The sequence below is a fragment of the Ferrimonas sp. YIN67 genome, assembly GCF_057219095.1.
On record NZ_JBXVVJ010000001.1, the window covers coordinates 173015 to 230685 of the forward strand.

General features: G+C 58.3%; 47 protein-coding genes (2 of these 47 running past the window's edge). 9 read left to right on the forward strand and 38 right to left on the reverse strand.

Annotation, left to right across the window (positions count from 1 at the left end; translation table 11 throughout):
- From AC2D8U_RS00615 to apt, 15 genes are all read right to left on the reverse strand, one after another.
- A protein-coding gene (locus tag AC2D8U_RS00615; protein WP_484617096.1) for a valine--pyruvate transaminase crosses the window boundary here: on the reverse strand, positions 1-1184 show its 5' portion. The gene continues 91 nt to the left of window position 1, outside the view; only the first 1184 of its 1275 coding nucleotides appear in the window; it begins with the start codon at positions 1182-1184; its stop codon lies beyond the left edge, outside the window.
- Between the two features lie 220 nt (positions 1185-1404).
- Positions 1405-1887, reverse strand: a complete 483-nt coding sequence (locus AC2D8U_RS00620) for a C-GCAxxG-C-C family protein (protein WP_484617097.1) — start codon at positions 1885-1887, stop codon at positions 1405-1407.
- Between the two features lie 22 nt (positions 1888-1909).
- Positions 1910-2398: a GNAT family N-acetyltransferase gene (locus tag AC2D8U_RS00625; RefSeq protein WP_484617098.1), complete on the reverse strand. Its 489-nt coding sequence runs from the start codon at positions 2396-2398 to the stop codon at positions 1910-1912.
- Positions 2399-2478: 80 nt separating this feature from the next.
- On the reverse strand, positions 2479-3774 hold the full coding sequence (locus AC2D8U_RS00630; protein ID WP_484617099.1) for a TRAP transporter large permease: 1296 nt from the start codon (positions 3772-3774) through the stop codon (positions 2479-2481).
- Positions 3764-4261 (reverse strand): TRAP transporter small permease, encoded by a 498-nt coding sequence (locus AC2D8U_RS00635; RefSeq protein WP_484617100.1) that lies wholly within the window; start codon positions 4259-4261, stop codon positions 3764-3766. Before AC2D8U_RS00635 ends, AC2D8U_RS00630 begins: the two co-directional genes overlap by 11 nt.
- 66 nt (positions 4262-4327) lie before the next feature.
- Positions 4328-5335: a DctP family TRAP transporter solute-binding subunit gene (locus AC2D8U_RS00640; RefSeq protein WP_484617101.1), complete on the reverse strand. Its 1008-nt coding sequence runs from the start codon at positions 5333-5335 to the stop codon at positions 4328-4330.
- Between the two features lie 211 nt (positions 5336-5546).
- Positions 5547-6191, reverse strand: coding sequence for an adenylate kinase (gene adk, locus AC2D8U_RS00645; protein WP_484617102.1), 645 nt, complete (start codon positions 6189-6191; stop codon positions 5547-5549).
- A gap of 186 nt (positions 6192-6377) precedes the next feature.
- Entirely contained in the window at positions 6378-7262 is an 885-nt protein-coding gene (locus AC2D8U_RS00650; protein WP_484617103.1) for a co-chaperone YbbN, read from the reverse strand.
- 55 nt (positions 7263-7317) lie between these two features.
- Positions 7318-9234 (reverse strand): molecular chaperone HtpG, encoded by a 1917-nt coding sequence (gene htpG, locus AC2D8U_RS00655; RefSeq protein WP_484617104.1) that lies wholly within the window; start codon positions 9232-9234, stop codon positions 7318-7320.
- 219 nt (positions 9235-9453) lie between these two features.
- Positions 9454-10284, reverse strand: coding sequence for a hypothetical protein (locus tag AC2D8U_RS00660; protein ID WP_484617105.1), 831 nt, complete (start codon positions 10282-10284; stop codon positions 9454-9456).
- Between the two features lie 540 nt (positions 10285-10824).
- Complete coding sequence (locus AC2D8U_RS00665; RefSeq protein ID WP_484617106.1) at positions 10825-12618, reverse strand: hypothetical protein; 1794 nt, start codon at positions 12616-12618, stop codon at positions 10825-10827.
- 196 nt (positions 12619-12814) lie between these two features.
- Positions 12815-13414 carry a recombination mediator RecR gene (gene recR / locus AC2D8U_RS00670; protein WP_484617107.1) on the reverse strand — a complete coding sequence of 200 codons (600 nt, stop codon included), beginning with the start codon at positions 13412-13414 and terminating at the stop codon, positions 12815-12817.
- Positions 13414-13743, reverse strand: a complete 330-nt coding sequence (locus AC2D8U_RS00675) for a YbaB/EbfC family nucleoid-associated protein (RefSeq protein WP_345335892.1) — start codon at positions 13741-13743, stop codon at positions 13414-13416. Before AC2D8U_RS00675 ends, recR begins: the two co-directional genes overlap by 1 nt.
- An 89-nt stretch (positions 13744-13832) precedes the next feature.
- Positions 13833-16355 (reverse strand): DNA polymerase III subunit gamma/tau, encoded by a 2523-nt coding sequence (dnaX, locus tag AC2D8U_RS00680; protein WP_484617108.1) that lies wholly within the window; start codon positions 16353-16355, stop codon positions 13833-13835.
- Between the two features lie 152 nt (positions 16356-16507).
- Positions 16508-17059, reverse strand: coding sequence for an adenine phosphoribosyltransferase (apt, locus tag AC2D8U_RS00685; RefSeq protein WP_484617694.1), 552 nt, complete (start codon positions 17057-17059; stop codon positions 16508-16510).
- A 756-nt stretch (positions 17060-17815) separates the two neighbouring features.
- Here apt and AC2D8U_RS00690 point away from each other — a divergent pair.
- Positions 17816-19240, forward strand: coding sequence for a sulfatase-like hydrolase/transferase (locus AC2D8U_RS00690; RefSeq protein ID WP_484617109.1), 1425 nt, complete (start codon positions 17816-17818; stop codon positions 19238-19240).
- A 68-nt stretch (positions 19241-19308) separates the two neighbouring features.
- On the opposite strand, the gene AC2D8U_RS00695 is transcribed toward AC2D8U_RS00690, so the two are convergent.
- The 3 genes from AC2D8U_RS00695 to AC2D8U_RS00705 form a co-directional block, all read right to left on the reverse strand.
- Positions 19309-20061, reverse strand: a complete 753-nt coding sequence (locus AC2D8U_RS00695) for an HvfC family RiPP maturation protein (protein ID WP_484617110.1) — start codon at positions 20059-20061, stop codon at positions 19309-19311.
- Positions 20058-20897, reverse strand: coding sequence for an HvfB family MNIO-type RiPP peptide maturase (locus tag AC2D8U_RS00700; protein ID WP_484617111.1), 840 nt, complete (start codon positions 20895-20897; stop codon positions 20058-20060). The genes AC2D8U_RS00695 and AC2D8U_RS00700 overlap by 4 nt, the downstream gene beginning before the upstream one ends.
- A 79-nt stretch (positions 20898-20976) precedes the next feature.
- Positions 20977-21381, reverse strand: a complete 405-nt coding sequence (locus AC2D8U_RS00705) for an HvfA family oxazolone/thioamide-modified RiPP metallophore (RefSeq protein WP_484617112.1) — start codon at positions 21379-21381, stop codon at positions 20977-20979.
- 215 nt (positions 21382-21596) lie between these two features.
- On the opposite strand from AC2D8U_RS00705, the gene dusC reads away from it, so the two are divergent.
- Positions 21597-22535 carry a tRNA dihydrouridine(16) synthase DusC gene (dusC, locus tag AC2D8U_RS00710; protein WP_484617113.1) on the forward strand — a complete coding sequence of 313 codons (939 nt, stop codon included), beginning with the start codon at positions 21597-21599 and terminating at the stop codon, positions 22533-22535.
- Positions 22536-22585: 50 nt separating this feature from the next.
- Here dusC and AC2D8U_RS00715 read toward each other — a convergent pair whose 3' ends face one another.
- From AC2D8U_RS00715 to AC2D8U_RS00750, 8 genes are all read right to left on the reverse strand, one after another.
- Complete coding sequence (locus AC2D8U_RS00715) at positions 22586-23320, reverse strand: outer membrane protein OmpK (protein WP_484617114.1); 735 nt, start codon at positions 23318-23320, stop codon at positions 22586-22588.
- Between the two features lie 334 nt (positions 23321-23654).
- On the reverse strand, positions 23655-25643 hold the full coding sequence (locus AC2D8U_RS00720) for a bifunctional metallophosphatase/5'-nucleotidase (protein ID WP_484617115.1): 1989 nt from the start codon (positions 25641-25643) through the stop codon (positions 23655-23657).
- Positions 25644-26081: 438 nt separating this feature from the next.
- The gene (locus tag AC2D8U_RS00725) at positions 26082-27347 is read right to left on the reverse strand and encodes a tetratricopeptide repeat protein (RefSeq protein WP_484617116.1); all 1266 of its coding nucleotides are present in this window, start codon (positions 27345-27347) and stop codon (positions 26082-26084) included.
- A gap of 14 nt (positions 27348-27361) precedes the next feature.
- Positions 27362-27976 (reverse strand): energy transducer TonB, encoded by a 615-nt coding sequence (locus AC2D8U_RS00730; RefSeq protein ID WP_484617117.1) that lies wholly within the window; start codon positions 27974-27976, stop codon positions 27362-27364.
- Positions 27976-28380 carry an ExbD/TolR family protein gene (locus AC2D8U_RS00735; protein WP_484617118.1) on the reverse strand — a complete coding sequence of 135 codons (405 nt, stop codon included), beginning with the start codon at positions 28378-28380 and terminating at the stop codon, positions 27976-27978. Before AC2D8U_RS00735 ends, AC2D8U_RS00730 begins: the two co-directional genes overlap by 1 nt.
- A gap of 10 nt (positions 28381-28390) precedes the next feature.
- Positions 28391-28915 carry a MotA/TolQ/ExbB proton channel family protein gene (locus AC2D8U_RS00740; RefSeq protein ID WP_484617119.1) on the reverse strand — a complete coding sequence of 175 codons (525 nt, stop codon included), beginning with the start codon at positions 28913-28915 and terminating at the stop codon, positions 28391-28393.
- Positions 28916-28917: 2 nt separating this feature from the next.
- Positions 28918-30273, reverse strand: coding sequence for a MotA/TolQ/ExbB proton channel family protein (locus tag AC2D8U_RS00745; protein ID WP_484617120.1), 1356 nt, complete (start codon positions 30271-30273; stop codon positions 28918-28920).
- 8 nt (positions 30274-30281) lie between these two features.
- Positions 30282-31043: a DUF3450 domain-containing protein gene (locus AC2D8U_RS00750; RefSeq protein WP_484617121.1), complete on the reverse strand. Its 762-nt coding sequence runs from the start codon at positions 31041-31043 to the stop codon at positions 30282-30284.
- A 789-nt stretch (positions 31044-31832) separates the two neighbouring features.
- On the opposite strand from AC2D8U_RS00750, the gene AC2D8U_RS00755 reads away from it, so the two are divergent.
- Together AC2D8U_RS00755 and AC2D8U_RS00760 are read left to right on the forward strand one after the other, a co-directional pair.
- Complete coding sequence (locus AC2D8U_RS00755; protein ID WP_484617122.1) at positions 31833-34970, forward strand: TonB-dependent receptor; 3138 nt, start codon at positions 31833-31835, stop codon at positions 34968-34970.
- 101 nt (positions 34971-35071) lie between these two features.
- Entirely contained in the window at positions 35072-36316 is a 1245-nt protein-coding gene (locus tag AC2D8U_RS00760; protein ID WP_484617123.1) for an alkaline phosphatase family protein, read from the forward strand.
- A gap of 63 nt (positions 36317-36379) precedes the next feature.
- On the opposite strand, the gene AC2D8U_RS00765 is transcribed toward AC2D8U_RS00760, so the two are convergent.
- From AC2D8U_RS00765 to AC2D8U_RS00785, 5 genes are read right to left on the reverse strand one after another with little or no spacing between them, the layout of a single operon-like run.
- Positions 36380-37912 (reverse strand): acyl-CoA synthetase, encoded by a 1533-nt coding sequence (locus AC2D8U_RS00765; protein ID WP_484617124.1) that lies wholly within the window; start codon positions 37910-37912, stop codon positions 36380-36382.
- Positions 37913-37968: 56 nt separating this feature from the next.
- The gene (locus tag AC2D8U_RS00770; protein WP_484617125.1) at positions 37969-39195 is read right to left on the reverse strand and encodes an acyl-CoA dehydrogenase family protein; all 1227 of its coding nucleotides are present in this window, start codon (positions 39193-39195) and stop codon (positions 37969-37971) included.
- A 12-nt stretch (positions 39196-39207) separates the two neighbouring features.
- Entirely contained in the window at positions 39208-40305 is a 1098-nt protein-coding gene (locus AC2D8U_RS00775) for an acyl-CoA dehydrogenase family protein (protein ID WP_484617126.1), read from the reverse strand.
- 11 nt (positions 40306-40316) lie between these two features.
- Positions 40317-42482, reverse strand: coding sequence for a 3-hydroxyacyl-CoA dehydrogenase NAD-binding domain-containing protein (locus tag AC2D8U_RS00780; RefSeq protein ID WP_484617127.1), 2166 nt, complete (start codon positions 42480-42482; stop codon positions 40317-40319).
- Between the two features lie 13 nt (positions 42483-42495).
- Positions 42496-43719 (reverse strand): acetyl-CoA C-acetyltransferase, encoded by a 1224-nt coding sequence (locus AC2D8U_RS00785; protein ID WP_484617128.1) that lies wholly within the window; start codon positions 43717-43719, stop codon positions 42496-42498.
- 147 nt (positions 43720-43866) lie between these two features.
- Here AC2D8U_RS00785 and AC2D8U_RS00790 point away from each other — a divergent pair, with 147 nt between their 5' ends.
- The 4 genes from AC2D8U_RS00790 to AC2D8U_RS00805 all read left to right on the forward strand — a co-directional run bounded on the left by AC2D8U_RS00790 (position 43867) and on the right by AC2D8U_RS00805 (position 49510).
- On the forward strand, positions 43867-44880 hold the full coding sequence (locus AC2D8U_RS00790) for an AraC family transcriptional regulator (RefSeq protein WP_484617129.1): 1014 nt from the start codon (positions 43867-43869) through the stop codon (positions 44878-44880).
- Positions 44881-45340: 460 nt separating this feature from the next.
- On the forward strand, positions 45341-48025 hold the full coding sequence (locus AC2D8U_RS00795) for a TonB-dependent receptor (RefSeq protein ID WP_484617130.1): 2685 nt from the start codon (positions 45341-45343) through the stop codon (positions 48023-48025).
- Positions 48026-48185: 160 nt separating this feature from the next.
- Complete coding sequence (locus tag AC2D8U_RS00800; protein WP_484617131.1) at positions 48186-48638, forward strand: hypothetical protein; 453 nt, start codon at positions 48186-48188, stop codon at positions 48636-48638.
- Between the two features lie 17 nt (positions 48639-48655).
- A complete protein-coding gene (locus AC2D8U_RS00805) occupies positions 48656-49510 on the forward strand; it encodes an alpha/beta hydrolase family protein (RefSeq protein WP_484617132.1) in 855 nt (284 codons plus the stop codon).
- A gap of 47 nt (positions 49511-49557) precedes the next feature.
- On the opposite strand, the gene AC2D8U_RS00810 is transcribed toward AC2D8U_RS00805, so the two are convergent.
- Positions 49558-49929 carry a hypothetical protein gene (locus tag AC2D8U_RS00810; RefSeq protein ID WP_484617133.1) on the reverse strand — a complete coding sequence of 124 codons (372 nt, stop codon included), beginning with the start codon at positions 49927-49929 and terminating at the stop codon, positions 49558-49560.
- 231 nt (positions 49930-50160) lie between these two features.
- Between AC2D8U_RS00810 and AC2D8U_RS00815 the strand changes: the two genes are divergently transcribed.
- Positions 50161-50949 (forward strand): hypothetical protein, encoded by a 789-nt coding sequence (locus tag AC2D8U_RS00815; protein WP_484617134.1) that lies wholly within the window; start codon positions 50161-50163, stop codon positions 50947-50949.
- 59 nt (positions 50950-51008) lie between these two features.
- Here AC2D8U_RS00815 and der read toward each other — a convergent pair whose 3' ends face one another.
- The 6 genes from der to AC2D8U_RS00845 all read right to left on the reverse strand — a co-directional run.
- A complete protein-coding gene (gene der / locus AC2D8U_RS00820) occupies positions 51009-52493 on the reverse strand; it encodes a ribosome biogenesis GTPase Der (protein WP_484617135.1) in 1485 nt (494 codons plus the stop codon).
- Positions 52494-52563: 70 nt separating this feature from the next.
- Entirely contained in the window at positions 52564-53751 is a 1188-nt protein-coding gene (gene bamB, locus AC2D8U_RS00825) for an outer membrane protein assembly factor BamB (protein ID WP_484617136.1), read from the reverse strand.
- 12 nt (positions 53752-53763) lie between these two features.
- On the reverse strand, positions 53764-54381 hold the full coding sequence (locus AC2D8U_RS00830; RefSeq protein WP_484617137.1) for a YfgM family protein: 618 nt from the start codon (positions 54379-54381) through the stop codon (positions 53764-53766).
- A gap of 10 nt (positions 54382-54391) precedes the next feature.
- Positions 54392-55669: a histidine--tRNA ligase gene (gene hisS, locus AC2D8U_RS00835; RefSeq protein ID WP_484617138.1), complete on the reverse strand. Its 1278-nt coding sequence runs from the start codon at positions 55667-55669 to the stop codon at positions 54392-54394.
- 74 nt (positions 55670-55743) lie between these two features.
- Positions 55744-56859 (reverse strand): flavodoxin-dependent (E)-4-hydroxy-3-methylbut-2-enyl-diphosphate synthase, encoded by a 1116-nt coding sequence (gene ispG / locus AC2D8U_RS00840; RefSeq protein WP_484617139.1) that lies wholly within the window; start codon positions 56857-56859, stop codon positions 55744-55746.
- 6 nt (positions 56860-56865) lie between these two features.
- Positions 56866-57671 carry the 3' portion of a RodZ domain-containing protein gene (locus AC2D8U_RS00845; protein ID WP_484617140.1) on the reverse strand. 130 nt of this gene lie beyond the right edge of the window, so only the last 806 of its 936 coding nucleotides appear in the window; its start codon lies off the right edge, out of view; the stop codon is at positions 56866-56868.

Genomic DNA, 57671 nt, shown 5'->3' on the forward strand with positions numbered 1-57671 from the left:
GAGGCGTAGGAGATCCTCAGGCACTCATGCTTGTGGCGCCAATCCTCCTCCAACCCGGGGAAGAAGTAGTGACCGGGGACCACGATCACCCCCCGCTCTTTGAGCCTCTGATAGAGCGCCTGAGCGGTCACAGGCAGATCTTTCATCCAGAGCCAGAGGAACATGGCCCCTTCGGGCTTATGCAGGCGGTAATCCAAACCGGTCAGTTGTGCCGACAGCAGATCGAACGCCAGCTTGCAGCGCCGCTCATAGAAGGGCTTCACCACATCCCGGCTCAGATCGAGGATCTCGCCACTCTTGACGAGCTCCTGAGCGACCGAAACCCCCAGGCTGCCCGGTGCCAGGTTGAAGATGGCGTTCATCTTGGTGATCGCCTCGACAATGGCTTTGTTGGCGATGACGATGCCGGTCCGAGTCCCGGGCAGGCCAAACTTGGAGAGGCTCATGGACAACACCACGTTCTCCCGCCAGAAGGGTTTTGCGTCGGCATACACCATGCCGGGAAATGGCACCCCGTAGGCGTTATCCAGGATCAGCGGAATGTCGTGCCGCTCGGCCAGCGCCGCGAGCTTTTCCACCTCGTCATTGGTCAGCACGTTACCCGTTGGGTTGGTGGGCCGGGAGACGCAGATGGCGCCGATGCTGTCATCCACCTCGAGCTCGTCAAAGTTCACTCGGTACTTGAACTGGTGATGGTCCAGCAGGTCGATGTTCGGCTTATAGGCCTTGAAGATCTCGCCATCCACGCCCAAGTCGGCATAACCAATATACTCGGGGGCCAGGGGCAGGAGGATCTTACGAAACGAGCCGTCCTTGAACCGGCCGGCGAACATGTTGAACAGGCAAAAGAAGGCCGACTGACTGCCGTTGGTGAGCACGATATTCTCTTCGGTGATATCCCAGCCATACTCGCGTCGAAACAGCTCGGCCAGGGCCACATTGAAGGCGCGCCCGCCCTGAGGCGGATCGTACTCGCCGATCAGCGACTCGAACTCTCCGGGGCTGTTCAAGATCTGTTGCATCCGCTCTCGCAACAGCTCCTGAACTCGAGGAATGTGAGCCGGGTTGCCCCCCCCGAGCATGATCATCTCCCGCTCACTGGTCGCGGCACTGCCGAGATCCTCCATCAGGGTTAAAATACCGGCGTCGACCGTAAAACTTTGGCCAAACGAAGAGAGTTTCATTGCACTGTCCTTAATAGAGATGGCGGGTATTTGTGATGCTGCGGTTACGCCGCGGAAAGGATTGTTTCAAACCTGTGCCCGTTTAGGCAAGCACAAGGGGTGCCTTCCTCACTTTGAATTGGCCTACCAAGACGCAAAGTCCAAAGCGTGCTCCTTACTGGTTTCATCCGACCGGCAGCGCAACAGCCCCTGGCGAAACCATCAGGCTCAGCCGTCAAACTCAGTCATCCAACGAGGCCGATGACGGAGCCGCCGCTTGCGCCAAAAGCGCCGCCGCCATCTCGGCCGCGCCGCGGGTGTACCGGGCACACTGGGTGCGAAGCCCACGGGCCTTGAAGCTCGCCTGGCCCGCCTCGGTGCCGATATCACAGCCAAGCAGCCGATGACACTCCTTGGCCCCAAAGGCCGTCTCAAACCCTTTGACCAGGCGCTGGGTCGCCAGGTAGAGCGGCTCCACCGAGTCCTCCTTGGTCGAACGTCCCAGCCCCAGGCTCAACCCCATCATGGCACCGGTTAATGCGCCACAGGTACCACAGGTGCGGGACATGCCGCTGCAAAAGGCGGTGGCGATCCGGGGAAGCTGATCACTCTCGATCCCCTGGACGTCGGCCAGGGCCATTACCACACTTTCCGCACACAAAAGCCCCTTTTCAAAGGAGGTTTCCGCCAGATCCCCTGCCCGCTTTTCGATTTGGCTTTTCATCTTTGCTCCTTCAATTTTTCCGTCACTCATTGGTCCCCGGTTTGAGCGAGCGGATCCGCTTACTCATCACCAGAACCTCGTTACCCTGGTTGTTTACCCGCTCAATGGCTTGCCAACCGAGCCGGGCATAGAGGCCGCCATCCAGGCGCAGGGTCTGCAGGTGCAGCTCGGTGACGCCCAGGGAAAGCGCCAGCGTCTCCACTTTGCCAATCAAGGCGGTGGCGAGCCGTTGGCCACGGGCCCCCGGCGCCACATAGACTCCCCCCAGCCAATGTTCCTTGTCCGGATAGCGGGCCATCTCTCGATAGCGCAGCTGCCCCGCTCCCAGCAAGCTGTCGTTCTCCAGCGCCATCAGGATCAGGGGAATACGATCCCTATTGAGGTACTCCTCCAGCTTATGGTTAAACAGATCGACGCTGGCCCCCTCGGTCAGGCCGCCCCACTCGTCAAAATACCAGTTCGCGATCACCGGCTTGAACTCTGGCCGATCCGCCAGAAAGAGAAACTCCACGCTGCCCCCTCCTTTTTACGTTTCTCGTTGCCCAATGAAACGCCTACCCCGCCACGGCGGTGAGGCAGGCGTTGAGGGATTTAGATCACATAGCCCAGCTTCTGGGGCAGCCAGAGCGCCAGCTCGGGCCAGAGGATCACCAGCAGCAGGCTGGTGGCCATGGCGGCGATAAAGAGCAGCGACCAGCCGATGCTCTGCTCCAGGCGGATCCCGGCCACTCGAGTGGTCACCATCAGGTTGACCGCCACCGGCGGGGTGAACTGACCGATGGCGATGTTCATCGCCAGCAGGATCCCGAACCAGACCGGGTTCCAGTCAAAGTGGTTCATCAGCGGCAGCAGGATGGGGATCAGGATCAGGTAGATGGAGACCGCATCCAGCAGCATGCCGGCGATCAGCACCAGTACCATCACCATGGCCAGCAGCACCCAGCCATTTTCCGAAACCGACAGCAGGGTGTGGGCCAGGCGATCAAAGGTGCCCAGGGTGGCCCCGGCCCAGGCGAAGATCCCCGCCAGGGAGATGATCACCATCACGACTCCGGAGGTCACCGCCGCATCGGACATAAGGCGCCAGAGATCCTTGAGCGAAATGTTGCGGTAGATCAGGGTACCCACCAGCAGGCCATAGGTGACGGCCACCACAGCCGCTTCCGTGGGGGTAAACAGGCCCGAGCGCAGGCCTCCGAGGATCAGCACAGGGGCAAACAGAGCCGGCAGCGCCTGGCGGAAGCTCTGGCCCAGGGGTGGTCGCTCTGTAGTTGCCGGATCTTCCCAGCCATGGTGACGGGCCACCAGCCAGGCGGGCAACAGCAGGGAGAGGCCGGCCAGGATCCCGGGAAACACGCCGGCGGCAAACAGGGCGCGCAGATCCACCCCGGGCACCACGATGGAGTACAAGATCAGGGCGATGGAGGGGGGGATCAACACCGCCGTGGAAGAAGCCGCCGCCACCAGGCTGGCGGAAAAGGGCGCCGGGTAACCGGCCTTGCGCATGCTGGGCAGCATGACCATGGAGACGGCCGCCGCATCCGCCGGACCCGAGCCGCTCATGCCCCCCATGATCAGGCAGACCATCACCGCCACCACGGCCAGGCCGCCATGACGGGGCCCGATCAACGCCTGGGCAAAACGCACCAGGCTGGCCGCCACCCCGGCCCGTTCGAAGATCAATCCGGTCAGGATAAACAAAGGGATGGCGATCAAGGGGTACTTGGCCACGCTGTTATAGGTGTTGGTGCCCAGGGTGGCCAGCAGATCCGGCGACAACCCTGCCACGATCCCCACCACGCCGCCTATCCCCAAGGCAAAGGCCACGGGCACCCCCACCAGCAATGCCAGCAGGAAGGCGCCGATCATCAGCAGATCAGGACTCATGGGGGCCTCCTGGATGCGCGCGGTGGGCAGCGAGCCGATCCCAAAGGTTCTGGCTCACCCGGATCATCATCAGGGTCGTCAGCAGGGGTAACCAGACCACATAGATCCAGTTGGGCCAGCCCAGTCCCGGCGACAGTGACTCCCACTGGTACTCCTCCAGCGCAAACAGGGCGCCATACCAGGTGGTGATCCCCAGAACCACCAGGGTGACGGCCCACTGCAGCAGGAAAAGCAGAGGCAACCAGGGCCGGGGCAGGTGGTGCTCCAGCAGTTCGATGCGGATCTGCTGGTTGTGCCTCGCAGCGACGGAGGCCCCGGCAAAGGTGACGATGATCAGCAGAAACACCGACCACTCTTCGGTAAAGGCAAAGGAGACGTCGGTGGCATAGCGCACCACCACGTTGGCCAGGCTGATCACACAGATGGCGCACAGGGCCAAAGCCGCCAGGACAGTTTCAATCTGGCCCAGCGCGTTTCGAACGGACATAGGGACTCCGGAGCTAACGGGCAGCTAGCCCGCCGAGGACCCAGGCCATCGGCGGGCTTAAAGGGTTCACAAGGTGCGGTTGGCCACCGCTTGCTGGGCCAGTTCGATCAGATCGGCCCCGATCCGGCTCTGCCACTTGTGATAAACCGGCTGCACCGCATCGATAAAGGCCTGCTGCTGGGCCGGGGTCAGCTCGGTGATCGTCACGCCCCGCTCACGGATCAACGCCAGGGTCGCCGCGACCTCGCCCCGGGCATACTCAATCTGCCAGCGGCCGGCATCGACGGCGGCCTGGCGGATCAGGGCCTGATCTGTCGGCGAGAAGCTGCGCCAAACGCGGGTACTGATGGCAAAGATCAGCGGATCCGCCATATAACCCCACTGGGTCAGGTATTGCTGTCCCACCTGATCGATCCGCGCCACGTCAAACACCGACAGGGGATTTTCCTGACCATCCACCGCCCCTGTGGTGAGGGCCGGTTTGGCATCGGACCAGCTCATCTGGGTAGGATTGGCCCCCAGCGCACGGAAGGTATCCTGGAACAGGGGGGAGCCCACAACCCGGATCTTCAGGCCCTTGAGATCCGCCGGGCTGTGCACCGACAGCTTGGAGTTGGAGAGCTCACGAAAGCCATTTTCCCCCCAGGCCAGGGGCGTCACGCCCCGCTTCTCAATGGCGGCAAACAGTTCATCACCCGCCCGGCCCTGAGTAATGGCATCGATGGCCTGATAATCAGGCATCAGAAAGGGCAAGGAGAACAGATTAAGCTCAGGCACCTGGGGGGACCAGTTGATGGTAGAGCCAACCGCCATATCAATGAGGCCCGAGCGCATCGCCGAGAACTCCTTGGTCTGATCGCCAGACACCAGTTGGGCGTTGCTGTAGATCTTCATATTGATGCGCCCATCGGAACGCTCATTGACCAGCTCTACCCATTTGTCGGCGGCCTTGCCCCAGGGAAAGGCGGAGGGCAGTACGGTGGAGACCCGGTATTCGGGCTTGACGGTGGCGGCGTGCAAAGGACTTAACAGCACCCCGATGGCGGCCAGGATCCCAACGGCGACTCGACGCATAACAGACTCCTTTTGTTATGTTTGGTGGCGAAGCTCAGGATGCGGAACGCAATCACTGATGCGCTTAATGTGAAGGTGTATTCTCTTTTAAATCAATGCTTTCTTTCTTAACAAAGAGGATATTTCCACAGCAGTAGGTCAAAGGCAAATAACAAACGGCGCTGTAAAAAAAAGCCCCGCAATCGCGGGGCTTTTCTTAAACCGAATTCGCTTAGCCCAGCAGGCTGGCGATCTCGGTGGATACGGCGTCTACCGCCTTGGTGCCATCCAGCTTATGGTACTGGTTGGCGCCACGCTCGGCAGCGGCAGTGTAGAAGTCAACCAGCGGCTTGGTCTGATCGTGGTAGACGTTCAGGCGCTTACGTACGGTGGCTTCTTCATCGTCGGCACGGATCACCAGCTCATCACCGGTGACGTCGTCCTTGCCTTCCACCTTTGGCGGGTTGAAGGTCACGTGGTAGACACGACCGGAGCCAGGGTGAACACGACGGCCGCTCATGCGCTTGACGATCTCTTCGTCCGGCACATCAAACTCGATAACGTGATCCACGTCGATGCCGTTTTCCACCATGGCTTCCGCCTGTGGGATGGTGCGTGGGAAGCCGTCCAGCAGGAAGCCCCCTTTGCAGTCATCCTGGGCAATGCGCTCTTTGACCAGGCCAATGATCAGATCATCAGACACCAGTTGACCGGCATCCATGACTTTCTTTGCTTCCAGGCCCAGCGCGGTGCCAGCCTTGATAGCGGCGCGCAGCATATCACCGGTGGAGATCTGCGGAATACCGTATTTCTCCATGATGAATTGGGCCTGAGTGCCCTTACCGGCACCAGGGGCACCCAGCAAAATAATGCGCATGCGTCTCTCTCCCGAATTGATTGAATTTAAAACCCGCGGATCTTGTCACAGGCTAACGACCATGTGAAGGCCAACACCATTGGTCTTTGGTGGAATTAGCACCAATTGGACGAAAAAAGATACCTGAGGATGGCATCGAAGACGCCATCCATATGCATTAGCCCGGTTTCGAGCCCGCCCTGAGCGTTAATAGAGCAGGCTGTAGAACTTGCGACGATAGGTGCTGGCGATGGGATCCGCTGGCCCCAGGGCCTTAACAATGTCCAGGAAGGTCTTACGCGCTTCCCCGTCGACGGCATCGAGTTGCTTAACCAACAGGGCCATCAGAGACTCCAGCGCTTCCTCGTTGCGACCGGCCTGATGCAGTTGAACCGCCAGCTCAACCACCAGTTTCAGGGCTTCCGGCTGCTGGGCGATCTGCGCCTGCAGAGTCCGGATCTCAGGGGTATCGGCAGACTCCTTGAGCAGCTCCAGCTGAGCGACCAGTCCCTGGTAGCGACCGTCCTGATCGGCCAGGCCGACCTGATCGAGCAGCGACTGGGCTTCATCGGCCCGCTTGAGGCCTATCAGACACTGGGCCAGGGCCAACAGGGTCTCCCCATTGTGCTCCTCGCCGTGGGCTTCACGCAGCAGCGGCAGGGCCGCTTCGAAGTCGTTCTGCTCCAGCAGCGGCGCCGCTTGCTGCAGCTTAAGCTGCCAGCCCTTGGGCAGGTGCTTCTCCAGTACCTGCCGGATCATCGCTGGCTCCTGCGGCCCGGCGAAACCATCCACCGGCTGCCCCTGGGACAGTACCATCACGGTGGGCAGCGCCTGGATACGGAAATACTGTGCCAGCTCCGCCTCGGTATCGCAATTGACGTTGGCCAGGAGAAACTGGCCGCTGCGAGCCTGGGCTTCCGCCACCAGGGTTTGAGTCACGCCCTGGCACTCAGGGACCTGGGCGGAGTAGAAGTTGAGCACCACGGGCATGCGCATGGAGGCTTCCACCACCTGCTGCACATTCTGGGCGTTCACCTCTAGGATCAATTCTTGTGCTTGTTGCATCGGTTGCGTTGGTTGCATCGGTTGCATTGGCTGCTCTTCATAAGGGCAGCCCCGTCGGAAACACGGGGCTGCAGGCGTCAATTTAGCGGCTCAGTTCCAGCCACAGGCTGTTGAGCTGGGCAACAAACTCGGACGGGTCTTCCAGGCTGCCTCGCTCGGCCAGGGTCGCCTGGGACAGCAGCAAAGCGGCCCATTGACCAAAACGCTGCTCATCCTGTTCACCCTCAAGTTTAGCGACCAGCGGGTGATCCAGGTTGAGTTCGAAGATCGGCTTCACCTGGGGCACTTCCTGACCCGCCGCCTGCATCAGCTTCATCATCTGGCTGGACATGTCATTTTCGTCGGTAACGATACAGGCCGGGGAGTCGGTCAGACGCTGGGAGACTTTGACCTCTTTGATCTTATCGCCCAGGGCTTCCTTGACGCGATCCAGCAGTGGCTTATGCTCTTCGGCCTGCTTCTCCTGCTCCGCCTTCTCCTCGTCGGACAGATCATCCAGACCCAGATCGCCGCGAGTCACGGACACCAGCGGCTTGCCATCGAACTCGGTGAAGTGGCTCACCAGCCACTCGTCGATACGCTCAGACAACAGCAGAACCTCGATCCCCTTCTTCTTGAGCAGCTCCAGGTGCGGGCTGTTCTTGGCGGCCGCGTAGCTGTCGGCGACGATGTAGTAGATCTTGTCCTGCCCCTCTTTCATCCGCTCGATGTACTGCGCCAGGGAGACGGTCTCGGCGCTGGAATCCTGGTGGGTAGAGGCAAAGCGCAGCAGTTTGCCGATCGCCTCCTTATTGGCAAAATCTTCCGCCGGGCCTTCCTTGATCACGTTACCGAACTGGCTCCAGAACTGCTGGTACTTCTCCTCGTCGTTGCGACCCAGCTTATCCAGCATACCCAGCACCCGCTTGGTCAGGGCACCGCGCAGGGATTGGGTTACCTTGTTGTCCTGCAGGATCTCGCGAGAGACGTTCAGCGGCAGATCGTTGGAGTCGATCAGGCCCTTCACAAAACGCAGGTACTGGGGCAGGAACTGCTCGGCTTCGTCCATGATGAAGACGCGCTGCACGTACAGCTTGAGGCCATGCTTGTTATCACGGTTCCACATGTCGAACGGGGCTTTGCCCGGGATATACAGCAGGCTGGTGTACTCCTGCTTGCCTTCCACCTTGTTGTGACTCCACAGCAGCGGATCTTCCCAGTCGTGGGCCACGTGTTTGTAGAACTCCTTGTACTCCTCGTCGGAGATCTCGGACTTGGACAGGGTCCACAGCGCAGTGGCCTTGTTGGCCGCCTGCCATTGCCCCTCGGTGGCCGGGATGGTCTCGCCCTCCTGCTCACGCTCACGCTCAGGCTCCCCCTCCTGCCACATCTCTACGGGGATGGAGATGTGATCCGAGTACTTGGAGACGATCTGCTTGAGGCGCCACTCATCGAGGAACTCTTTCTCCTCGTCACGCAGGTGCAGGATGATCTCGGTCCCGCGACCGGCCTTGTCGATGTTCTCAACGGTGTAATCCCCTTCACCGGCAGATTCCCACTGAACACCGGCATCGGCGGCCACACCCGCGGCGCGAGAGCGCACGGTCACCTTGTCGGCGACAATAAAGGCGGAGTAGAAGCCCACGCCAAACTGACCGATCAGCTGGCTGTCCTTGGCGGCATCGCCGGACAGGTTGGAGAAGAACTCGGCGGTGCCGGATTTGGCAATGGTGCCCAGGTGCTCGATCACCTCGTCCCGGGTCATGCCGATGCCGTTGTCGGCGATGGTCAGGGTTCCGGCGTCCTTATCCACGGACAGACGCACCCGCAGCTCACCGTCCCCTTCGTACAGGCCGGCGTCGGACAGCGCCTTGTAACGCAGCTTATCGGCGGCATCGGCGGCATTGGAGACCAGCTCACGCAGGAAGATCTCTTTGTTGGAATAGAGAGAGTGGGTTACCAGCTTCAACAACTGGGCTACTTCAGTCTGAAAACCATGGGTCTCTTGCTGCACGGACATGCTTGTCTCCTGAAAAACAGTCAAAAAAAATGTGTCCCCAGTTAGATGGGGACGCAGTCTGGAAATTCAAGAGGGATGGGAGCTAACCGTTGCGACTGACCACACTTTGCGCAAACTCAGCCCAAACGCAGCCTGAGCGATCCAAGCACGGGCACGATCCTTTGGCTTCTTCACCCGCCAGGTTCCATGAAGAAGCCACCGGCCCCATGTGGGCTCTGTCTAACGGATCTGCCACAGTGCTGCACCATCCAGAACCTCTTTAGGCAATGGCTGCACCGACAGTGAGCACTGGCCTAGGGGTAACTTGGAGGCGCTGACGGGGAGCTCCTGAAGACAGGCCCGCTGCTGTGCCTGGGACAACAAGCGGTCCAGCAAGGGCTGATGAGCACGCAGCCTACCCTGGCGATAGCGGAAGGGTTGATCCCGCTCCCTCAGGTAGCGGGCCATGGCGTCATTGACGTACGCCGGAGACCCATTGGCCCGAACAACCGCCTGGGGACAGTCGTCATCGAGCTGCCACTGCTGCAGTCTGGCCTCCACCCGCTCATAGAGGAAGGGGGTCAGTGCCAATGCCTGACGCAGATGTTTGCTGATCTGCGCCAAGGCTCGCAGTTGCTCGTGGGAGAAGTCGCTTTGACCCGGCTCCCGATGCAGGGTGAGCAGGAAGTGGCCCTGCTCACTGGAGAGTACGGCTCCGGTATGGAAGTGGCACCGCCACCCCTCGAACACCCCAGCCATCTCACTGCGAGCCCGGGCCCGGCGCAACGGTGCATCGAGTAACACCACATTGTTGCGGTGACGGCGGGCCTGGCGATACCAGGGATCCTGACTGCGCCGCTCCAGGTAAGGGCCGACCATCTCGCCGCACAGATCCGAGCCCGAAGCCAGAGGCAGGCTCCTCACCGGCAAGCCTGAGCCCCCCAGATGGGCCAGGATCCCGCCGGCAGCTCCCAGAGAGCGGCGCAACCAGTCCAGCCACTCGTACCACTTCCCCTCGACGGCGGCGTCATAGGCCCCTTCGATCAACTCACCCATCCACTGCTCATTCATCCCACACTCCTTGTGTGATCCGTCTTCGCTTCGTCAATTGGCGTTCAAATTATCGTCACCCTTCTGTGCCAGCAACGGATAAACCTGGGGGTGAGCTGTGGATAACATGGGGGCAAGCGCAATGGCGAATAAATTTACTGTTTTTCAGAGTTTTATCCCTGCATTTATTTTCAAAAAAATGGCTGCTTTGCCCCCATTATTTCCACCCTTGCAGCGCTAGTCGAACTCACGATTTTTACCAGTCGAAAATTAATTATCTTTCTATCTCACCAGAACCGGGAGTCGACCAAGTCCGCCCTCGGCGGTGATCACGACAGTCTCCTGAACACAATAAGACCACGCCCACAAGGCCATCAGTAACCGTCCCCCAAAGAGCAACAACATAATAAAAAAGGCACGCTTATCGCGATGAATAAGCGTGCCTTTCATTGTAAGAAAATCAGTGCCTAAAGCTTGGTCCGCCCACTGAAGGAGAGCGCCAACGTGGTGCCGTCACAGGGCCTCAGGCAAGCGCCAGGCCCAATGCCCGTCGCCTATGCCTCAAAGGCTGGTCTCGATCAGGGTATCGACCGGCTCAAGTAAACTGGCAACCCCAGTGCTGTCGACAAACGAACTGCCCCAGGTAACCACCTCGCCGCTTTGCAAAATGGTGCTGAATGCGTGCACACCAGCAGACAAGCGGCCACTGACTTTGCCGCTATAACCATGGTTGTGAAGATTCCCCCCGGAGCCGGGATCCCCCCAGGCTACGACGCTGCCATCCTCTTTCACTGCCGCAAAAGCCGATGAGCTAACCCCGATGTCGAACCCCTTAAGCCCGGTCGCAAGCAGGGACACGACACCTGAGCTTAACTCCCCTCCCGTCGGCGCACTGCTGTCACCGCCATGGACCTCTGACCCCCAGGACAGGACACGGCCATCGGTCTTAAGTGCGGAAAAGGCTACACTTCCAGCAAGGATCTCAGTGATCCCGGAACTCAGGTCCCCGCCACTGCCAATCCCAGTGTCTCCTCCCCGCTCGGCATTGCCCCAAGCCACCACGCTACCGTCGGCCTTCAGCGCGGCAAAAGCCCAACCGCTTGGGTCTCCATGGAGCGAGATCACGTCACTTTGAAGGTCACCGCCGCTGCCCCATGAGGGATTACCGCCGGCCGTTTCCGAGCCCCAGGCCACCACGCTGCCATCTTGTTTCAGGGCAGCAAAGGCGTATTTGTTGGCAACCAGTTGCACCACGTCTGTCAACTCACCGCCATGGCTCCACGAGGTGTCTCCGCCTTCGGTGCGAGAGCCCCAGGCCACGACGCTGCCGTCCGCTTTACGGGCGGCAAAGGCATAGCCGTTTGAGACGATCTGGACCACGCCGGTGGACAGATCCCCCCCCTGGCCATAGTCAACGTCGCCGCCACGCTTGGGGTCCCCCCAGGCCACCACGCTGCCATCCTGCTTCAGTGCCACAAAGGCCCGGCCATTGGCGAAGATCTTAACCACGCCCGAGCCCAGATCGCCCGAACTGCCCAGGTTCGTATCGCCCCCCAACTCGCGGTTACCCCAGGTCACCACCTGGCCGCCTTGCTTGATCGCAGCAAAGGCATGCTGGTTGGCAATCACCTCGATCACGCCTGCATCGACACTGCCGCCACCGCCAACCTGTACGTCACCGCCACTTTGCGGCTCCCCCCAGGCTACAACGCTGCCATCTTTTTTCAGCGCAGCAAAGGCTGCCGAATTGGGGTACCCCACCACCGACTGGACCCCAAAGCTCAGTGCATCGGCCTTGTTAGGCGGGATCTCGCCACCATGCCCGGCGCCCCCCCAGGCATGAACGGCCCCGTGCTCATTGATGGCGACAAACGCATGCAAGCCGGGGATCACTCGAACGATCCCCTCGCTCACCACCTCGTCGTCTGGCATCAAGAACCCCCAAGACACCACGCTACCGTCACTTTTAACTGCGGCCATGGCATGGCTGGCATGGACAAGAGTGTCGACCTGAACACGACGGAACGCGGCGTACTGCTGCTCACCGGCACGGTCCTCAAGAAAAGGGGTGGCCAACAGGGTGATGGTCCTGCCCAGATCCTGCTCGGTAAATTCGTAGCTGGGTCCAGGGATCAGAACCTGGCTTCCCTCGTCAGACTCGACCCGCCAGGCATACTGGGTGCTGTCCTGATCACAATGTTGACAGGTGGAGCGAGCCATCAGGACCGATCCAGGCACCATATCGCCCTCTTTCTCCAGCGATAGCAAAGTCGGCACGGAAGTGCCGCTGTTCTGGCCACCACAGCCCGCCAACAGACACAAAGAAAGGCCCGATCCTTTGATCATGTTTTTCATCACAACATTCATCATTTCAATGACCTTCAACATTCATTATCGAACGCAGAAGCAAAAGCACTGGGCGAGTGACCCACAACTTGCTCTCACGCCCGCATCATTTCGCAACCACCAGAAAACCCGAAATTAACAATCACCAGAAAACAAAAAGGCACCCTTATCGGTGCCTTGTGTTGCTGCATGGTGCGCTCAGGCGCTACAACTTCGTCCGCCCACTGAAGGAGAGCGCCAACGTGGTGCCGTCGACGTACTCCAACTCACCGCCTACGGGAACGCCGTGGGCAATGCGGCTGATCTCCACCCCGTGGGATCTGGCCATATCGGCAATGTATTGCGCCGTGGCCTCACCCTCGACGGTGGGGTTGGTGGCCAGGATCACCTCCTGCCACTGACCGTCCGCCAGCATGGCATCGAGCCGCTCAAGGCCAATGTCATCGGGACCGATGCCATCGAGTGGCGACAGGTGCCCCATCAGGACAAAGTAGCGCCCGCTGTACTGACCGGCGGTCTCGATCGCCAGCATGTCCGCCGGGGATTCCACGACACACAGCTGACCGGTTTCGGCCCGCTTGGGGTTGTCACAGATCCGACACAGTGGCTGTTCGGTGTAGGTGCGACAGCTTTGACAGTGCCCCACCTCACTCATCGCCTCGGTCAGGGCTGCCCCCAACCGGGCACCGCCACTGCGATCCCGCTCCAGCATCTGAAAGGCCATGCGCTGGGCCGAACGTGGCCCAACCCCAGGCAAACACTGCAGGGACTTGATCAGCGCATCGACCAGGGGACTGAATTTCATCAGAACGGCAGTTTCATGCCTGCAGGCAGGTTCATACCGCCGGTGATCTCGGCCATCTTGGTCTTCTGGTTCTCTTCGACGCGGCGCGCGGCATCGTTGATGGCAGCGGCGATCAGATCTTCCAGCATCTCTTTGTCGTCTTCCATCAGGCTCTCGTCGATCTCGACGCGACGCACATTGTGGGCACCGTTCATGGTGATCTTCACCATACCGGCACCGGACTCGCCCACAGACTCCATCTGTGCGATCTCTTCCTGGGCTTTCTGCATGCGCTCTTGCATCTGCTGCGCCTGCTTCATCAGGTTACCCATTCCGCCTTTACCAAACATAATTCGCTCTCTCTATAAACTGTACTAAACGCTGATGGGGGCACATGTTACTAAAACCGCGCCCCCGAACAAGAGGTATCACACTGAGATCAGTCAGGGGTCTGATAACCCACCGACTCTTGGATCAACTGGGCCTCCAGCTCGCCCTGCATCCATTGGATCACCGGGTCCGCCAGCAGATCCTCCCGTGCCTGTACCAATTTTTCCTTATGACGCCGACGACGGATCTCCAGCGGAGTCTCACGCCCCGGTTTATCGGCAACCTCGATGGTCAGTTCGACCGGACATTGCCATAACTGTTCCAGACTCTGTTTCAATGGTGCCACCACAGAGTCACTGTTGAGGTGACGCTGTTCGCTACGCAGGGAGAGGATCACTTGATCCCCCTCCCGGCTGAGCACCGAGTTCACCGCCAACTGGCGAGGGCGGGCACCGATCCCCAGCTTACCCATGGCCCCATACCACTGCATATCCAATTGCGACGCTTCATCGGCTTGAGGCATGGCTGGCGCGGGCTCAGCCGCGGGCTCAGCCGCAGGCACAGGCACAGCCGTAGGCTCAGGCTCCGGCGCTGCCGGAGCCGTCACAGCTTCACTCGTCACATCGGGCTTGGTCTGCTCTGCTGGCTTGACCAACGCGGGCACGGGTTCGCTCTCTGGAGCTTCATCGTCCGTCCGCCACGGTGGGCGATCATCGGGATCGGACTGCGCGGGACGGGCCGCTGCGCCCTGCGCAACGGCCTCAGGCTTTGGGGGCCGAGGCGCCGCCGCTGGCTTGGCAGGGGGCTTACTCAGCTTCGGCTCGGCTGGTGTCTCTTTGACCTCCTCCGAGGGCGCAAAACGTTGCGTCAGGCTGCTCTGGTTGGCCAGTACCTGGCTGATCAGATCCGCCGTGTTCAGGCCAACCTGTGCCGACGTTGCGGCCTCAGGCTGAGCCTCGACAGGGCCGTCCGGCTCCTGTGGTGGCAGCATCATCTCGGCAGCCTGATCCATCAGCATCATCTGCTCCGCCGCCATGGCGGCCTCATCCTGCATCAGCGGCGGTGGATTGAGATCGCAGGGCGGCGAGGCCATGGCCTGACGCTGTGACTGAGCCTGCTGCTCGATCTGAGCTTGCTGAGCCATCAATGCCTCGGCATCATCGCCTTGGCGGGGTTGAGTGGTCGGCCTGCTCACCTCGGACTCGGTCGTCGTTACCGGTTCAACCAACGCAGGCTGAACTTGGGATCGCGCCTCCGACTCAAGAGCCGGTTTCGACACTTCCTGAGCAGGTAACGGCTGCGAAGAGGGGATCTTGGCCTGGGCCTGGGGCTTTGGGGATACCTCGGTGACAGGCTGCACCTGCGATGTCGAACCCTCTGCGGTAGCCAAAGAATGCGGCTCAACGGCCGACTGAGGGGCACCTTGTGGCTGAGCCCCAAACTTCGCTTCGGGCGCTGGCCCTGTTTCGGCCTTGGCTGCAGCCGGTGCCGAAGCCATAGGCTCAACCGCCGGCGCCTCGAGCTGACGAGCCTGCAGGGGGGGCAGCGGTGCCGCCGGGGCAAACGCCAGGGCGCGCAGCAGGGTCATCTCCAAACCACTGCGTGGATCCGGCGCCACGGTGAGATCTTTGCGTCCCTGAGTGATGATCTGGTACCAGAGCTGGATCTGCTCCCGATCCAGGGTTGTGGCGAGTTGAGCCAACTGGGCTTCATCCGCCAGGGTCGAATGGGCCTTGAGATTAAACTGGGCCAGGGCAACCTGGTGCAGCACCACCGCCATCTGCCTCAGCAGATCGTCATGATCCGGTGCAAAGCTCTCCACCTCGTCGAGCACGTCCAGCATCTCCTGGGGCTCGCCCTGACACAAGGCGTCCAGCAGCTTGAGCGCATAGGCGCTGTCCAGCGTCCCCAGCATCGCCTGCACCTGAGCCAGGCGCAACTCACCGGCGCCATGGGCGATCGCCTGATCCGTCAGGCTCATGCCATCCCGGACGCTGCCATCGGCGCCCTGGGCCAGCAGATCCAGTGCCCCACTGTCGTAATCGATCCCCTCGGCATCCAGGACCCTGGCCAGATGGGTGGCGATGCGCTTGGGGGTCACGCTCTTAAGATTGAACTGCAGGCAGCGCGACAAGACGGTCACCGGCAGCTTCTGCGGATCCGTGGTCGCCAGCAGGAACTTCACATGCTCCGGCGGCTCCTCCAGGGTTTTGAGCAGCGCATTGAAGCTGTGCCGTGACAGCATGTGAACTTCATCGATGAGGTACACCTTGAAGCGCCCCCGTACCGGCTGATACTGGACGTTATCCAGGATCTCCCGGGTGTCATCCACCTTGGTTCGCGACGCCGCATCGATCTCCAACAGATCGACGAAGCGCCCCTGGCTGATCTCCACACAGTTATCACAGGTGCCACAAGGGGTCGCGGTAACGCCCTGCTCACAGTTAAGCCCTTTGGCCAGCAAACGGGCGATGGAGGTCTTGCCCACCCCACGGGTACCGGTAAACAGATAGGCGTGATGCAGGCGGTTATGTTGCAGCGCATGGGTCAGTGCCTTAAGCACATGCTCCTGGCCGACCACCTGATCAAATGTGGCTGGCCGCCATTTTCGTGCCAGAACCTGGTAGGACATGGGACTCCTAAAGTGCGTGGAACGCTTGGGACTTCAAACTTGGGGTATTCAGACAGGGTATCACAGCGCCCAGAGGGCAAAAAGCCGGGCCCAACACTAAGGATGGGCCCGGCTTAGCAGTTGCCGCGTTTTTGTTCGCGTTGGCGGAAAAATCAGTCGCCTTCGAACTCACACAGGGCCATCACTTCCAGACCCAGCTGCTTGAGGCGCTGCTCACCGCCCAGATCAGGCAGGTTGATCACAAAGGCTGCATCGGTCACTTCCCCACCCAGATCACGGATCAGGGTAACGGTGGCGTCGATGGTGCCGCCGGTGGCCAGCAGATCATCGATCACCAGAACCTTGTCACCGGCTTCGATGGCGTCGGTGTGGATCTCCAGAGTATCCATCCCGTATTCCAGCTCATAGCTTTGCGCATTGGTCGGACGGGGCAGTTTGCCCGGCTTACGCACAGGGACAAAGCCCAGGCCCAGGGCAACCGCCAGCGGGGCGCCAAACAGGAAGCCACGGGCTTCGGTTCCGACGATCTTGGTGAAACCACGATCTTTATAATGGGCGACCAGCAGATCGATGCTCAGGCGGAACGCCTCCCCATTTTCCATCAGAGAAGTAACGTCGCGGAACATGATCCCCTCTTTCGGGTAATCAGGAATGGTCTTGATGCTGTCTTTGATCAGCGCCAGTGAAGCTTGATTCATGGTGATCTCTTATCCCCGGGTGGCCAGCTAGCCACAATAAAAAAACCCAGTCGCGTCGGCAACTGGGCTTATCAACCGTATTGCGGCCTAAGATTAAGCCTCCGAGGATTCAGATGCAAACTTTGAATCCCAGTCGATTCGAGCTAGGAGGCCAGGATCTTGATCCAGGTCAGAGTCGCGGGTGCCGTTGGGATCAGCAACACCGCCAACAGGCCCAGAAAATGGAGCAGGTTGTAGGGTTCTTTGAAATTTTGGTCAGCCATGACTGCACACTCCCATGTGAAAAGGATGGCCATGGTAACGTGAGACCCATCACATAAAAACCCCTAAAACATGAGGGTATTTCCCTTTCTTATCCGTGGATTTACACTGATTGGCAATCTCCCAAGGCAACGGTCGGCAGCAGGCTCTACTCAACGCCCGGAGCTATCCCCTCGGATATCAACTCGAACGGCCTTTCGACATCCGAGAATTTGAACAGTACAGGTTCTGGACCGCCGCTCCCATAAAGCCACAACACTCACATAACCAAATCCGGCGTTCTTGAACTTGAGTCAGCTCCGGGGAGCCTTTGCCTTCACATATGTTCACAACATTTCTCCACACTGATTGACAATTAATCCCCAAACCAAACGTTACTAGACGGTTATCACCGGGTAAAAGTTGATAAGGTGAAACCATTCCATCGGTTCAGGTCCAGCCGCCGTCATGGGGGGTTCGGTCAGGGAACGACCAAACATAAAAACGGAGTTTTATGGCACTATGAAGACCCATTTCCCCCTACTTACCACCTTGGCTCTGGCCGGAGTGTCTGTCATGTCGAGCGGTGTCGCCGCCGAACAACCCAATATCATCGTGATCCTCACCGATGATATGAGCTATGCCGGATACAGTTATACCGGCAATACCAGCATCCAGACGCCCCATGTCGACGCCTTGATAGAACGGGGCGTCTTTGTCGAGCAGGCCTATGCCACCCACCACGTCTGCGCCCCCTCCCGAGCAGCCCTGATCACCGGCCGCTACCAATCCCGCTTCACCTATGAAACGCTCTCAGGTCCCTCTAAAGATGCGGTGAAATATGACCACGGTGTCGATGTTAACGAGATCTTCCTGCCCCAGGTCTTAAAATCTGTTGGCTACCGCACTGCGGTCTTTGGCAAATGGCACCTGGGTGTCAACGACAAGTATCAACCCAATCAACGGGGCTTTGACTACTTCTACGGCTTCAAGGGGGGCGGCGCCGCGTACTACGACTGGAGCAAAGTCTATGAGAATGGGAAGCTGGCTGAAGGCGAGGGGTATATCACCGACGCCTTGGGAGAAAAAGCCGTCGACTTTATCCAAAGCAACAAGGATGAACCCTTCTTCATCTACTTCGCGCCCTTCAATGTCCACTCCCCATTCCAGGCCGATCCTCGCTACCTGCCCGAAGGCGCCCCCACCAAGGCCCGCAAGCCCAAGGGAGACAAAGCCGCACCGGATTCCGATTTTATGACCGTATATAACGGCATGATCGCCGGGTTCGATGCCCAGGTGGGACGCATCACCCAGGCGCTGGAAGAACTGGATCTCGATGACAACACGCTGATCATCCTGACCAACGACAATGGCGGGATCGGTCCCGCGGGCAATGGCGATTTCCGTGGTGGTAAAGCGACCTTTTATGAAGGTGGCCTGAGAATGCCCTTTTCCGTCACTTGGCCCGCAAAATTAAAAGGGGGGCAGGTGTACAAGGAGGGAGTGGTTTCAAATCTGGATATCTTCCCCACCGCCGTTGCCGCCGCCGGGGCAAGCATGCCGGATGACCGCGATTTCGATGGCACCGATCTGCTGCCTTACTTAAGCGGCGAGAAAGCCGGCTCACCCCGTGATACGCTGTTCTGGCGCGCCAGCACAGGGCATGCGGTACTTAAAGACAACTTCAAACTACAGTGGCCGGCCGATAAACCGGCAATGGAAAAAGCCTTTAAAGAGCTCAACGGTCGCAAGCGGATGAAGCATGAGCTCCCTATGTTTTCCCGTCGTGATCTCTATCTCACCCCCGAACTGTATGATCTGTCGAAGGATCCAGGCGAACAGCAGGATATTGCCAGACAATATCCCGAGATTGTTGAGTCACTGGTGAACGCCACTCTGGAGTTTGACAAACTCAAGGCGAAGGATCGGATCCAAGGCCAACGCTGATCCCCTACGGAGAAGCGAAAACCGCAAAGGGAGCCGTTGGGCTCCCTTTTTCATCAAGCAAATTCACCCTAAAACCGGGCAGCGCTTCGTACTATCCCAAGGGATGCCATCTCAAGTAAAATTTGCCCGGCCCCCTGTGCCACCACCTCGGGTGCCAGCTCAGGCAGAGCCTCGGTCATGGTCAAAATCACCGCTTCGGCCGTTTGGCCTGGTGTCGCTTGCAATGCACTGAGCAACCGGGCCGTCATGGCATTGAGCTCAATAAAGGCCACCTCATCTTCGAGATCTCGATACACCAGCAAATAAGTCGGCGTCGGCTCAACATTCGAACGCTGGCTGCCCAGGCAATGCACCGGGTAGTCGTATTGGGCCAGGTGCGCGGCTCGATAGAGGCATAGAGGCTGAAACAAGAGTTGTGCCGCCTCGCCCAGCACGGGCTGATCCGTCACTTCTGCCATCGTATCGATCTTCAGCTCCAGGTATTCATACTCCGCCAGCGCCAATTCCCAAGGCCGCAACCCCTTATCCGGCTCATCACACCGGGGCAGAAAACTCAGAAACTCCCGGGCGATGTCGACAAACAGGGGCGAGCGACAATCGTGTTCGGCAAAGAAGCGCCGCTTGCGCGCCTGCCACTCCCCCGCTGCTGTCAGGCTGCGCAGGACGGGGAAACCGCTATCGATAAAGCTACTGACATTGTTGAACATCAACTCGCGATACACCTTGAGCCGACGGGCTTCGACGCCTTCCGGCGGCTCCGGCGTCTCGGGAGCCCGAATGCGCGCCATGAAATCTTGCTGGATCCGGGTGAAATCACTCATGCCCAGATCCTCCCTAATGACGGGGCATATTCGTGCTGGATAGCGGCGATCTGGCCGACCTCTGCCATCAACTGAGCCATGGGTGGCAGGTTAAAATCCCGCTCCAACAGAGTTGGATACACCCCATGTGTCCGGTAGGTCTCGCGCAGCAGATCCCAGACCGGATCGATCACATCGGCGCCGTGAGTGTCGACGATCAGATCCTCCGCCTCCCGGTAATGCCCGGCAATGTGCAGGTAGCGGATCCGCTCGCTCGGCAAAGACTGGAGAAACACCACAGGATCGTAACCATGGTTGACGCTGTTGACATAGATGTTGTTCACATCCAGCAGCAGCTCACAATCGGCGCCAGCCAGTACCCCATTAAGAAACTCGGACTCGCTCATCTGAGCTCCGGGCGCGGCGTAGTAGGACACGTTCTCCAGCACCAGGGGGCGTTCGAGAATATCCTGGACCCGCCGGACCCGCTCGACCACATGAGCCACCGCTTCCTCGGTAAAGGGGATCGGCATCAGATCGTACAGGTGGGCATTACCACTGCAGTAGGAGAGGTGCTCCGAATAGATCTCTATGCCATGGGCATCCATAAAGCCCTTCACCTGGCGGACAAAGCCTTCATCCAAAGGGGCGGGGGCACCAATGGACAGAGACAGACCATGGCAGATCACAGGACAACGCTCAGCGATGGAAGCAAACTGCCGCTTCAGCCTGGGGTTCACCCTAAGCCAATTCTCCGGCGCCACCTCCATAAAGCCCAGCCCATCGGGAATAGCACCTTGCGCCAGCTCGGCCACCATCTCCCGGCGCAACCCCACACCGGCTCCCTGAATCGTCATACTGCCTCTCCTCTGCAACAGGAAACAAGCAGGGCCAGCAACCGCCGGCCCCGATCTGTGTTCCATTCAAACACGTGACTTAGGCTGAGTCACCGCATTTGCCTTCGCCACACTTCCCTTCGCGCCCCTTGGCTTCTCCGCCGCATTTGCCTTCGCCACACTTACCCTCTTTCATCCCTTTCTTCATCCCTTCACCGCACTTGCCTTCGCCGCACTTGCCCTCTTTCATCCCTTTCTTCATGCCTTCGCCGCACTTGCCTTCGCCGCACTTGCCCTCTTCCATCCCCTTCTTCATGCCCTCGCCGCCGCACTTGCCTTCGCCACATTTGCCTTCATGACCTTTATCTCCCATGGTGGTGGAGACATCGTAGCCACTGGCCAACTGTGTCATGGCAAAGGGATTGGCTTGCGCCGCAGTCAGGGTTCCACCAACGACCAGCGCACCCAGGGCAGCGGCAACAGAGGTTTTCTTCGCAGTATTCATTGTCGTATTCCTTCAGAGTTTTCAAACCTATGTTTATCCAGCAGCCTTCGGCGCTGGTACAGACAAAGAGACCTCGTCTCCCTGCCTTGCATTTCACAAGTTATCAACTTTTTTTCCACGCGCCAGCTTTTTGGCCATTATTTGACCTGTCACGCTGGCCAATGCCGGGGGAACTGGTACACTTGCGCCCCCATTTTTGAAGACACATTATCTGCATGCGTTTGGTTTTAGCGCCGATGGAAGGGGTCATGGATCCCTTGATGCGGCACCTGCTCAGCGAGCTCAATCCCTATGATCTGTGCGTCACCGAATTCATTCGTGTGGTGGACGTACTGCTGCCCAAGAAGGTGTTCTACCGGCTGTCGCCGGAGCTGCACAATGGCGGCAAGACCCCCAGTGGCACGCCGGTGCGGGTCCAATTACTGGGCCAGCAGCCCCAGTGGCTCGCCGAGAACGCCGCCCGGGCCATCGAGCTGGGCTCCCCGGGCGTGGACATGAACTTTGGCTGTCCGGCCAAGACGGTCAACAGATCCAAGGGCGGCGCGGTCCTGTTGCAAGAGCCCGAGTCCATCTACCAGATCTTGTCTGCCATGCGCCAGGCCATCCCCGCCGATCAGATCTTAAGTGCCAAGATCCGCCTGGGTTGGGACGATCCCGCCCATGTCCATGAGATCGCCGACGCCGTAGTGCAAGGCGGCGCCGACGAGCTGGCGATCCACGCCCGCACCAAGACCGACGGCTACAAGGCCGACGCCATCAAGTGGGATCACATCAAGCCGGTGGTGGAGAAGCTGGATATTCCGGTGATCGCCAACGGCGAGATCTTCAGCCACCAAGATGCCCTAGCCTGTCAACAGGCCTCCGGCTGCACCGATCTCATGGTGGGCCGCGGCTCGTTGCGCATTGCCAACTTTGGCCATGTGGTCAAGCACGGCGCGGCGCCGCTGAGCTGGGACGAGATGCAGCCCATTCTTTATCGCTACACCCAGATGGAGGTGATGGGGGATAAGGAGATCTACCTGCCCAACCGCATCAAGCAGTGGTTCGGCTACCTGCGCAAGGCCTACCCGGAAGCCACCGAGCAGTTTCAGCAGCTGCGGACCCTGCGCAAAAGCGCCGAGATCGTCGAGTTGTTTCAGCGTCAGGCGGGATAATAAAACGCCCCGAAGGCAAAGCCTCGGGGCGTTTTTTCTTCGCTCTCGACTCAGAAATGGTATTTCACCAGTGCAGAGTAAGTGTTTTGATCGACGCCATCGATCCCATATTTATCGGCCCAGTAGTCGTACTCGATACCAACGAAAAGGTGATCCGGCTTGTTCATCACCAGGGCACCAAGATCGTATTTGATCTGCGGATTAAAGTGGAAGTTATTGCTGTACGCAGCATCATCACTGGCAAACACCCAATCGATGTAGCCATCGATCACCAGCTTGGAGCTTCCCAGGGGCAGATCGAACCGGTAGCAACTAGTCAACTGCCAGCCGTCACTGATATTAAAGTCACTGCCAATCGGCTCACGACGATACAGGTTAAACTGCAGATATTTGGCCCCGGGCAACTGCCAATCCGAGCCAATCCCGTAAAGCACGGTTTCACCAGCATCTTTACCCTGCTCCAGGGCCAGCGCCAGGGAGAGATCCGACAGCGGCCCCAATCCAATGGGGTTGCCACTGATCTTGCTGGCGCTAAAGCGGGTTGAGATCTCGCCATAGTTGGTCTCGCCACCACCGCCAAACCAGATCAGATCCTGGAACACAAACCAGTCACCGTACTTCCAACCACCGGCCGTCTCCAAAGTCACCGTGGTCTGACGGTGTGGATCCACTTCGTACTCTTCCCCGTACAAACCGCTGACACTGGCATCCCACCACTGCACCCACTCTCCGGCCACCGCGCCCTGGCTGCACAGCAAGCACGCCAGCACTGTCCACTTCTTCATACCACTTCCTTATCTGAGGGGTCGGCCACCACTGACCGATTTGCGGCGGCATTTTAATGACCCAACACTTACGTAACAAGTCCCTTTTAAATCCATTACTTATGCCCCACTTATGTCCCCAAAGCCCCTCACTCGCAGCCGATGGAACAACCCGCCATGGACACCCTGTGCCATCAGCACCCATCACTGTCCCACGGCCTTCTTAAAGCCAGCATGACCGGATCCTCTTGCCCAGCTCCTCTGCCCATTTTGTGATCAAACGCCCGTTCAGCAGACGCCAACAAAAAACGCGCCCGACTCCTTCGAGTCCGGGCGCGCTTCTTCGTCGAGGGGTTTAGCGGTTAAGCTCCAACGTCACCGCAGGCTCGGCCAGTTCTACCACCCTGGGGCGAACGTCTCGGATGTAGTCGATAAACGCCTGGGCGTCACTGGCACAGCGTACAGTTTGACTGTCACAGTCCGGGCGACCCTGAGGGTAGCGGGCGACAAAACGCTGGCCCTCCTGCACCACACGACTCACCGGAAAGGCGACGATCTCGCCGTCGACAAAGGCGAGATCCATCCGCCGGGCTTCCTGAGACTGGGCATGGAACAGCGCATCCCAATCATCATTGCCATTGGCGTTGTAGTTGGTGGTCACCAGGGTGTACTCCTGCCCCGCCTGTAACGGTTGCCATACTGGCCCGTTTTCCCCTTCGTGGCGCACTTCTACGCGGACCAACTGGCCTTCGACCTGAGCGGTCGTTTCCATAAAGTGATAGCGCAGGCCTCCGCCGTACGGGAACTTGCCCTTGTGCGCATCGTCCGGCAACGACTTGGTGACGGTTTCCTCAAGCAAACCGAGCAGATCACTCCCCTTGACGGTCAAGACCGACAGGTAATTGGAAAACGGCAGCAGCTCCATGGAAACCGAACCTTCATAGTAAGCCCCTTCATCCAGGTTGGTGCGAATGCCACCGGCCCCCACCAGCGCCAGATCGGCCTTCATGCCAGTTACCGCCTGCACCGCATCACTGTTGGCAAAATGCAGCATGGCTTCCGCCACCAGAGGCGCAACCCGGGAACCGTGTTGATCCGTGCCCCCGTCGTTGGGTCGACGCTCATGCACCAGGGCTTCAGGCACATTGCCGATCACCTCACCATAGGCGGCGGTCAAGGTGGGCAGATACTCCCGGTCGATATGGGCGCGCAACTCGGCGTCTTCCGCCGTGATGGCAATATTGGCCTCACCTTCAATGAAATCTTCTACCTGCGACTGAGCTTTCGCCGTCACAACCTGCCGATATTGGCCATCGACAAAAAACGTCGCATCAGACAGCAGGGTATTTCCCCCCTCACAGGAGGCCAAGCTGCCATCGCCGTGGAAACTCAACTGCGCCTGGCCGACTGCCTGGGCGTACTGCCCGGCTTGCAGAAGACAGGTACGATGGCCATCTGGGCCCTCGATGATCTCGGCATACTGACCACCGTCACCCCAGCCCAGATTGCTGAAGTCGCCTAGCAGGGAGTGGGAATGCCCACCGACGATGGCATCGATCCCGGCCACATTGCGGGCGATCGCCTGATCCCGTGCCAGTCCCAAATGTGTCACACCTATGATGGTATCGACCCCTAAAGCGGTCAGTTCATCGACCATGGCTTGAGCCGTGGCGATCTCTTCGGCAAACCGAACCTCACCCACATTGGGAGAGATGGTCGGCATATCCTCCAGCACGAACCCCACCACCGCCAGCAACGGCTTATCCTCAGGCAAATTGCTGTGATCGGTCACCCGTGTCTTGTCATGGCCATCGAAGGCGTAAATCACATAGGGCAAGAGGTTATCCGTGCCACTGAGATCAGGGTCCGCAGCGACATCCATATTGGCGGCCAACATGGGGAAATTCACCCCGTCGATAAACTCACGCAATCTGGCATTATCGAGATCGAACTCATGGTTGCCCACGGCCATGGCATCCAGCCCCATGCGAGAGAGGATATCGGCGTTCATCTTGCCGTTATTGAGCTTGAAATAGCCGGTGCCCTGCCAGGCATCACCACCATGCAGGGTCAGCATTGGGCGACCGTCACGCTCGGCCTGAGCGCGGATGGTATCGATCTGAGTCAGGAGACGCGGGTGTCCCCCGAAGCGGGTGTAAACCCTATCGTTCCCCAGTACCGGATTGCTCAGACTGCCAGCAACCGGATCAAAGTTGGAGTGGGTATCGTTAATGTGGGCAATGGTGAGGGAGAATCCCTCGTCAGCAGGTTCCGGCGCACTCGAGCACGCCGTCAGGGCCAGCGTCAGCGCGCTCACCAAGACAGTGGTTTGTACGGTTTTCATTGTGATTTTAAGGTAGAGAGAGTGGCGCGAAGCCTACCACAGCAGCGGAATAATTCAGATGATCGGGAGCGCGAAAATGGAAGGACTGGAACATGTCCTAACTGATCGTCTCAATAATGCCACTCCAGACGAACAGTGAATGCTCCCAAGTACAGGTCCAGGCGCTAAGAACCTAGGTGCTGGGTGCTAAGTGCCAGGTGCCCGGTGCCAGGTGCCAGGTGCCAGGTGCCAGGCGCCAGGTGCTGGGTGCTGGGTGCTGGGTGCCAGGTGCTGGGTGCCAGGTGCTGGGTGCCAGGTGCTGAAAGTCTACAGCTAGGTTCTGGGTTCTGGGTTCTAAGAGCTCTGGCTCTTCCCTAGTACCTAGGCTCTTCCCTAGTACCTAACACGACAAAAAAACGGCCTCCTAGGAGACCGTTTTTTCTTGGGCATCAAGCCGGTTTACAGTTCAACACCGCGGCGCTTGGCCGTGTCTTTGATGTAATCCAGCCAGCCTTCCACGCTGCGCTTCAAACGCTTATCACGCATCGCCAGTTCAGCCTGGGCCACCGCATCTTGGTACTCTTCCAGGTAGAAGTGAGACTGAGCGAGTTGCAAATGGATTTGCGCCTCATGCTCCGGCTCCAGTTCATCCCCTTTCAGTGCCTTGTGCAAGGCAACCTTGGCATCCTTAAAGCGCTCCTGCTGGATCAGCAGGTTGGCTTTACGGCGGTGATCCCGACTCAGGTTGGTCAGCTCTGCGGCTTCGCCGAAGTACTGGATCGCCTTCTCGGTTTCACGGGCCTGGTAATACGCATTGCCGATGCCGGACAGCACACTGGCCTCACGCTCCAACAGTTCACGCTCCAGGGCAAACTCCTGGATGATCGCTGAGCTGTATGGCAGATCGCGAGCATGCAGCAACTGGCCCAACAAGCGCAGCTCTGCGCCAGTGTCGAGCAGATCACTACGGAATGCCACATCCAGGGTGTAGAGGGCCTTCTCGTTATTCTCTGCCAACAGGTACAGCTGACCGAGTTGAACCCACAACTTCGGGTTGTCCGGGAAGTGGGTCAGCATGGCTTCCAACTGACCGGCCGCCAACTCGAACTTCTTCTGCTCGTAGTAAGCGCCCATCTTCAGCAGGTAGATGTTGCGGTCCGGCTCACCTTTAACGCGCATGGCATCGTCAGCATAGCGGATCACATCATCGTACTTTTTCAGCTCGGAGCTGGCCACGGCCATGCGCAGATACACCATGTCATTTTCATCACAGGTGAAATCCATCCACGCCTGGAACGCTTCCAGAGCATCGGCGTACTGCTCGCCCTGAACGGCCATGTCGCCCTTGAGGCGCAGCAACTGGGCGTGATCCTGATTACTCAGGATGTTGGCCGCCACGGCCTTGTCGAGGCTTTCTACCGCAAGATCGTAACGATCTTCCTGACCGGCGGACAGGTTGGCGATAAAGCGGTTCACGTAGGCTTTGTCGTAATCACTGCGTGGATTGAGATCCAGCAGGATGTCGATCGCCTCATCCACCTTATCTTCATCGAACAGATCAAAGGCACGCTGAATGCTACGGCCGACACGCTCGGAAGCGGCACGACCTTCACGCTCTTCCACCACACACTGCGCACCACCGGCAGGGCCGGCAATGGCTGGCAGCGCGGTGCCAAGCAGCGCAGCAGTGGCCGCGATGCTCAACAGGGTCTTTTTCATTTTCATGCTCAGTCTCCCTGTTAGTTGGTCAGTTCGAAGTCAAGACGAACTTGCTGGCCAGGCTGACGAACAGGCTTGCCATCTTCGGTCTTAGGACGGTATTTCCAACGGCTCAGGGCATTGATGGCTTCACGGTCGAAGACTCGACGCGGCTCAGCCTCAATCACCTTGACGTCAACAACGCCACCCACTTCATCGATGGTAAAGCTCATCACTACGTACCCTTCGATGCGGCGACGGGCTGCATCATTGGGGTAGCGAGGCTCGATACGAACGATCGGCATGGCTTCGCCACTGCCACCAAAGGCACCAGGGCCTCCGAGATCGGCAGAGACACCACCCGCGACGTTGGCGCTCGGCAGATTCAGGGCGAAGGCATCAGCAGAGCTGGTGTCCATATCCATGTCCATCTGCGGGATCTCCGGCGGCTGTTCCGGCTCCTCCGGCGGGGTCGGCAGGACTCGCTGGCGCTGTTGCGCGTTGGAGTCCTGACGATCCATGGTGATCTCGATCGGCGGTAGATCCTCACGGACGTCTGCCCGCTGGTCCCCACCGCTGATGAGATAAGCCATAAAGCCGAAGAGGAACAGCGTGACCGTCAGACCGAGTACGGTTGCGATCAGTGTTCTAATCATTACTTCTGCTCCGCAGATACCGAGATCTTGTCAATGCCAGCGGCCTTAACCTGATCCATCACCTTAACCACGATGCCATGACGGGCAGCCTGGTCCGCCTGGATCATCACCTGGGCTTCCGGAGATTCGGCCAGCATACGCTCTACGTTTGCACGTACGCGCTGAACGTCAACCTCACGGTTTTCCATGTAGATCAGACCAGACTCAGTCACTGCGATAAAGATGTTCGCAGAGGGCTTAGCGCTGGATTGGGTCGCCTCAGGGCGGTTTACGTCAATACCTGCCTCTTTGACAAAAGAGGTAGTCACGATGAAGAAGATCAGCAGGATGAACACGATGTCGAGCATCGGGGTCATATCTACCTGAGCTTCATCAGATACTGTTGCAGTCTTTCTACGTGCCATTTTTACACTCTTAGTCGAAAGGCAAGTGGTCGTTCAGTTTCTCATTGGCCATTTTGATCTCGGAGCTCAGGCGGGCGCTGAAGAACACGCCAGACAGAGCCGCTACCATACCCGACATGGTCGGAATGGTGGCCATGGAGATCCCGGAAGCCATCATGCGGGCGTTACCGGTACCGTGTACCGCCATCACCTCAAACACGTTGATCATCCCGGTTACGGTGCCCAGCAGGCCCAACATGGGACACATGGCTACCAGAGCAGCAATGATCGACATGCGGGCGTTCAGCTGAACACGGGCCTGAGACAGCAGGGTTTCGCGTACGCGGTGCGCGGTCCAGGAGTTTCGCTCCTGGCGCGCATTCCACTGCTCAATGAGCTGGGCCTGAAATTTCGGATACGCCGTTCTCAAGTAGATAAAGCGTTCCAACATCAGGATCCAAGTCACGGACAGCGCCGCGGCAACCAGCCAGAGGACATCGCCCCCGGTGGCCATGAAATCCCTGACTGACTCAAAGAGCACCATCAGGAAATCCATACTTACTTGCTCCCTTGCTCAGCGTGAGCTGCGATCAGACCGGTGGACTGAGCGTCAATAACCTCTTGTACCGCCTTGGCACGGCTGGAAACCAGAGCGTGCATCAGCAGCAGCGGCAGTGCCGCAATCAGACCCATAACGGTGGTAACCAGCGCCATGGAGATACCGCCAGCCATGATCTTCGGGTCACCGGTACCGAACAGGGTGATGTTCTGGAAGGTGGCGATCATACCGGTTACGGTACCCAGCAGACCCAGCATCGGCGCGATAGCGGCCATCACTTTGATCAGACTGATACCCATCTCGATGCGAGGGGTCTCTTTCAGGATGGCTTCGTCAACCTTGAGTTCCAGAGTCTCGGTGTCCACGTTGCGGTTCTCGTGGTAAGCCTTAAGGATGCGGCCCAGAGCGTTGTTGCCCGGGTTGTCCAGATCCTGCATCTGCTTCTTGATCTTGGCGGACTCGATGGTCAGTACCGCGATGCGCCACAGAGCCAGGGCGAAACCGAAGATCAGCAGGCCGGCGATGATCTTACCGACGGTGCCACCGTTCTCGAAGTGCTCACGCATGTTGGCCTTCTGGGTGTAAACCGCCAGCAGCGGACCACGGGACGGGTCAACGTACAGGTCAACCAGCTCGCCGTTGTTGGCGCCTTGGAAGTCACGTACGGTGGCCACCTTGTGGCTTTCAGGCTGACGACCCAGCTCAACGATCTTGGCAGTTTCGGAGCGGTAGCTCAGGAACTGGCCGTTGGACATCAGGTTGAACGCGCCCACACGGGTCACGGTCTGCTCAGAGGTCTCACCGTCGATGGTGGTCACCGGCGCGGTGAACTCGGAGATCTTGGCGGACTGAGTCATCTCGGTCTGCAGACCGATCCACAGCTCTTCCAGCTCAGTGATGGTCGGCAGTTCTTTGGCCTGGGCGATCTTCGCCATCTCGGCATCACGACCCGGGAACTCGGCAGAGATCAGGGACATGTTCAGACCGCCGGCCAAATCACCGGAGATCTGACGTACCACGCCAAACATCTCACCCAGGTTACCGATGGCGTTGGAAAGGTCATTTTCCATCTGGTTCAGGGTGCGCTCACCATCCAGGAACTCCTGGGCCAGACGCTCGCCGCGGGCAGTTTCTTCAGCATGCTCTCGATCCGCCTGATTTTTCAGTGCTTTACGATCGGCATTAACGGCGGTAAAGGCCGCTTCACGCTGGGCATTGATTTTCGCTTCCGCAGCGCGGGAAGTTTTTACATTGTTCAGCAACGAGTCCAGGGTCAGACCGCTGGCAGCAGTGTCAGCGTGTACCGGCAGAGCAAAGGAAGCCGCCAGAACTGCAGTAGTGATCAGCTTTTTCATCATTATTCTCACTTAGCAACTTGGATCGGCAGTTTGATCAGATCCGGCGCCGCTTGGTTGCGGGCCATCTTGATGGCGTCGGTCAAAGCACGCATTTGGCTGCTTGCCAGCGCTTCCCAGCTGCGAGATTCGTTGTTCCATACCCAACCACGGGTCATGTCCAGAGACTGGGCCATAAAGGCAACGCGACCGGCGTAGAAGTAATCCACCACCAGCTCCTGACCGTCGATCTCCAGAGTACCTTCATAGGCACCGATGCGAGCACCGTACTCGTTCTCGATCTGGTAGGCTTCCATCACCAGACGGTATTTTTCGGCAGTAGAAGTGTTGGCTTCTTGCATCACAGAGTGCAGACGGGCAACACGGTCAGCACGCTCATCGGCCAGGAACGGCACGTCGATCTGAACGAACTGATCGATGGTGTCGATCATGCGGTACATCAGGGGAACAACGCCCTGAGCGGTAGCGGTGATCCCGTCGATCTGCTGTTGCAGGGAGGCTTGTGCACGCTTCTGATCTTCAACCAGACGCGCCACGTGGTCGTTGTAAGCACGCAGAGTTTCAGTCTCATCGACGCGACGACGGTAATCGTTCAGCAGGTCTTGGTTCTGATCATCCAGCTTGTTGATGGTTGCCTGAGTGGCAGCAGCGGCATCGTGGATCTGCTTATCGGCAGATCGCAGCTCATTGATGGCGTCGGACGCCATCGCAGAACCACCAAATGCCAGCGCAATGCCAAGGGCTAAGGCAGAGAACGGTTTTGCTTTCATGGTATTAAAACAACCCAATTGTCTGAAAAACAAAGTTGAGGGGTTCAACCCCTTCTGAAAAAACTTGTAAGAAGCTTCTAAGTCAGCGTAATTCTCTGACAGAAATTTACCAATGTCGAGTGTATCTCTCCACACATATGAGATTGAACATGGTTACCGACCAATTTACGCGCATCACCGCACAAAAATCACAGGCGGCGTGACGAGCATCACAGTGAAAGCCTCTTTTAAAAGTGTGTTGTTTTTTTTCATGGCTTTTTTGTTCACATTCAGTTATCACTGAGAACTGGCCATTTTGTTTAGCCCCAAGAAGCGCCCAAAGTCACTTGTGAATTGTTCTAATTCGAGAACACTACTTACCTGTTGATGGCCAATCTCCTCGCCCTTCGATGAGCACTTTTTTAGTATTTTCCTAAGCTTCCCTACATCCTGCCGGGTTCGCTGAAACGTACTAACTCTGCCCATATCTGTTCAATCGACTCTTAATTTACGCCGCCCATTAGTCTGCAATCCGCCGCTTTACGCCCTCAAGACGAGTCAACCAGCAAAATCAGGGGCGCAACACAACCCTCACGCAAAACCAACACCCCCCACCCTCTGCCAAAACAAAATAAACCTCTAGAAAACGCAAATTATAGGGATACAGCACCCCAGCAAGGAGGCCAAAAATAGCGCAAGGTGTTGCGTCGTCACAATTATGGAATAATGCCGCCGCAAAATTAAAGGTGGCATGCAACGGCGTGCTTCCAACAAATAAGTCCAATCCCTACAAATGCTGTTTGAGTGAATATGAACTCTAAAATGATGTTTAAGCCGAGCCGACTGGCCCTGGCGACTGCCTTTGCCCTGGGTCTGGCCGGCCAAGCCGCCGCCAGTGAAACTGCCTCCAATATGCGTGGTGCCATCGTCGGGCCGAATGGCCAGGCCGTGACCGATGCTACCATCACCATTATTCACCAGCCCACCGGCACCGTGACCGAAGTCAGTGCCAACGACAGCGGCATGTTCAATGCCCGTGGTCTGCGTGTTGGTGGCCCCTACGCTGTGATCGTATCCTCCGATACCTTCCAGGATGAATACCAGGAAGGGCTGTACATCGGCGTGGGTGAAACCCTGCGTTTTAGTTCTCAACTGCAAACCAACGACAGCGTTGAGCGCATCGTCGTGTCCGGCTCCGCCCTGCCGTTCCGTACCGGTGGCTCCAACTCCGAGTTTGGCGAAGACGACATCGCCAACGCCCCGGGCGCCAGCCGCGACCTGAAAGACGTACTGCGCCAAAACGGCATGGTTAACGTCGACTCTAACGGCTCCATGACCGTTGCCGGGATCAACCCCAAGTTCAATTCCTTCGTAGTTGACGGTGTTACCCAGAACGATGACTTCGGTCTGAACTCCAACGGCTACCCAACTCACCGGTCCCCGATCTCGGTGGACGCGATTGAATCCGTTGCCCTGAACGTCACCCCTTACTCCTCCCGTTACGGCGGTTTCTCCGGCGCCCAGGTGAACGCGGTGACCAAGTCCGGTACCAACGAAGTGACCGGTACCATGTTCTATGAGTACGCTGGTGACTCCCTTGCTGGCGACACGGCGCCAGAATTCGAAGAGCAAACCTGGGGCGGAACCCTGGGCATGCCGCTGATCAAGGACAAGCTGTTCTTCTTTGGCTCTTACGAGCGCTTCGACGAGCCGAGCAACGTTGAGTATGGCCCTGCCGGTTCAGGTGTTGGTAACGATGGCTACGTGACTTTGGATGAAGTCAACGAAGTGATCCGCATCGCTAACGACGTTTATGGTCTGAACAACATCGGCGGCTACGACTACGCCACCGATATGAAGGATGAAAAGCTCCTGGCCAAGCTGGACTGGAACATCAACGATGACCACCGCGCGTCCTTTACCTACCAACGCACCGATGGCTTCACCACCCGTGGTGACTCCAGCCGCAGCGCCGTTCAGCTATCTTCCTACGCCTATACTCAGCGTCAACAGCTGGAAACCTACTCCTTCAACCTGTACTCCGACTGGTCTCACAACCTGACCACCGATTTCAAAGTGGCGTACAAGGATCAGCGCAACGAGCACAACCAGTTGCACGAAACTGGCTTGGGTCAAATCAACGTGCGTACCGACAGCGGCAACACCATCCGCTTTGGTACCGAAAGCAACCGCCACGCCAACGAGCTGGACAACCAGAACCTGGAGATCCGCTTCGTTGCCGACTACCAGCTGGGCGACCACTCTCTGGCCTTCGGTGTGCAGCACAACCGCCTGAACATCTTCAATCTGTATGCCAACGACTCTAAAGGTCAGTGGTACTTTGACGGTATCGATAATTTCAAGAACCGTGTCTTGGATACCGCATTCCGCGGTAACGGCGCATTCACTTGGCAGGGCACCGCCAGCGGTGATATCCGCGATGCGGCTGGCGAGTTTGGTATGAGCAACACATCTTTGTTCATCGAAGACACCTGGCATGTAAACTACGACTTGGAGTTGACCTTCGGCCTCCGCTACGAGCGTCACGACATGTCCGACACCCCTGAGCTGAACACCCGTTTTGCTGAGCGTTACGGCTTGGACAACACTGCGACCTTCGACGGTCAAGATCTGTGGTTGCCACGTGTCGGCTTCAAGTACCAACTGAACGATGATGTTTCCCTGCGTGGTGGTGTTGGCCGCTTCGCCGGTGGTTACCCGAACGTTTGGATGTCTAACAGCTTCCAGAACGACGGTCACACTCTGCTACGGGGCGACCTGTCAAACGGCCTGGGCGGCGTGTACGACCCAAGAACTGGCCGCTGGATGGGTGATTTGACCCTGCCTGAGAATGCCCATGAGCTGCTGACCGCAGGCGACGGCAACGTGAACGCCTTGGACCACGACTTCAAGATGGCGTCCGACTGGCGTTACAGCATCGGCTTCGATGCCACCGTCCTGAACGATTGGTACTTCGGCGGTGAGTTCCTGCACATCATGCGTGAGAACGACATCAAGTACGTCGACCTGGCCCGTCGCGAAGCTGAGATCGGTGAAGACTTTATGGGCCGCACCGTCTATGAGCACTACGACTACCTGACCAAAAGCACAAACACCAGCCGTTCCGACCTGCTGCTGACCAATGCGGACGAAGACGGCTACTCCCAGGTACTGAACCTGTCCCTGAGCAAGCAGTTTGATAACGGTCTGCGTCTGGCGACCTCCTACACTTTCCAGAACGTAGTAGAAGGCAACCAGGGCAGTTCCTCTCAGGCCAGCTCCAACTACCAGTACGTGGTGCAAGGCTACGATCGTCACAGCACCAACCTGGGGACCAGCCCGTACGAGACTCCGCACCGTATCACCCTGACTCTGGGCTACGATGCTGAGCTGTTCTCTGGCTATAACTCCAGCTTCAACCTGTTCTACGAAGCGGCTTCCGGCGACAACTTCAGCTACACCATGAGCCAGCGTGGCGGTGCTTTCGACTCTAGCAACATGACCACCGACTACCTGGCCTATATCCCAACTCTGGATGACGTTGCTGCGGGTAATGTTCACTTCAATGGCAAGGTTTCCATGGAAGACTTCTACCGTCACGTCGCAGACCGTGGTCTGATGGGCAGCTATGGTCAAATGCTGGACAAAGGTGATCAGAACCTGGATTGGAACCACCGTCTGGACTTCCGCTTCCTGCAGGAGATCCCTGGGGTGATGGCCGGTCATAAGGCTGAGCTGTACTTTGACATCAAGAACCTGCTGAACCTGGTGAACAGCGATTGGGGTCAGTACCAGTACAGCAGCTTCGGTACTCAAACTCTGTACGACTTCAACTACAACCAAGACGGCAGCATCAACATCACCGATATCAACAAGTGGGATCCGGCGTCGACCGACTACCGCGCTTCCGCGTGGGAGATGAAACTGGGTGTTCGCTACCGCTTCTAAGCCGTAGCCGTTACAATCCAACCGGCCGCTTTGCGGCCGGTTTTTTTCTAACTAAATAAAGTCCTTACCAATACGCTTAAGGTGCACAAAGGAATAGAACCATGCGACTGTTTTTGGGTCTGATCTTCTCTGCTCTGTTGGCTGGCTGTGCTGGCACTGAGCAACCCGTTGAGGAGCGTAAGCCGCACCTGCTGCTGATCTCCATCGACGGCTACCGTTACGATTACAACGAGATTCATCAACCGGCCTTTTTGAGCCAGTTTGAACAACAGGCAGCGGTGGTGGAAAAGCTGGCCCCCAGCTATCCAACCAAAACCTTTCCCAATCACCTGACGTTGGTGACGGGTCTGCTGCCGGAAAACCACGGCATTGTCTCCAACGGTTTTTATAATCCGACCCTGGGCGAGGACTACTTCCTGTCCCGTGCCGAAGCGGTCACCAACGGGGATTTCTACAGCGGTGTTCCCCTCTGGTCCTTGGCCGCCAGCCAGGGCATGAAGTCCGGCACCTACTTCTGGCCCGGCAGTGAGGCCGAGATCGCCGGCCACCGCCCCACTTACTGGACCGCCTATAACCACATCGAGGACTTCCAGATCCGAATCGATCAGATCGTCGATTGGTTCGAACTGCCACAAGCCGAGCGCCCGCAGTTTATGACCCTCTATTTCCACGAAGTGGACAGCCAGGGTCACTACCACGGTCCCACCTCAGAGCAGGCCCGTGACGCCCTGCACAAGGTGGATGCGGCCATCGCCCAACTGGTCGAGCGTCTCAATACCATCGCCGCCGCCCAGGATCTGGATCTGAACATCGTCATCACCTCGGATCACGGCATGCTGGATCTGCAAGGCCTGGACAGCGTCTATATGGATGAGATCATGGCGCAAGAGCCGGGTTTGTCCGAGCGACTACGCCTGATCGGCACCGGCCCCGTCACCCAGATCTACGCCCGGGGCGAAGATAAGCAGGCCGATCTGGATCGCATGATTGAGCTGTTCAGTGATATCCCCGCCATCGAGATCTACAAGCGTGAAGAGATCCCGATGCGCCTGCGTTTCAAGGGCCATGTGGCCATCGGTGATGCCATCATCATGACCAACGACCGTTACCTGGACAATGCCGAGCGCCCCACCACCCTAATGGGCAACCACGGATTTGAAACCGCTGAGGTTCCCGAGATGAATACCCTGCTGATGGGTGTGGGCCCTGCGTTTGAGGCTGGCGCACGCATCGAAGCGGCGGACAACATCCATGTCTACCCAATGATGGCGGAGATCCTGGGTCTGAGCATCGACCATAAGATCGACGGTGAGTTGGCCCCACTGAAGCCGCTTCTGGCCAAGTGAAACTTGGCTCTACACAGCAAAACGGAGCCATTCGGCTCCGTTTTTCTTACCCTGACTCATTTCTTAGCGCCAATAACGATCCTTCAATTTGCGCTTGATCAGTTTGCCTGTATCACTGCGGGGCAAGCTCGACACGAAGTCCACGCTCTTGGGACACTTGAGCTTGGCGATCTGCGCTTTGCAAAAATCGATCAGCTCCAGCTCTAGATCGGTATCCCCCTGCCAATCGCTTTGCAGCTGCACCACAGCTTTGACGCTCTCACCAAACTCCGGATGTGGCACCCCAATCACCGCCACATCTGCCACGGCCGGATGCATGATCAGCGCATTCTCCGTCTCCTGCGGGTAGATGTTCACCCCACCGGAGATGATCATATTGCTCTTGCGATCGGTCAGAAACAGATAGCCCTGCTCATTCACAAAGCCCACATCTCCCAGGGTCGACCAACCGTTTTTCAAGGTCACCGACGCCGTCTTGTCGGGATCCTTGTGGTAGGCAAAGGGATAGGGGCTGGCAAAGTAGATGGTGCCGGGCTCGCCTGCGGGCAGCTCTTCGCCACTCTCATCATCGACAATGTGCAACTCACCGACAATGGGCCGCCCCACCGAGCCGGGATTGGCCAGCCACTCCTGCGGGGTAATAAAGGTCATGCCATTGCCTTCGGAGCCAGTGTAGTACTCGAAGATCTTCGGCCCCCACCAGTCGATCATCTGCTGTTTCACCGGGATCGGACAGGGCGCCGCCGCATGCACCGCCACCTGCAGGCTGTCCAGACGGTATTTGGCCCGCACCGATTCATCCAGCTTGAGCATCTTGATGAACATGGTCGGCACCCACTGACTGTGGGAAATCCGGTACTTATCGATGGCCGCCAGGGCCGCTTCCGCGTCAAAGCTCTCCATCACCACCACAGTGGCCCCCAATCGGGTATAAGCCTGCAACCAGTACAACGGCGCGGCATGGTAAAGCGGCGCAGGCGCCAGATACACCGCCTCGCTGCTGGCGCGGAACATCTGCTGCTGCATACCGGGGAACCCCGCCGCACTGTTGCCCTCCCCTAACGGACCGGGCACAAAGGGCCGGCTGATCCCCTTGGGTTTGCCCGTGGTGCCGGAGGAGTACATCATGTTCAGCCCCTCGCACTCATCGTCGATGCGCTGAGCCGGCATGGCGTCCCGCTCGGTTTCAAACCGGCGCAATCCCGCCACATCCCCGCCAACCGAAAATCCGGGGCAAGCCAGCTTGAGCCCTTCGATGGAGAGCCCGGCAGCCACCTTGGCCGACACCACGAACGCCTTGGCGTCACAGTCATCGATCAAATACGCCGCTTCCTCTGCGGTCAGTCCGATCGGCACCGGGGTAAAGTACAAACCAGAGCGCAGCGCCGCCCAACTGACCGCCAGATACTCCAGGCTGTTTTCCGCCATCACAGCGATGTGATCGCCGTTCTCCAGCCCCAGGGATCGCAACAGCTGCGCCCCTTGGTTGCTGATCTCTTCCAGCTCGGCAAAGGTCAGCTGGTCGCCGCTGCCGGCCATGATGATCGCCGGTTTGTTCGGCGTGCTGCTTGCATAGGTACAGGGGTGTAAGCTCATCGTGTTCATCCTTGTCGAAGTTCTACATACCAACTGGCATAAAAGTGAGTCACCACTTACAGACCCGTAGGCAGTTCATTGAACGGGACGCTCTTGTCCTCGCGGCTATCCTGAGGCATCTGCAGCACCTGCTCGGCGATGATGTTGCGCAGCACCTCATCGGTACCGCCCGCCAGACGCACGCCCGGAGAGAACAGAAACTCTTTTTGATAGTGCGCCTGCATACGGGCCAGTTTGGGATCGGTGATCACCCCGGCCTGACCCAACAACTGCACCGCATAGCGGTTGATCGCCTGGTTCATCGGTGCCGCCACCAGCTTGGCAATCGAGCCCTCGGGCCCCGGCATCGCCCCTTTGGACAGGGCGGTGAGAATGCGGTTATTGGTGTGTTTTAGGCCCGCATAGCGGACATACCAATCCGCCATATGGCTGCGCACCATGCCATCGTCGATCGCAGGTTTGCCATTGAGTTCCAGTCGCTGTGCCAGTTCGTGGAAGCGGGCAAAACCCGTGGGCTGGGCGTTGCCCACCGCCAGGCGCTCGTTCATCAACACGGTCAGACAGCCCTTCCAGCCGCCACCCACCTCGCCGAGGATCTGATCCGCCGGCACCACGGCGTCATTAAAGAACACCTCGGAGAAGTGGCCGCCGCCATCGGCCTGTTTAATGGGACGGGCGTCCACCCCAGGCTGCTTCATGTCGATAAAGAACAGGGTCAGCCCCTTGTGTTTCGGCACGGTGGGATCGGTGCGACACAGCACAATGCCGTAGTCGGCAAAGTGGGCGCCCGAGGTCCACACCTTTTGGCCATTGAGGATCCACTTCTCCCCGTCAAACTTGGCCGTGGTGCGCAGCGCAGCGATGTCAGAGCCGGCCGAGGGCTCGGAGAAGAGTTGACACCAGACATCCTGGCCACTGGCCAGGCGAGGCAGGTATTGGGCCTTCTGCTCGTTGCTGGCAAAGGCCATCAAGGCCGGCGCACACATGCCCAGGCCAATGGTAAAAAAGTCATCCAGTTCATCGTACTGGGCCACCTCCTGACGCCAGATCACCTGCTCCATTGGCGTACCGCCGCGTCCCCCCAGGACTTTCGGCCAGGCAATGGCACCCCAACCCGCGACCGCTTTCTTGCCCTGCCATTGCTTGGCATCCGCCAGCTTAGCCTCTTCACTCAGGGCCATTTTTCCCGGCTCGCCGGGCTGCTTGGGCTGTGCGTTGGCCGCCAGCCACTGCCGCACTTCACTGCGAAACGCCGCTTGTGCACCGGTATCGTTAAAATCCATGATCTTTCTCCCTTACACCTGTTCCGTCAGCTTCAGCGCATCCACCAACTTGTGCTTCCACACCTCTTCACCGCCGATCAAGGCCTCCAGCCAGGCGGCGCGACGATAATGCAGATGGCAATCGAACTCCCAGGTAAAGCCGTTGCCGCCATGCACCTGGATGTTCTCCGCCGCCGCCAGCGCGTAGGCCTGACACCCGGCCACCCGGGCGGTAGCCGCCGCCAAGGGCAGATCCGGCGCGTTTTCGGCCAACGCCCAGGCGCCATACATGGCGTTGGAGCGCAGCAGTTCAATGGCGGTAAACACGTCCGCCAACTTGTGTTTGATGGCCTGGAAACTGGCGATGGGTTTGGAGAAGGCATAACGCCCCATGCTGTAGGCCACACTGGCCTTAAGACAGGCACCGGCGCCGCCAAGCTGCTCGAAGGCCAGCAGCACGGCCGCCCGATCAAACAACTGATCTTGCAAAGCCTGGGCCTGGCCTGGCGCGCCGAGGCGCTCGGCGGGGCAGGACTCAAACTGGATCAGCGCAGCGCTGCGGGTGGGATCCAGGGTGTCGACGCTTTTGCGCAGGACCGCTTCCAACGCCACCACAAACCAAGAATCAACACACTCACCATTGCTCTCCTCTTGCGCTCGAACCAGGGCAAACTCCGCTGCCATGCCGTCGGCCACCGGGAGCTTCACGCCTGTTAACTGTCCATCCACGACGCGGCAGGGTGTCTCGCCATCGCTCACCGCCACCGTGCCGATGACCGCCCCTTGCGCAAGCTGAGGTAACCATTGCTGCTTCTGCGCTTCGCTGCCGGCCAACAGCAGCAGCTCCGTCGCCAGATAACTGGAGCTGGAAAATGGCGTCGGCGCCAGGCTGGCCCCCAGTTGCTCGGCGATCACGCATTGGGCCAGCTGCCCCATGCCCAGTCCCCCGTATTGCTCGGGAATGGCCACGGCGGGCCAACCCAACTCCACCATCTGTTGCCACAGTTGGGTATCGTATTCGGCCTCGGTATCCAAGACGGCGCGTACCCGCTCGATACTGGCGTGCTGGCGCAGCATCGCCTTGGCCTGCTTGCGGATCATCTTGTGATCGTCAGAAAAATCGAAGTTCATGTCCTGCTCCTTCAGACAAACTGCTCGTCACGCTCGGCCATCTGCCACAACAACTGGGGTGGCGTGAATTGCTCGCCATAGCGCCCGGCCAACTGCGCAGCACGCTGGGCGAAGGCGCGAACGCCATAGGCATTGATAAACTGGAACACGCCCCCTGTATTGGGCGGGAATCCGATCCCGAATATGGAGCCGACGTTGCCGTCAGCGGCGCGCTCCACCACGCCCTCTTCCATCGCCCGTACCGCTTCGAGGCTCTGACAGAACAACAGGCGATCGCGGATATCCTCAAAAGGGATCTCGGTATAGCCATCGGGTGCAAAATGCGTCTTCATCCCTGGCCAGATCCGCTTGGGTTGCCCTTCGGGGTAGTCGTAGTAGCCACCGCCAAAAGCTTTACCCTGGCGATCAAACTCCTCCACCATGCGACCCACCAAGATCGCGGCGGCACTCTCCGGCAAGGTCTTACCCTGCGCCTCGGCATCCGCTTGCATCTGCAGGCCGTTCTTGTAGGCGGTGGCCTGGCTGATCTCATCGATGGCCGCCAGCGGGCCGACCGGTGAGCCGTTGAACTTGGCGGCGTTCTCAATCAGCACCGGATTGATCCCCTCCAGCACCATGGCGGCACCCTCTGAGATGGTGGTGCCGATCACCCGGGTGGTGAAAAAGCCCGGTGCGTCATTGACCACGATCGGGGTCTTGCCCAGGCGCTGAGCCAGATCAAAGGCTTTCGCCAGCGCCGCGTCGCAGGTCTGCTCGCCGCAGATGATCTCCACCAACGGCATCTTCTCGGCGGGCGAGAAGAAGTGCATGCCGATAAAGTTCGCCGGTCGCTTGGAGGCCTGAGCCAGCTCAGTAATGGGCAGGGCCGAGGTGTTGGAGGCGAGCACGCACTCCGGCCCGACGGCGCTTTCCACCTCGGCGGTGACCGCCGCCTTGATGGCGCGATCTTCAAACACCGCCTCGATCACTATGTCGCAGCCAGCCAGATCCGCCGCCTCCGCCGTCGGCTGGATCCGCGCCAGGATCTGCTCGGCCTGGCTCGCATCGATACGGCGATTCTTCTCACACACCGCGGCGGCATAGCCTTTGCCCCGCTCAGCATTGACCCGGTTGACGTCCTTAAGCACCACCTGCAGGCCGCTCTTGGCCGCAGCAAAGGCAATGCCCGCGCCCATCTGACCGGAACCAATGATGCCGATTTTGCTTAACTCACTGCGCGGCAGTTTCGGTCGGCTGGCCCCGTGGTTGATCTCACCGAGCTGAAAAAAGAAGGTGCGGATCATGTTCTTGGCGGTCTGACTGGTCATCAGATGGAGGAAGTAGCGGGTCTCGATCTTCTGCGCCGTGTCAAAATCCACCTTGGCCACGTCATGGGCACAGGCGAAGATCGCCTTGGGAGCCGGGAAGTTGTTATTGGTGTTGTTCATCACCCCGACCGGACCGAAATAGATCAGCCCCTCCAGCGCCTGACTCTTCTGTTTGTCATTGGGCGAACCGCCGGGAATGGCAAAGCCTTTCTTGTCCCAGGGCTGACACGCCTTTGGATTGGCCAGGATCCAGGCTTTGGCCTTGGCATGCATATCCACTTCGTCCGCAGCAAGCTGGTCGACCCAACCTTTTTCCAGCGCCGCCTGCGCCTTGAACTTGGCCCCGCTGGACAACCAGGGAATGGCTTTTTCCAGGCCAAATAGGCGCACGGTTCGGCAAATGCCGCCAGCACCGGGCAACAGGCCCAACTGAGCTTCAGGCAGGCCCACTTCCAGCTTGGGGTGATCGATCGCCACCCGATGATGACAGGCCAGGCATATTTCAAATCCGCCACCAAGCGCCGCGCCGTTGATCCCCACGGCCACCGGTACCCCTAAGGTTTCCAGGCGACGTAGCGGCTGCTTGGTCTCTGTGATGCTGACAAACTGTTGCTCCGCCTGTTCCGGAGTAAATTGGTTGGGCACATTGAGCAGAGACTTGAGATCGCCCCCGCCGAAAAAGCTTCTCTTGCCTGAGCGCAGATACACCCCGGTAACGCCGCCGGCGGCAACCCGTTGCTCCAACTCGGCTACGGCGCCCTTCATCGCCTCTATGTATTCGTAGCCCATGGTGTTCACCGACACCCCGGGCTGATCGAAGATCAGCTCGATGATCCCATCGCGGTCCTGCTCTAATCGTATGTAACTCATGACCTGGCCTCCTTTAAACACGTTCAATGATGGTAGCGATGCCGATCCCGCCGCCGGCACACAGGGTGATCAAGCCCCGCTTCAGATCCCGCCGTTCCAGCTCATCGAGCAGGGTGCTCACCAACATGGCGCCGGTGGCGCCGATGGGGTGGCCCATGGCGATGGCGCCGCCGTTGACGTTGATCTTCTCGTCAGGAATGCCGAGGTTTTTCTGATAGCGCAGCACCACCGCAGCAAAGGCTTCGTTGAGCTCGAACAGATCGATGTCGTCCAGGGTCAGTCCGGCCTTATCCAGCGCCTTAAGGGTGGCGGGCTCCGGACCGGCCAGCATGATGGTGGGCTCGCTGCCGGTGTTGGCACAGGCGACGATGCGAGCGCGGGGTTTCAGCCCCTGCGCCTTGCCTGCGGCTTCGGTGCCGACCAGCACCAAAGCCGCGCCATCGACGATCCCCGAGGAGTTGCCTGCGGTGTGGCGATAGGGGATGGTGTCAATTTGCGGGTATTTGAACTTGGCCAGATCCGTATGGCCGTATTGGCCAAACATAGCGAAGGAGGGCTTGAGCTTGCCGAGCTGCTCGGCAGTGATCCCAGGACGCAGATGCTCATCTTTGGCCAGGATGGTACAGCCGTTCATGTCGGTAACCGGAACCACGGAGCGGTCGAAATAGCCTTGCTCCCACGCGTGGGCCGCACGCTGCTGTGACATCTGGGCATAGCCATCGAGCTGCGCACGGGAGAAACCCTCCAACTCGGCGGTCAAGTCCGCCGCCAATCCTTGGGAGATGCCATAGCTGTGCATCGCGGTCCAGGGATCTCCCGCCGCTGCACCGCTGGCACCAATGCCCAAGCGGGACATGGACTCCACCCCACCGGCCACCACCAGCTCTTCGAAGCCGGAGCGGATCTTCATCGCCGCCAGATTGACCGCATCCAAGCCACCGGCGCAGTAGCGGTGCAACTGGGCCCCCGTGGTGATGTCGTCCCAATCGGAGTAGACCAGCGCGGTTTTGGCGATGTTCTGGCCCTGTTCGCCCACCGGCTCACCGGTGGCCAAAATCATGTCGTCCACCTGACAGGTATCCAGCTCATTACGCTGTTTAAGTGCCTTAAGCAGCGTGTTGACCAGATCCACCGGCTTCACTTCATACAGGCTGCCGCCGGGTTTCCCCGGTGCGCCCGCTTTGCCACTGCCCCGTGGTGTGCGGATGGCGTCATAGATGTAGGCTTCTGTGCTCATGGGTATCTCTGCTCGCTAGTCTGTTCGGTTTATGTTGCTGAGGCTTAAACCGAGTATATTGAGCAGAAGTCAGGCAACTCTGGTGCGCAGCGGCCCACCTTTGGTGCGCAGTGGCCAACCTGAACAATCGGGAGCAACAACGGCGGGATGAGCGAACACACCTCCGTGGCCACCATCGGCCGCATCATTGCACTGACACTGGATGGCCTGGGCTATGACGGCGATGCGGTCATTGAACGAGCCGGACTGGATCCCACCCACTCCTACAACCCCCATGCCCGCTATCCATCGGATCAGGTTCAGCAGCTTTGGCGGCTTGCCGCCGAGATCAGCGGCGATCCCGCCTTCGGCCTGCGAGTGCCCAGCTACAGCACCAATACCATCAGCCCGGCCATGACCGCCGCCTTTGCCAGCAGCAACACCCTGCGGGAAGCCCTGGGCCGCCTGTGTCGCATGTTTCCCTTCGTCAATCACTATGGCGCCCTGGTGCTGGTGGATACCGATGACACCGCCTGGCTGGTGTACCGGCTCAGCAGCCTGGAGCGGGAGACCATCGCCGATGAAGCGATGGATGCGCTGTTTGCCGCCATCGTCGTGGGACTGCGCAATGCCATTTTGCCGGAGTTTGGGGTCAGCGCCGTTGAACTGATGCGACCGATGCCGGACGATCCGGCCGCCTATACCGAGCTGTACCGTGCACCTGTGCTGTTTGACTGCCAACAGGATCGCATCGGCCTGGCCGCTGCCCTGCTCGACAAGCCTCTGCTCGGGGCCAACAACGAGATGGCGCAGCTCAGCGAGCAACTGATCGCCAACAGCTTGAACGCCCGGTTCCAGTCCGATCTGATCACCCGCACCCGCACCCTGTTGCTGGAACGCCTGCCCGAGGGCGAGCCAGACCAAGGGGAGATCGCCACAGCCCTGCATCTCTCCAGTCGTCAATTTCGACGCAAGCTCAGTGCGCTGGGCACCGGCTACAGCGCACTGCTGGCCGATTGTCGCCATGAGATGGCATGTAAATACCTGCGCCAACCGGAGATCCCGCTATCGGAAGTCACCCAGTTGCTAGGCTTCTCGGATCAAAGCAACTTCTCCAAAGCCTTCAAACGCTGGGAGGGGGAAAGCCCGGCACAATATCGAGCGAGTCATGTCACTCCATAAAAAAGCTATTTGAATCAGAAGAAAATACCGAGCATTAGCACTAACTGCCCCCCAAATTAAAACACCACCCCAGCACAAACGAGCACAACCACCACACCATCAGCAACAAAACCACCACACAATCAACGACTTTAATTACCATTCGACACAACAGTGGCCAGCACTTGGTTCCATCTGCGCCTTTACACGTTCGAATTGAACTTTTTGACAAAAAACGCTGGAAAAGCAACAGCGTGCGAAATAAATTACCATCGAACGCAGCTCAGACACCTGGTCCTGAAAGTTCATAAGATGATTTCACTAAGCACGCAACAAGAGATTGGCAACGACCGGTCCAGAGGGAAAACTCCCCTTGCTTAGTCACAATAAATAAGCGGTTTCGATCCCTGCGGATCCGCACATAAAGAAAGACATAGGTTGATACAAGATGTTCCCAAGAATTAAGCGCAGCCCTGTGGCTATGAGCGTCGCGCTCCTGCTCGCCGGTAATAATGTCGCCCTGGCACAAACCTCCGATCCACAAGCCGTCGCCGCCGAGCAAAATGTCGAAGTGATCCGCGTCAGCGGTACTCGTGCCAGCCTTAGTCAGGCGATGAACGACAAGCGCTTCTCCGACGCCCAGGTGGATGTGATCGCCGCCGAAGACATCGGCGTGATGCCGGATCCGGACATCGGTGACTCCCTGGAGCGGGTTGCCGGTGTGCAGGTGCAGCGTGACGCCACTGGCGTCGCTGGGGAAGTAAACATCCGTGGCCTGCCCGGTTACATGACCAAGGTGCTCTACAACGGACGCGAAGTCGCATCCGCCATGAATCCTAACCGCAACTTCTCCTACGACATCATGCCCTCCGCCTTCATCTCTTCAGTATCAGTTCAAAAGAGTACTGCAGCAGATATCAAAGAGGGCGGCCTGTCCGGCACCGTCGACATGCGCAGCCATCGTGCATTCGACAGCCAAGAAGCAGTAACCCGAGTGATCGCCAAAGGCACAGCCGGTAGCAATGGTGGTGACTTTGGACCAGACCTAACTTTCCTGCATTCCAACACATACGCCGATAACACACTGGGTCTGGCGTTTGGTGCCAACTACCTCAACGAGTCAAACTTTACTCAAACCAGTAGTTCAAACGCCATGGGTAACCGTACCGTTTCCGATGCCGACGACAACAACAAAGTGCTGACCACGCCAGAGATCCGGGCAGAGCTAAAAGATGCAGAGCGGGAAAGGGCCGCTGCCTTCGTCAACCTAGAGTGGCGTCCCAACGACAACTTATCTCTGTTTGGTGAAAGCCTGTTTAGCCGTTATGACTATCGGGAAAATCGCAAACGACATGTCTTCAAACCCAATGAAAAGAACTCGAAGCTGAAAGACTACAAGATTGTTGAGGTTAACGGGCGCGAATATGCCTCCTATATTGAGTTGGACAATGTACCCAGTCATGTTGATTACAACCCACTGCGTCGACTGAATGACACTTGGGTCAATACTCTCGAAGCCACCTATGAAAAAGACGACTGGAAAGTCGATGCGGCTCTCAATAGTGTTCGCTCTCATCTCGATATGGAGATGCCCAACCTAATGGTCAACACCCAAAACCTTAATATGGGCTTTGACTTTAGTGGACGTAGTGCACATGACTACATCTACATGGACGGCGTAAACATGCTGGATGAGAGCATGTACATTATGGATAGCATGCGCTTAAACGGCACCCAATTAGGAAGTACTCGAGATGCTAACAGCGACAGCATAAGCTTGGATGTCAGCCGTTTCACCGATATTCAGGCTGGCCACCTGGCGATAACCCAAGTCCGCTTTGGCGCCAGTTACGCAAAGGAAGAGATGCTCTCCACCACGCGGAGCGCCAACATGAATAAAGGCACCGACTTTGCCAACTTCCTAGCCCAAAAAGGGTACACAAGTGCCGATATTGGCATGATTACTGCCGGCCCGGATCGTGGCAGTTGGTTTAATGGTACTAACAGCAGCACTTACAAGCCACAAGGCTTCCTTGCGCCCAATGTCGACCGCTTCAACGACCTTTTCTCCCTGAACGAATTTATCGCCTTCGCAGACGCTCTAGGGATCTATGACGAAGAAAATGATGACCTGTTGGAAGATACCTTTGCAGCCCATTTCCGCGCTGACTTTGAATTCGGCTACGACCTGACCGGTAACATCGGTGTACGCTACGTCAGCACCAAGCAGACCACTGTAAAAGAGGATAAAGACTGGACACAGGGATTGGTTGAGAAGTGCTCTGAAGAAGGCTGTAACTGGTCACTTCGCGCCGATGCGAAAGATCTTTACTTAGGCAAAACTGAAGATTACTGGTTACCCAGCCTGAACCTGAAATACACTCTGCGTGATGATATGCAGATCCGGTTTGGTGCTGGCCGTACCATGGCTCGCCCCAACAAGGAAGATATGGCCGGGACCACCAGCTACAACAACCAGCAAAACATCATCAACGCTCCTAACCCCTACCTGGATCCCTTCCTGTCGACCAACGTAGACCTGAGCTGGGAATGGTACTACAACAGCAGTTCCATGATCTCCGCAGCCTACTTCTACAAAGGCTTGGATACCATTGTGACGCAAAGCGAAACCGAGATCCTGCTTGATATCTACGAGGAAGGCAGTGACGTCGCCGATCGCCAGGAGTGGGTGACCCTACGCCAAAGTACCAACAACGAAGACGTGACCGTCCAGGGTCTGGAATTTGGCTATCAAACCGCGTTCGACTATCTTCCCGGGCTCCTCTCCAATACAGGTATGACCGCCAACTACACCTACATCGATAACGATAAGCCAGAGTTGTTGGCAGCGGCGTCCAAGAATAACGCCAACGCCGTGCTTTACTACAGCGATCGCAAGTTTGATGCACGTATTTCTTACACTTATCGCGGTAGCTACCTGAAGGATCCGTTGATTGATGGCTCTGTTCAGCCTGCAACTTACTTCAGTTCGAGTGCTCGAATGACACTCGCGACTTCCTACCGGCCTAGCGAAAACCTGCGCTTGATGTTGTCCATTAGTAACCTGCTGGATGAAGATTCCACCGTGATGTCCGATGGTAATTTGGTGCGTGCCTTTAACGATTCTGGCCGCAAGATCAACGCTGGCGTGGTATTTAACTTCTGATCCTAAGGGATCTTGAAACAGCGGCGGTCTCCCTTGCGGTGACCGCCGCTTTTTTTCACCTTGGCCAGTGGGATCCCCAACACACTCCCACCCTATGCCCACTTTCCTTTCCCCAGCGAAGTTGCGACACTTTGCTCACCCGCAATAAAGAACCTCAGACATGCGCAGAACCTTGACCCTACTGACGACCCTGATCACCCTGTCAGCCCCCGGCCTGTCGGCCACCCAGGATCTCACCCATAGGATCTTCGCCGGGCTCAATGCCCAGGGCGAATTTATCGAAGCCCGGCTGCTGACCGAGCAGCGCATCCACTTCTGGGTGCTGACCCCCCAAGGGGTCCAGTTACCCGCCCGAGATGCCAAGATCCGCTGGCGCCAGGACGACGATGCCGTGATCTTCTACAACCCTCAGGGCCAGGAGATCGCCTTCGAGTATCAGCAGGGCTGCCTGTTCGGTGAACCAGTAACGTTTCCCGATAACAAGGGGGGAACCATTCACTGGCCTTCGGCCTGGGATCCGCTGAGAAAATCCAACTATGCCCTGCTGGAAGAGAACCCCTGGGTAATGGCCCGAGAGCTGCTGACCTATGAACCCATCTGCATAGACAACTGAGCCAATAGGAACAACCAATGAGAAGGATTTTACGAAGTACTAAACTGTTGACCGCCGTCACGGCCCTGACGGTAGGACTGACTGTGCTACCTGCCATGGCGAAGAACTACCCCCCAACCATCGAAGATGCGCAGAAGACACTCTACCGCACGGTTGAAGGGGTAGAACTCCACGCCTGGGTCTTCCAACCCGAAAGTCAGGCCCCGACGCCCGCCCTGGTCTTCTTCTTCGGCGGAGGTTGGGCCGGGGGCTCTCCTAAGCAATTCGCTCCCCACGCCCGTGCCCTTCGCACCGAGGGGATCGCCTCGGTCCTGGTGGACTACCGGGTGCGCAACCGGCACAACACGGGGGTAGCCAGCGCCGTCGAGGATGCCAAGGCGGCGATGAACTGGGTGCATGCCCATGCCGACCAGCTGAACATCGATCCGAGCAAAATTGGGGCGGCTGGCGCCTCCGCCGGTGGCCAGCTGGCAGCGGCCACCGCCACCCTGCCCGACCATGGCCAGATGACCTTCTCTCCCGCCGCCCTGGTGCTGTTTAACCCAGTCACCGTCATGGCACCTGAGCCCGACGTCTACACCCCAACCCACTGGACTGAGGCCTGGACCGGCAGCCCGTTACTCAGCCTTTCTCCTTATCACCATCTGGATGCGTCGCTGCCCCCGACCTTGATCTTCCATGGCACCGCCGATCAAACCGTCCCTTTCCGGACCGCCCAGGCGTTCTGTCAACGGGCCGACACCCAGGCCCGAGAGTGTCAATTGATCCCCTTTGAAGGGGCCGGGCACGGCTTTTTTAACGGTCGAAAACATCGTGAGCGCACCCTGGACGACACCAGGGCGTTTCTTCGCAATCTCGGTTGGATCCGGTAACAAAGTTAAGGCGCCCAAGGGCGCCTTAATTTTTCACTGTCGAGGGCTCACTCCACCACCTGGTCCAGAGCGTCACGCCACAGGCGCCAGGCCATAGCGGCCACTGCCAGTGTTTTGCTGGTCCAGCCACCAAACAACAAAGTGGCTGCGCAAAGGTAATACAGCCAGGGAGCCAGCCGGTGGCCCCGCAGCAGACTCCAACCCAAGAATGCGCCGATCCCCAACCACAGGGCATTAAGCGCAAGCAGGGTCACAGTAAGGAGCACCACACTCTGCTCAGCGCCCTCACCCAGGTAAGCGGACACCAGGGCTTGCAACATGGGCCATTGCCACAGACTCATGATCAATTCACCCAGGCACACCACCAGGATGGCGAGCCCGATCAACTGAGCAACCCGATTCAGTTTTATTGGGGGCATAGTAATTCTCGATCCCATGTAAAAACGTGCAGCCTAACCGACTCTGGCGACACTCGCTGAGATCTGCCGCAAAGGCAAGAGACGTGCCAGGCCCATTCCGGCTGATCCGATCACCGGTTGACTCATCTTCGTCGACGTCCCAATCGACCGGTCTAAACATACCGCAGGATTGTCGAGGCACAGCCGTTGGCAATCCCATCTCCCTTAAATATGGAAATTGAGGAAAACAACATGACGAAACCCACCAGCACCCAGGCCAGAGAGGCGGTCAACGTATTTGCCTCCATTGACGTCCTGGGCCTACTTGACGATCCTGACTACCCTGGAAGCCAGGGTACCATCGAGCAGACGATCAAGGAGCACTACAATAACCTGCTTGGCAGCTCCCAACCGGCACTAATGCAATATGCAATGACCCAACCCCTGCAGGCCTGGAGCGATGCCAAACAGCAGTATCTGTTCTCGGGTGTCTGGGATCAGGTGGTGTCGTTGGCGGGGGACAACTACAAACGCTTTGCCAGTACATCGGGTACCAAGGCACTCTTAAGCAAGTACGTTCGGCTCATCGCCAACCGGGGAGATACTCAGGGCTGGAAACTGGCCGTTGATGGTTCGGATCTTACCGGGACTCCACCCAATCAATACCTGACCGAGGCCTACAATCTCAGTATCAAGGTACGACCGGGCCAGTGGATCCGATGGTGGGGGAACTCCACCACCCCCTTCTCATCACTGCAGTGCGTGATCGGGGACATCACCAATGTCAGTCGCCCAACCCCCTTGAACGAACTCAATCACCAGCAAGACGTCTCCATACTCTTTAATTACCCCTCGGGTACCATAGGTCCGGAAAACACTTACAGTACCGCCACAGCCACCGCATACAGCCGAATGGGCCAGTTGAGCTCCGATCTCCAGCCAACCACCCGGATCCTGTACGATATCCTGTTCAACCTGGTCGATAATCAAGGTGATATCATCGCTTCATTCCAGGTCGATCCGGAGATCATCGTGATCTAGCAGCACCCGGTTAGCCATTACGAAAAAAGGAGCCCTAGGGCTCCTTTCTTGCTGCGACATTATTTGGCGCCGCGCTTCTTGATGTGGCCGATCAGGCGGCGACGTTTTCGTTGCTGCAACGGGCTCAGCTTCTCACGCTTGCCGTCGAAGGGATTTGCCCCTTCCTGGAACATCACCTTGATCGGGGTGCCCATCACCTGCAGCGAACGACGATAATAATTCATCAGGTAACGCTTGTAGGAGTCCGGCAGATCCTTCACCTGGTTGCCATGGACCACCACGATTGGCGGGTTGTAGCCCCCGGCGTGGGCGTACTTCAGCTTAACCCGGCGACCACGCACCATAGGTGGCTGGTGATCGTCCTGGGCCATCTGCATGATACGGGTCAGCATGGCGGTAGAGTGACGCTTGGTCGCGCTGTCATAGGCTTCCTGGACAGATTCGAACAGGTGGCCGACACCGGTACCGTGCAGTGCCGAGATGAAGTGCAGACGGGCAAAGTCGACAAAGCCCAGGCGACGATCCAGCTCACGCTTGATCTCATCCTTGACCTCGCTGTCGAGGCCATCCCACTTGTTAACGGCCAGTACGATGGCACGACCGGCGTTCAGGGCAAAGCCCAGCAGGGAGAGATCCTGATCGGAGATCCCCTCGCGGGCATCCACCACCAGCAACACCACGTTGGCATCTTCAATGGCCTGCAGGGATTTGATCACGGAGAATTTCTCTACCGCTTCAAACATGTTCTTGCGACGACGAACCCCGGCGGTGTCGATCAGCACGTACTCACGCTCATCACGCTCCATCGGGATGTAGATGGAGTCCCGGGTCGAGCCCGGCATGTCGTACACCACCACTCGCTCCTCGCCGAGGATACGGTTGGTCAAAGTTGACTTGCCCACGTTGGGTCGACCGATGATCGCCAGTTTGATTGGCTGGTTACGCAAGCGCTCGGCTTCCTCGGCAGCGGTCTCCTCGGTTGGCAGCTCTGCCTCCTCCTCGGCCCACTCGTCGATCTCTTCCTCGCCCTCGCCGTGTTCCTGCTCAAACTCCTCGGCCCAGGGGGCCAGGGCGTAGTTGATCAGGCTGGTCACCCCGCGGTTTTGGGCCGCAGCAATCTGGTGGATCTCGCCATAACCCATGGCGTAGAACTCACCGACGGCGGCATCGGCATCGATCCCGTCGGTCTTGTTGGCCACCAACAGGGTCGGTTTTTCCCGGCTGCGCAGGTGCGCGGCAATCGCTTCGTCTGCGGCAGTCAAACCGGCACGGGCATCCACCAGAAACAGAACTACGTCCGCTTCTTCGATGGCGATCAGCGACTGCTCGGCCATCTTGGTCTCGATACCCTCTTCGGTACCGTCAATACCGCCGGTATCGACCACAATAAAGTCGTGTCCGGCCAAATTGGCCTGGCCGTACTTACGATCCCGCGTCAAACCGGGAAAATCCGCCACCAGGGCGTCTCGAGTGCCGGTCAGGCGGTTAAACAGGGTGGACTTACCCACATTCGGGCGTCCTACCAGGGCAACCACTGGGATCATGCTGTCGATACCTCATTATTGAAACAAAAACGCCCCCGATCTCTCGGGGGCGCCATAGTGTACAGGGAGTTTAGGGAATTGTCACCGCAGCAATCCGCCCATTACGGCTCTGCAGGTACAAAGTTTCCCCATCCCGAAGGGGCTGGGCGTACAACCCGCTCGAATCGATCCGAGTGTAGCCCAACAACTCACCGCTGCTGCGATCCAGGATATGCAGGTAGCCTTCGAAGTCGCCAACCACCAGGTAATCGCCCAGCACCTGAGGACCGGTCAACATGCGACCCGTCAATTCACTGTTGGCCCAGCTCTCCAGGCCGTTACGACGATCGATGCTGTAGACTGAACCACGGGCATCGGTCATATACAGGTTGAAGCCCTGAATGGCCAAGGGGGTGTAGACGGAGTACTGGCGGCTCCACAATACCCGGCCACTGCGCAACTCGATGGATGCCAGGTTGCCATTGAACGCCGCAGCATAGAGGTTCTCCCCCCGCACCAACGGCTTTACATCGGCATCGATCACCCGTTCCAGTTCATTGCTGCCAGTGGCTTCGGCAATCCGTGCTTCCCAGATGGGAGCACCGGTATCGGCAAACAGGGCACCAACCTTGCCGTCTGGCGTGCCAAACAATGCGGCCCCCTGTGATGCACTGATCCCGGAACTGCCGCGCAACAGCAAGGGTGGCATGGTCAAGTCCATCTGCCACTTGAACGCACCCGAGTCCACGTCAAACGCCTGGACCTTGCCGGCTGCCGTGTTCACCACAACCATGCGACCAATGATCGCCGGATCGGCCAACACTTCGCCGCGAGTCACGGTTTCCCAGGCAACGCTACCGTCCTCGGCGTTAAGGGCAAAAACAGCGCCGTTTTCGCTGCCGACAAACACCTTGTTGAAACCCGTGGTCACACCACCGGACAAGCGGGCACCCTTGTTTTTCTTAAGCACCCCGTCGGCAAAAGCCCGCCGCAAGTTGGTGCTCCAGATCTCCGAGCCATCCTCGACAGACAAAGCAGAGACGATCCCAAAGCGTTCTGCTACAAACACTTTGTCATAAGCTGTCGCCGGAGAGAGGGAAGACCAGTGATCCTCGATCCCTTTGCCAACCCGTCCGCTCCACAGCACCTGTGCTTGCAGCGGATTGTCCAGCTCTGGCAGTGGCGATATACGCTCTGCCTCATCATCGCTGGACGCACAGCCCGCCAGTACCGCAGCGCTGAGCAGGCCAGCCAGCCATCCTTTTCTTGCCAGCAACATGTCCAGGCCCCTTTATCCGGCTTGCGCCAAGTCGTCCAGTTTGATCTGCAGTGCTGGGCTGGTGGCAGCACCACCGGCATCCACTGCAGACTGATAGGCATCACGGGCCGCAGCCAGATCGCCTTGCTGCATCAGCACGTCGCCAATCAGCTCATCGCGCTGGGCGGCGAAGGCATCGTTGTTGATCCCACCCAGGGTGGCCTTAGCCGCGTCCAGGTTTGACTGGGCCTTCTGCACCCGGGCCAGGCGTAGCTGAGCCAGAGGCTTGGTGGCATTATCCAGCTTGCTCACTGCGTCGCCAAGCAAGGCTTCGGCCTGGGCCAGATCGCCCGCTTCCGCGGCAGCACGGGCCTGAAGCAGATCCGCCAGGGCGTTATAGCCTTTGTCTCCATGAGCGGCACGGAAGGTAGCAGCGGCGGCCGTCAGACGCTCGGCATCCTGCTGCTCAAGCAAGGCAGCAAACGCTTCGGAGGCCTGCTCACGCTGAGTCTCCTGATGCTCCTGATAGTATTTCCAACCAAACAGGCCACCCAGGCCCAGCACAGCGCCGCCAATGATGGACACGCCATACTCTTTCCAGAAACGCTTGATCGCTTCAACTTGTTGTTCTTCAGTGTTGTAAAGTTCCACAACGGTCCCCTTAAGACTTTACCAACGACGCCAACTCTTCGGTCAGCGCGTCTTTGGACAGCTGACGCTGTTCACCGCCACGCAGCGGTTTCACGGTCACCAATCCTTGTTTCAATTCATCTTCACCCAAGATCAGTGCCAGCTCGGCACCACTCTTGTCGGCGCGCTTCATCTGTTTTTTGAAGTTACCGCCACCGCAGTGGGTCATCACCTTAAGCCCTGGCACGTCACGACGCAACTCCTGGGCCAACTGCAGTGCGGCAGCCACCGCACCGTCACCCATGGCACACAGGTACACGTCTGCGACGCGGGGCAGGTTGTCAAATTTGCCCAAGGTGTCCAGCAGCAATACCAGGCGTTCAATGCCCATGGCAAAACCCACCGCCGGGGTATCCTTGCCACCGAGTTGATCCACCAGAGTATCGTAACGACCACCGGCCAGTACGGTTCCTTGGGAGCCAAGACTCTCTGTGACCCATTCGAATACGGTACGGTTGTAGTAATCCAAACCGCGAACCAGACGAGGGTTGACCGTGTATTCGATGCCTGCAGCGTGCAACAGTTCACACAGAGTTTCAAAATGTTGCTTGGATTCGTCGCCCAAGTATTCCATCAGCGTCGGCGCATCGGCCAGCAGGGACTGAACCCCCGCATCCTTGGAGTCCAAAACACGCAGAGGGTTGGAGTGCAGACGGCGTTGGCTGTCTTCATCCAGCTTGTCGACATGCTGCTCAAGGAAGGCGACCAGCGCCTCTTTATAGGCGGCACGCTCGTCACTGTTGCCCAGGGTATTGAGCTCGAGGCGAACATGATCGGCCATACCCAGCTTGTCCCATAAGGCGGCAGACATCATCAGCACTTCGGCGTCGATGTCCGCACTGCCCAGGCCATAGACCTCGACACCAAACTGGTGGAACTGGCGGTAACGCCCCTTCTGCGGACGTTCGTGGCGGAACATGGGCCCCATGTACCACAGGCGCTGCTCCTGGTTGTACAACAGGCCGTGCTGGTTACCGGCACGAACGGTGGAGGCAGTGCCTTCCGGCCTGAGGGTCAGTGAATCACCGTTACGGTCTTCGAAGGTGTACATCTCCTTCTCGACGATGTCGGTTACTTCACCGATGGCGCGCTTGAACAACCCCGTCATCTCGACGATGGGGGTCCGGATCTCCTGATAACCAAAGCTGGCCACCAAGTCACGCAGGGAGGATTCAACCACTTGCCATTTGGCGGTATCCGCCGGCAGGCAGTCATTCATACCGCGGATCGCTTGGATCTGTTTTGCCACAATAAACCTGTCTAGATCTAATAAGTTTCGATTAGGGGTCGAAGCGCCCGACCATGCCGGGCGTCGGAGAAAGATTAGGCGTCCTGTTCCTTGACGTCGATGCGCTGCTGTTTGAGCAGGATCTCACGGCGAATATGACGCTCCAGTTGATCTACCAAATCATCATTGTCCAGCCGCTCCTTTTGACGCTCACCGGCGATGTACAAGCCACTCTTACGATTGCTGCCGGCCAGGCCCAGATCGGAGATCAAGGCTTCGCCCGGACCATTGACCACACAGCCGATAATGGACACGTCCATTGGCGTGATCACGTCTTCGAGGCGCTGCTCTAGGGCATTGACCGTACCAATCACATCAAACTCCTGGCGGGAGCAGGAGGGACAGGCAATAAAGTTGATGCCCCGGGCACGGATCCGCAGACTCTTGAGGATATCGAAGCCGACCTTGACCTCTTCCACCGGATCGGCCGCCAGAGAAACCCTCAGAGTGTCGCCAATCCCCTCGGACAGCAGCATGCCCAGGCCGATGGCGGATTTCACCGAACCGGCACGAGCACCACCGGCCTCGGTGATCCCCAGATGCAGGGGCTGAACAATCTGTCGAGCCAACTGGCGATAGGACTCTACGGCCAGAAACACATCGGAGGCCTTCACACTGACCTTGAACTGATCGAAGTTCAGGCGGTCGAGGATCTCGACATGACGCATGGCCGATTCCACCAGCGCGGCAGGGGTTGGCTCGCCATACTTTTCCTGAATATCCCGCTCCAATGACCCGGCATTGACACCAATGCGGATCGGGATGTTCTTATCCCGCGCACAATCGACCACCGCACGAATGCGGTCTTCCCGACCGATGTTACCCGGATTGATGCGCAGGCAATCCACGCCGTACTCCGCCACCTTCAAGGCGATGCGGTAATCGAAATGAATGTCTGCGATCAGTGGGATCTGGGTTTGCTGCTTGATCAGCTTAAACGCCTCGGCAGCCTCCATGGTTGGTACACTGATCCGCACCATGTCGGCACCAGCCCGTTCGATCGCCTGGATCTGAGCTACCGTGGCCGCCACGTCCGTGGTGCGAGTGTTGGTCATGGACTGGACCGAGATGGGGGCATCGCCCCCAACAGGGACATTGCCCACCATGATCTGGGTCGACTTGCGTCGTTTAATCGGGGATTCCTGATGCATGTTCCGTTACTGAGGTAGAGTCAGGCGCGCCACGCGTCCGGCGCGGAAAGAGGAGAGATCGACCGCCTCGCCATTGAACTCGAGGTCGACGGCTTCCGGTGCACCCAGACGCAGGCTGAAAGGTGCCTTACCCACCAGCTCGGTGCGGAAACCCGGTGATTTCAGGCCTTCAAGCAGAACCTGACCATCGGCGTCTTGAACCAGCATCCAGCAATCGGCTTTCAGCACCACATTCAAAGCGTCCGTTTTGATTGCGTCGGAAACCGGCTGCGGCTCCTCGTCAATCTTGGTCACTTCGGGCAGTTGTACCGGCACAGCCACTTCTTTTACTTCGGCTTGCTTAACAACAGGTTGTGCTACGGCTGGCTGCTCTACGACAGGCTCATCAATAATCGGCTCGGCAACCTCAACGGCCTCGGCCTGCTCGACCAACGCCTCGTCTTGCTCGAGCTCTGGCAGTTGCTCCGGCACAATCGGTTGCTCAACCTCAGCCTCAACGATCTCTGACGGCTGAGCCGGTTGTTCGGTCGGTTGAATATCATCGCTGTTACCAAACATGGCCCAGAGGATGGCACCGCCAATCCCCAAACCAATGATCCAGCTGATCAGTGTCCAACGACTGTCGTGCTTTTCACGATGAGTACGGCCGGAAAAACTCTGCATGGTCTTGGTCGGCTCTGGCCTATGCAGGGCATTCAACGCATCATTCAGACGTTGCTCATCCAGCTCCACCAGCCGACCATAGTTACGAATGTAACCACGGATATAGGTAATGGACATGTCAGCTTCAAAGCTGTCTTGCTCAATGCCAA

Excerpts from the sequence above, each read along its gene's own strand:
- AC2D8U_RS00780 (WP_484617127.1), bottom strand. The coding sequence starts at position 42,482 with ATGAGTTACATACGATTAGAGCAGGACCGCGATGGGATCATCGAGCTG.
- htpG (WP_484617104.1), bottom strand. The coding sequence starts at position 9,234 with ATGTCCGTGCAGCAAGAGACCCATGGTTTTCAGACTGAAGTAGCCCAG.
- AC2D8U_RS00720 (WP_484617115.1), bottom strand. The coding sequence starts at position 25,643 with ATGAAAACCGTACAAACCACTGTCTTGGTGAGCGCGCTGACGCTGGCC.
- AC2D8U_RS00705 (WP_484617112.1), bottom strand. The coding sequence starts at position 21,381 with ATGAATACTGCGAAGAAAACCTCTGTTGCCGCTGCCCTGGGTGCGCTG.
- der (WP_484617135.1), bottom strand. The coding sequence starts at position 52,493 with ATGATCCCAGTGGTTGCCCTGGTAGGACGCCCGAATGTGGGTAAGTCC.
- AC2D8U_RS00810 (WP_484617133.1), bottom strand. The coding sequence starts at position 49,929 with ATGCCCCCAATAAAACTGAATCGGGTTGCTCAGTTGATCGGGCTCGCC.
- dusC (WP_484617113.1), top strand. The coding sequence starts at position 21,597 with ATGCGTTTGGTTTTAGCGCCGATGGAAGGGGTCATGGATCCCTTGATG.
- AC2D8U_RS00630 (WP_484617099.1), bottom strand. The coding sequence starts at position 3,774 with ATGAGTCCTGATCTGCTGATGATCGGCGCCTTCCTGCTGGCATTGCTG.
- AC2D8U_RS00640 (WP_484617101.1), bottom strand. The coding sequence starts at position 5,335 with ATGCGTCGAGTCGCCGTTGGGATCCTGGCCGCCATCGGGGTGCTGTTA.
- AC2D8U_RS00745 (WP_484617120.1), bottom strand. The coding sequence starts at position 30,273 with ATGAAAAAGCTGATCACTACTGCAGTTCTGGCGGCTTCCTTTGCTCTG.
- AC2D8U_RS00695 (WP_484617110.1), bottom strand. The coding sequence starts at position 20,061 with ATGAGTGATTTCACCCGGATCCAGCAAGATTTCATGGCGCGCATTCGG.
- AC2D8U_RS00650 (WP_484617103.1), bottom strand. The coding sequence starts at position 7,262 with ATGCAACCGATGCAACCAACGCAACCGATGCAACAAGCACAAGAATTG.
- AC2D8U_RS00740 (WP_484617119.1), bottom strand. The coding sequence starts at position 28,915 with ATGGATTTCCTGATGGTGCTCTTTGAGTCAGTCAGGGATTTCATGGCC.
- dnaX (WP_484617108.1), bottom strand. The coding sequence starts at position 16,355 with ATGTCCTACCAGGTTCTGGCACGAAAATGGCGGCCAGCCACATTTGAT.
- AC2D8U_RS00755 (WP_484617122.1), top strand. The coding sequence starts at position 31,833 with ATGAACTCTAAAATGATGTTTAAGCCGAGCCGACTGGCCCTGGCGACT.
- AC2D8U_RS00700 (WP_484617111.1), bottom strand. The coding sequence starts at position 20,897 with ATGACGATTCAGGGAGCCGGTGTGGGGTTGCGCCGGGAGATGGTGGCC.
- AC2D8U_RS00795 (WP_484617130.1), top strand. The coding sequence starts at position 45,341 with ATGAGCGTCGCGCTCCTGCTCGCCGGTAATAATGTCGCCCTGGCACAA.
- AC2D8U_RS00660 (WP_484617105.1), bottom strand. The coding sequence starts at position 10,284 with ATGAATGAGCAGTGGATGGGTGAGTTGATCGAAGGGGCCTATGACGCC.
- AC2D8U_RS00760 (WP_484617123.1), top strand. The coding sequence starts at position 35,072 with ATGCGACTGTTTTTGGGTCTGATCTTCTCTGCTCTGTTGGCTGGCTGT.
- AC2D8U_RS00665 (WP_484617106.1), bottom strand. The coding sequence starts at position 12,618 with ATGAAAAACATGATCAAAGGATCGGGCCTTTCTTTGTGTCTGTTGGCG.
- AC2D8U_RS00750 (WP_484617121.1), bottom strand. The coding sequence starts at position 31,043 with ATGAAAGCAAAACCGTTCTCTGCCTTAGCCCTTGGCATTGCGCTGGCA.
- AC2D8U_RS00730 (WP_484617117.1), bottom strand. The coding sequence starts at position 27,976 with ATGATTAGAACACTGATCGCAACCGTACTCGGTCTGACGGTCACGCTG.
- adk (WP_484617102.1), bottom strand. The coding sequence starts at position 6,191 with ATGCGCATTATTTTGCTGGGTGCCCCTGGTGCCGGTAAGGGCACTCAG.
- AC2D8U_RS00735 (WP_484617118.1), bottom strand. The coding sequence starts at position 28,380 with ATGGCACGTAGAAAGACTGCAACAGTATCTGATGAAGCTCAGGTAGAT.
- AC2D8U_RS00675 (WP_345335892.1), bottom strand. The coding sequence starts at position 13,743 with ATGTTTGGTAAAGGCGGAATGGGTAACCTGATGAAGCAGGCGCAGCAG.
- AC2D8U_RS00620 (WP_484617097.1), bottom strand. The coding sequence starts at position 1,887 with ATGAAAAGCCAAATCGAAAAGCGGGCAGGGGATCTGGCGGAAACCTCC.
- AC2D8U_RS00775 (WP_484617126.1), bottom strand. The coding sequence starts at position 40,305 with ATGAACTTCGATTTTTCTGACGATCACAAGATGATCCGCAAGCAGGCC.
- AC2D8U_RS00800 (WP_484617131.1), top strand. The coding sequence starts at position 48,186 with ATGCGCAGAACCTTGACCCTACTGACGACCCTGATCACCCTGTCAGCC.
- AC2D8U_RS00790 (WP_484617129.1), top strand. The coding sequence starts at position 43,867 with ATGAGCGAACACACCTCCGTGGCCACCATCGGCCGCATCATTGCACTG.
- AC2D8U_RS00715 (WP_484617114.1), bottom strand. The coding sequence starts at position 23,320 with ATGAAGAAGTGGACAGTGCTGGCGTGCTTGCTGTGCAGCCAGGGCGCG.
- AC2D8U_RS00805 (WP_484617132.1), top strand. The coding sequence starts at position 48,656 with ATGAGAAGGATTTTACGAAGTACTAAACTGTTGACCGCCGTCACGGCC.
- AC2D8U_RS00635 (WP_484617100.1), bottom strand. The coding sequence starts at position 4,261 with ATGTCCGTTCGAAACGCGCTGGGCCAGATTGAAACTGTCCTGGCGGCT.
- AC2D8U_RS00815 (WP_484617134.1), top strand. The coding sequence starts at position 50,161 with ATGACGAAACCCACCAGCACCCAGGCCAGAGAGGCGGTCAACGTATTT.
- AC2D8U_RS00690 (WP_484617109.1), top strand. The coding sequence starts at position 17,816 with ATGAAGACCCATTTCCCCCTACTTACCACCTTGGCTCTGGCCGGAGTG.
- bamB (WP_484617136.1), bottom strand. The coding sequence starts at position 53,751 with ATGTTGCTGGCAAGAAAAGGATGGCTGGCTGGCCTGCTCAGCGCTGCG.
- AC2D8U_RS00770 (WP_484617125.1), bottom strand. The coding sequence starts at position 39,195 with ATGGATTTTAACGATACCGGTGCACAAGCGGCGTTTCGCAGTGAAGTG.
- ispG (WP_484617139.1), bottom strand. The coding sequence starts at position 56,859 with ATGCATCAGGAATCCCCGATTAAACGACGCAAGTCGACCCAGATCATG.
- AC2D8U_RS00725 (WP_484617116.1), bottom strand. The coding sequence starts at position 27,347 with ATGAAAATGAAAAAGACCCTGTTGAGCATCGCGGCCACTGCTGCGCTG.
- AC2D8U_RS00765 (WP_484617124.1), bottom strand. The coding sequence starts at position 37,912 with ATGAGCTTACACCCCTGTACCTATGCAAGCAGCACGCCGAACAAACCG.
- AC2D8U_RS00785 (WP_484617128.1), bottom strand. The coding sequence starts at position 43,719 with ATGAGCACAGAAGCCTACATCTATGACGCCATCCGCACACCACGGGGC.
- recR (WP_484617107.1), bottom strand. The coding sequence starts at position 13,414 with ATGAAATTCAGTCCCCTGGTCGATGCGCTGATCAAGTCCCTGCAGTGT.